We start from the raw sequence: 50,856 nt of genomic DNA on the forward strand, positions 1-50,856 counted from the left end.
TAGCGCAACTGGATAGAGTGTCTGACTACGAATCAGAAGGTTGTAGGTTCGACTCCTACTGGGTGCATATAACGGGAAATAGCTCAGCTTGGTAGAGCACCTGGTTTGGGACCAGGGGGTCGCAGGTTCGAATCCTGTTTTCCCGACTGGATACAAAAATGTTAATAAAAAATGCGGAAGTAGTTCAGTGGTAGAACATCACCTTGCCATGGTGGGGGTCGCGGGTTCGAATCCCGTCTTCCGCTTTTTTTGTACCCGTAATAAAATAGTTTCCGGGAAGTAGCTCAGCTTGGTAGAGCACTACGTTCGGGACGTAGGGGTCGCAAGTTCAAATCTTGTTTTCCCGACTATCAAAGACTTGTTGATGACAAGTCTTTTTTGTGCGTCCAATTGATTAGCTACTAAAAGTCAGTAAACTTTCATTTTGTACTGATAATCGTTATAATAATAGTCAACGTTAGTCAAAGTTAAACTTTTGACACTGAAAAACGCAGAAGACTAAATGAAGGGGCTGATATGTTTGCAAAGTCAGAACATCTCGGATATTATTGAAGCCTATCTAAAAAAGATACTGGCTGACAATGAACAAATCGAAATTAGACGCTCCGAAATTGCTAAGCTTTTTAATTGTGTGCCGTCCCAAATTAACTATGTGATTAACACGCGGTTCACTGAGCAGCGCGGTTATGTCGTGAATAGTAAACGTGGCGGCGGTGGTTATATTCGGATCGTCAAGGTTCAATTTCTCGATGATCGGGACTTTTTAGAAGCGTTAATTGAAAATGTTGATACGCAGATTTCCCAGGCGGACACCTTAGCCATTATCCAGAAACTATATGATGAACAAATTCTTTCGCAAAAGGAAGGCAATTTGATACTCGCGGCAACGAGTCCACAGACATTAACGGTTAATAATAAACAATTAGAAGAGCAGCTTCGAGCACAGATTCTAGTTGCAGTGTTAGAACGACTACGATATGAAATTAAGTAAAGAGTGGGGGATTATCCATGAATAATCTATTTACACCAAGTGCAAAAAACGTCTTAATGATGGCACAAGAACAAGCAAAGAAATTTAATCACCATGCACTAGGAACGGAACATCTCCTATTAGCAATCGTATTAGAAAATGAGGGAATTGCTGGGACTACCTTACGCGAATTAGGTGTCAATTCGACCGATGTCCTTGAAGAAATTGAACGCTTAACCGGATATGGCGATGCTGTAATCGCTTCTGGCATTGGCGGTTATTTACCATATTCGCCCAAAGCCAAACAAGTACTCGATATTGCTCGGGTTGAAGCGCAACAAGCTAATTCGGTTAAAATTGGCACAGCACACCTATTATTAGCACTTTTACGTGATGATGATATTATCGCTGCGCGGATCTTATTGAACTTAGGACTTAGTTTAGCTAAAACACGCCAACTACTACTTCAAAAGATGGGTGTGGATACGGCAACCGCTAAAAAACGGGCTAAAGCAGCTAAGAATAATGCCGATCAAGCTGGGACACCAACGTTGAACCAATTAGCGCGCGATTTAACACAACTTGCTCGTGACAATCAAATTGATCCGGTCGTGGGTCGTGATGAAGAAGTTCGGCGACTTGTGCAGATTTTAGCCCGGCGTTCGAAGAATAATCCCGTCTTAGTTGGTGAACCTGGTGTCGGTAAGACAGCGATTGCTGAAGGTTTTGCGCAACGCATCGTCAATGGTGATGTGCCAAGTGACATGCAGCAAAAGCGGCTCATGATGCTCGACATGGGGTCATTGGTTGCTGGGACAAAGTATCGTGGTGAATTCGAAGATCGTTTGAAGAAGATTATCGATGAAATCTATGCAGATGGGCAAGTGATTCTCTTTATTGATGAATTACACACCCTCATTGGTGCAGGTGGCGCTGAAGGGGCAATTGATGCTTCTAATATCTTGAAACCAGCATTAGCGCGTGGTGAATTACAATTAATTGGTGCGACGACTTTAGATGAATATCAAAAGTACATTGAAAAAGATGCAGCTTTAGAGCGGCGATTCGCGACCGTCACGGTCAATGAACCAACGCCAGAAGATGCGGAACAAATCTTAAAGGGATTACGTCCACGTTATGAAGCTCATCATGGGATTGCAATTTCAGATGAAGCTTTACATGAAGCGGTTGTCTTATCAAATCGCTACATCACGAACCGATTCTTACCGGATAAGGCAATCGATTTAATGGATGAAGCGACGGCTAAAGTGCGCTTGGATGCTGTTAACCAGAAGACACCGTCGGATAAATTAGAACAAAAACTACAAACTTTAAATGACGATAAAGAAGCCGCTGTTCGCGCGCAAGATTTTGAAAAAGCGGCGACGATTCATGAGCAAGAAGTAACCACTAAGGCCAAGATTGCCAAGTTACAAGCTGCCGAACAAGAAAACGGTGTTCGCAGTGACATTCAAGTGACTGCTGAAGACATCGCTCAAGTGGTTGCGCAATGGACCGGTGTGCCTGTTACTCAGTTGCAACGCAAAGAAAGCGAACGTCTCATGCAACTTGAAAAAGTCTTGCATAAACGGGTTGTTGGCCAAGAAGAAGCCATTTCTGCCGTTTCACGTGCAATTCGTCGTGCGCGCAGTGGTTTGAAAGATCCAAAACGACCAATTGGTTCATTTATGTTCTTAGGCCCAACCGGGGTTGGTAAGACAGAGTTAGCCAAAGCATTGGCGGAAGCCATGTTTGGTTCTGAAGACAACTTGATTCGGGTTGATATGTCTGAATATATGGAACGTTACAGCACGAGCCGTTTAGTTGGGGCGGCCCCTGGCTATGTCGGCTACGAAGAAGGCGGCCAATTAACAGAAAAGGTCCGCAATAAACCATATTCCGTCATTTTATTTGATGAAGTTGAAAAGGCCCACCCTGATATCTTCAATATCTTGTTGCAAGTCTTGGATGACGGCTATTTAACCGATTCAAAAGGACGTAAGGTTGATTTCCGTAATACAATTATGATTATGACATCGAACTTAGGTGCAACAGCCCTACGTGATGATAAATCCGTTGGGTTCGGGGTTAAGGATGTAACTGCTGATTATAAAGCAATGCAAGGGCGCATTATGGAAGAATTGAAAAAAGCTTTCCGTCCAGAATTCTTAAACCGAATTGACGAAACGGTTGTCTTCCATTCCTTAGCACAACCTGAATTACGCGAAATCGTGAAGATTATGGCGAAGAATGTCTTAGGCCGTTTAGCGGAACAGGGGATTCAAATCAAGATGACAGCTGCAGCGATGGATGTTGTTGCCAAAGCCGGGTTCGATCCTGAATATGGGGCACGACCAATTCGACGGGCACTACAAACCCAAGTAGAAGATCAGTTGAGTGAAGCGTTGCTCGCTGGTGAGATTACGATGGGTGTACCGGTGACAATTGGCGCAACTAAAGGTAAAATTACCATTACCAGTAAGACTGATAAAGTAACTGTTTAAACGTAAATAAGGTGTCAGACCAATTGGTCTGACACCTTATTTTTTTTGTCCTAAAAGGGTCGTGAGTTGTTCAATTTCAGTTTTAATCGCAGCGCCGATATTCGTCTGACTGACACGTTGACGTTGACTAACTTGATCAATCACTCGACGCGTGGAAATAATGTCTTGCATCTTGGCAATTGCATTGGCCCGTGTGGTGAACGGCTGATGGGTGACTAACTGCATTCCATACGAATTGTACAAGAGCGTAAAGCCACCAATGCCAGTTGTGTGGTGATAAGCTTTTGAAAAGCCGCCATCAATCACGATCATTTTGCGATTAGCCATGATTGGATTGTGGCCTTTTTTGACAGGTGTGTGACCATTGAGAATGTGCCCCGTTTCTGGCGTTAAGCCAAACTCCAACAAGAGTTTCTCAATGAAGTCTTCCTGATGGCGGAGTTGGTAATATGCGTTCTTCTTTTCTTCGTGTAAAACGGGGTCTGCGCTGAAGTAGCGTTCGAAGGTCGTCATCGCATTCTTGCCAAATAGTGGGGAGAGCGGTCCTGTCCACAGGTACCAGAGTAAATCGGTGGATAAATTATCTTGATTGAGCGGGTGGTCGAAGCTCGTTCGAATTTGGTGATCGAAGAAGTCGAGTAATGATTTACCAGCATATTGTCGGTTAGCGAGGGTTAGCGTGAGGAAGTTGCCGGCTTCATCAACTGGAATACAGCCGTGAAAAAGGAGGTTTTGGTTGTAGAGTTGGTACATGCTACCGTTGTCGATTAAAAAACGGAGATGCTTGCGTAGTTTTTGGCAGTGGGTAAACGCGTTTAGCAATGATGTAACAATGGCTGCTTCATCGGAAGTTAATATTTCGGGGTGTATGGGGTCGATTGTTTGAAAGCAGGTGTTATCAAGTGGGTAGTCATGACCATTTAGATGAATTGTCTGCTGTTCAAAGTCAACATGGCTGAGGGTTAAGCGGTGGTCCATTTTGAAATCAGGATTGCGTTTAATCACGGTTTGTTCCAACTTAAACTGCATGATGGCGATGGCTTGGTGCACTTGGTTGATGCTTTTCTTTTCAGCTGTTGAGATTGCGGGTTGATTGGCAGCAACCTTTGGTTCGAAGGCGAGATTGGGCTGATAAGTTCGTTGGGCAAATTGAACCAGTTCGCTAAGATCAATTCCGTAAGCTTTCTCGATGATGGCTAAATTATTGTAGCGTGCGCAAATGCGTAAAAGGTTGAGCATACATAGTTGAGAACCGCTAGCGGCGCCGAACCAGAGAATATCATGATTGCCCCACTGAATATCAACCGCGGGGAGCTTGGTGAGTTGTTCGACAATCAGATCGGGACGCGGCCCACGATCGTAAATGTCACCGATGATATGCCAATGATCAACCACTAGTCGTTGAATCGTATGACTGGTGGCGATAATTAAGGCATCGGCTTGGCCCATCGAAATGATGGACGTCGTGATTTCTTGGAAGTAGCGTTTCTTATCACTGTTAGCTACATCGCCGTACATTAATTCTTCGGTAATGTAGACGAAATCGGGCGCCATTGCTTTACGGACTTTTGAGCGTGTGTATTTTGTGGAGACAAATTTTAAGAGGTCGATTAACCGTTTAAAAGTGGTGAGGTACCACTGGTCGAGTTCACTAGCAGATAGTTGTGCGTGTTTGAGTGCAAGCCGCTCGGTTGGGTAGTAAACTAAAAAAGCGAACGCCTGCATTGTATCTTCAGTCATTTCACCGGAAAAGACCTCTGCAATTTTTTGCCGGAGATTCCCTGCGCCAGTGCGAATGAGATGCTGGAAGGCATCATATTCGCCATGTAAATCACTCATGAAGGCTTCAGTGGGTTTGGGAAGGTTCAAGATGGCCTTTAAGTTGATGATTTCGGAAGTAATTGCCATTTTAGTGGGGTATTTTTCGGATAACGTTTTCATTTTGTTGTTAATCATTCGCCGAGCTCCTTTGATAAACTAATAGTTCGATTATACCAATCGTAAATATAAATGCAAATTACTTTGTTTAAAAACCTTTTATTAGTATATACCAATTAAAAAAGTCGCGCAGTTTAGCGCGACTTCTGGAAACTATTGATCTTGGATGGTGCCATCAACGTGGCGTTCAACTTTCATTTGCGTCATTGGGATGTAGCCCAGTTTAGGGACGATTGTCTTTTGAACGTCTTTTGATTGGATGAAGTGGATGAAACGGGCTGTTTGATAGTTAGGTGCGCCCTTAGTATACATATGTTCGTAAGACCAGATTGGCCATGCATTGGTTGAAACGTTCTTTTCGGTAGGTTCAACGTCGTTTAACTTAACAGCTTGCAAGCTACCTTTGATGTATGGGAAGGCGAGGTAACTGATAGCGCCTGGCGTTTGTTCGACGATTTTTTGAACAGTCCCAGAGGAATCTTGTTCTTGGCTGGTAACAACTTTGTCGGTTTTAAGACCTAATTTTTCAAACGTTTGACGTGTCCCACTTCCTTGGGCCCGGTTGATAACGGTGATTTTTTCGTTAGGACCACCAACGGATTGCCAGTTTGTGATTTCGCCTTTAAAGATACCTAGCAATTGTGCACTGGTTAAATTTTTGATGCCTAACTTTTTATTAACAACGGGTGCGATTGCAACCACAGCAACTTTGTGATCAACCAGTTTCTTAGCATCGATACCATCTTTTTCTTCAGCGAAGATGTCCGAGTTACCGATTGTGACGTTGCCACCACTAATTTGGGTTAAACCAGTTCCTGAACCGCCACCTTGAACGGTGACGTTGACTTTAGGGTTATCCTTTTGATATTGATCGCCAGCTTGTTCAACAAGGGGTTGAAGGGCTGTCGAACCAACTGCAGTAATTTTAGCGCCTTGATCCTGGCTTTGACTTGCACTTTTTGATTGGCTTTGACAACCAGCTAATAAAAGAGCGGCCGCACCAACTGTGAGTAATGCCATACTAATGCGTTTCATAATGATTCCTCCTGAGGACTGATTTAAGGGTACAAGTTCAGTATAGAGACGTCGTGTAAAGATTGACCGCTAATTCGTGTAAAAAACGTAAATGATAAGTTGCGAGTTTGTAAATGATTCCGTGAGGGGCTTGAAGATTGTCATTAGAGACTTTTGTTAAAAGGGTGGGTAGGCGATACAGCCATAAAATGCTATGATTAAATGAGATAGTTAGAAATGGAGCAAATACATAATGTTATTTATTGCGATGATCTACTTGTTTGTCTGTTTACCTTTTTTATGTGCTATTGTCCAACGCAATGATCGCCAATTTATTCAATTAGTTGGTATGTTGATCAATTTGGTGCTTGTATTAGGATTAACGATTTTAGTGACTTTTGGGTTGACTGGTCATGTTATTCATTTTAGTGATGGTTTGTTCCAAAAGTTATTTTTACTCAAGTTTATTATGTTGATTACCATTATTCAAGGCGTCGTGTTGGTGACAAGAAGGTGGCGCCAAAAATGGTTAACATTTGAACTGGTACCAGTCACACGCACAAGACATTGGTTTAGCTGGTGGATTTTTAGTGGTGCCTTATTAATATCAGTTGGGTATTTCTTGTTGTCAGCTAGTTTTTGGACAAAGGCAAATTTTGGCTTGTTAACGCCCGAGCAGATAGTTTATAACTTACGCCAACCGATGACAGGTGTTGATGATGGTTTTATTAATTCATTTATCGGCGGTCCGGTGCTAGGTGCCATTACTTGTTTAATCAGCGTTTTTTTGTTCTGCAACTATATCAGACACTTGCAACTGTTGGTCACTCATAAAATAACACACCACTTAGAACTCAAGGCAAAACGATTTGTATTGGTCAGTGCGTTATTGTTTTGTGGTTTGACGATGGTTGCTGCGATTAAAATTGATGCTGTTGGTTTTTACGAATATCTAACGGCGAATTCACCATTTATTGAAGAAAATTATGTAGCACCGAATAAAACCAAATTAACGTTCCCAAAACAAAAACGAAATCTAATTTATATTTATGCTGAGTCACTCGAATCTACAGCAACATCAAGAGAAATGGGTGGGCAGATGAAAACCAATTTACTACCAGAATTGACGGCGTTAGCTGAGCAAGAGGGTGTTCACTTCTCAAATTCTAACCGATCATTTGGTGGTGCCCAACAATTACCAGGAACAGGCTGGACAGTTGCGGGAATGGTCGCCCAAACATCAGGATTACCGTTGAAAGTGCCGGTGGATGGGAATTCCTATGCGACAGATAAAAAGAATCATTTCCTACCAGGCGTCACGTCATTAAATAATATTTTGGACAAGCACGGCTATCAGCAAAAAATCTTGCTTGGATCGGATGCGACTTTTGGTGGTCGACGATCATATTTTACGCAGCACGGTAATGTTCAAATTGATGATTTGTTAACTGCGCGTAAAGATGGTCGGTTACCTGAAGACTATTATGTTTGGTGGGGCTATGAAGATTCAAAGTTATTCGAATACGCTAAGGAAAGTGCGTTGGAGCTTAGCAAATCAGATCAGCCATTTAACTTAACGATGCTAACGGAGAATACGCACCACATTGGTGGGTATCCAGAACCGAATATGCCAGAAAAGTATGGTGACCAGTATTCAAACGTTATCGCCTTTTCTGATCATCAAATTGTTGAATTTATTAAGTGGGCACAAACGCAGTCGTTTTATCAGAATACGACCATCATTGTCAACGGAGACCATTTAGGCATGGATGTGGAGTATTATAAGAAGATTCCGGCCAATAAACGGCATGCATTTAATTTGATTTTAAATGCACCAAAAGCAAGTCAGGTTCAAACCAAGAATCGCCAGTTTAGCACAATGGACATGTTCCCAACGACGCTCGCCGCAATGGGGGTTGATATTAAAGGAGAACGTTTAGGCTTAGGAACTAATCTATTTTCAACGAAAAAGACATTAATAGAAGAAAAGGGATTGAAAAAGGTTGATAAGGCCTTGAGCGCCAAATCTAAATTTTATAATAATCAATTTATCTATGATAAGTAGCACCGAGGCAGATTATTGACTTTTAGTAGTAAAAGAAGTATATTATACAGTAACTGCGAAAATCCGTAGAAAAATTTATTGTGCTGATCTATTGTCCAGCACGGTATTCATGAAAAACAAAAATAGTTAGTCTGATTTATTCAGCTTAAAATAACTGTTTTTGTTTTTTTTCTGCTCAAAATTACCTAAAAATGGCGATGTAATATTTTCTTAATATTTGTCATATTTTTGTAACAATGAGGCTGCGGAAAACTTATAGAGGGGTGAACAATTTGGCAGGACACTTAGTGAATTACGGTAAACATCGTACTCGTAGAAGCTACGCACGGATTAAAGAAGTGCTAGAACTACCAAACTTGATCGAGATCCAATCTAATTCCTATCAATGGTTTTTAGACGAAGGGCTTCGTGAAATGTTTGATGACATTATGCCAATTGACGATTTTGCTGGTAACTTATCATTAGAATTCGTTGATTACCAACTTCTTGAACCTAAATACACGGTTGAAGAAGCTAGACAACATGATGCCAACTACTCAGCACCATTACACGTTACTTTGAAATTAACAAACCATGAAACTGGTGAAATTAAATCTCAAGACGTTTTCTTTGGGGACTTCCCATTGATGACTGACCAAGGGACTTTCATCATCAACGGTGCTGAACGGGTAATTGTTTCTCAATTAGTTCGTTCACCAGGCGTTTATTTCAACAGCGCTGTTGATAAAAACAGCCGCACAACTTATGGTACAACTGTCATTCCTAACCGGGGTGCATGGTTAGAATTTGAAACAGATGCTAAGGATATTGCATATGTTCGGATCGATCGGACACGTAAGATTCCAATGTCTGTTTTAGTTCGTGCTTTAGGTTACGGTTCTGATCAAGAAATTATCGATATCTTAGGCGACAACGATTCATTAATGTTGACGTTAGAAAAAGATATCCATAAGAATACTGACGACTCAAGAACAGAAGAAGCTTTGAAGGATGTCTACGAAAGACTTCGCCCAGGCGAACCGAAGACAGCTGATAGCTCACGTTCATTACTTTATGCACGTTTCTTCGATGCTAAACGTTATGATTTAGCTGCTGTTGGTCGTTACAAGATCAACAAGAAATTAAGCTTAAAGACGCGTTTATTGGGTCAAACATTAGCTGAAACACTTGCTGATCCCGATACTGGTGAAGTGATTGCTGCTAAAGATACAGTTGTTGATCGTCAAGTGATGGATGCTTTGGCACCATACTTAGACAAAGAAGACTTCAAGACGGTTACTTACCAACCATCTGATGAAGGTGTCTTACCAGAACCAATGACACTCCAAGTGATCAAAGTGTACTCACAAAAAACACCTGATAAAGAAATTAACTTAATCGGTAACGGTCATATCGATGCCAAGATTAAGCATGTCATTCCTGCTGATATCATCGCTTCAATGAACTACTTCTTTAACTTACAAGAAGGTCTCGGTTCAACGGATGATATTGATCATTTAGGGAATCGTCGGATTCGTTCAGTTGGTGAATTGTTACAAAACCAATTCCGAATTGGTTTATCACGGATGGAACGTGTGGTTCGTGAACGGATGTCAATCCAAGACACAAGCACCGTGACACCTCAACAATTGATCAATATTCGCCCAGTTGTTGCCTCAATTAAGGAATTCTTCGGTTCATCACAATTGTCACAATTCATGGATCAAACCAATCCCCTTGGCGAATTGACGCATAAACGTCGTCTATCTGCCTTAGGACCTGGTGGTTTGACTCGTGACCGTGCCGGTTATGAAGTTCGAGATGTTCACTATACCCATTATGGTCGTATGTGCCCAATCGAAACCCCTGAAGGCCCTAATATCGGTTTGATTAACAGTTTGGCTAGTTATGCTGTTGTTAACCGTTACGGCTTCATCGAAACACCATATCGCCGTGTTAGTTGGGATACGCATGATGTTACTGATAAGATCGACTATTTAACAGCCGACGAAGAAGATAACTATGTCATTGCGCAAGCCAACTCACCATTAAACGATGATGGTTCATTCGTTGATGATACTGTTTTAGCACGTTACAAAGATGACAATATTGAAACTTCAATCGACAAGTTAGATTACATGGACGTTTCGCCTAAGCAAGTAGTTGCTGTCGCTACGGCCTGCATTCCTTTCTTGGAAAATGATGATTCAAACCGTGCCTTGATGGGTGCTAACATGCAACGTCAAGCTGTGCCATTGGTTGACCCACATGCACCACTTGTTGGGACAGGGATGGAATATAAAGCAGCCCACGATTCAGGGATTGCTTTATTAGCACAACATCCCGGAACTGTTGAATACGTTGATGCGAAAGTCATTCGCGTTCGTCGTGAAGACAGCTCATTAGATACGTACGAATTAATGAAATTCCGTCGTTCAAATGCTGGTAAGAACTACAACCAACGTCCAATCGTTGCAAAAGGCGATCACGTTGATGTTGATGAAATTATCGCTGATGGACCAGCTATGGAAAAAGGTGAATTAGCCTTAGGTCAAAACCCATTGATTGCTTTCATGACTTGGAATATGTATAACTACGAAGATGCGATCGTTCTTTCAGAACGTTTAGTGAAAGAAGATTTATATACTTCAATCCATATTGAAGAATACGAATCAGAAGCTCGTGATACAAAACTTGGACCTGAAGAAATCACACGCGAAATTCCTAACGTTGGTGAAGATTCATTGAAGGATCTTGACGAATTCGGGATTGTCCGTGTTGGTGCTGAAGTCAAAGATGGCGACATTTTAGTTGGTAAGGTAACGCCTAAGGGTGTGACAGAATTATCAGCCGAAGAACGCTTATTGCACGCTATTTTCGGTGAAAAGGCTCGCGAAGTTCGCGATACATCATTGAAAGTACCTCATGGTGGCGGCGGGATTATCCAGGACGTTAAGATCTTTACGCGTGAAGCTGGCGATGAATTGTCACCAGGTGTTAACATGATGGTTCGTGTTTACATTACACAAAAACGTAAGATCCAAGTCGGCGATAAGATGGCTGGTCGTCATGGTAACAAAGGGACTGTTTCAATCGTTGTTCCTGAAGAAGATATGCCATACATGCCAGATGGTACCCCAGTTGATATCTTATTGAGTCCCATGGGTGTGCCTTCTCGTATGAATATCGGACAAGTTCTTGAATTACATCTTGGGATGGCTGCTAGAAACTTAGGCATCCATGTTGCAACACCAGTCTTTGATGGTGCGCAAGATAAAGATTTATGGGACGCTGTTCGTGAAGCAAACATGCCTTCTGATGGTAAGAGCATTCTTTATGATGGTCGGACCGGTGAACCATTCGATACACGTGTGTCAGTTGGTGTCATGTACTACATGAAACTAGCCCACATGGTTGACGATAAACTCCATGCACGTTCAATCGGACCTTACTCACTTGTTACGCAACAACCATTGGGTGGTAAAGCTCAATTTGGTGGCCAACGTTTCGGTGAAATGGAAGTTTGGGCTCTTGAAGCTTACGGTGCCGCTTATACCTTACAAGAAATCTTAACTTACAAGTCTGATGACGTTGTTGGTCGTGTGAAGACATACGAAGCAATCGTTAAGGGTGAACCAATTCCAAAACCAGGTGTTCCGGAATCATTCCGAGTATTGGTTAAAGAATTACAATCACTTGGCTTGGATATGAAGGTCTTGGATATCGATAATCAAGAAATTGAATTACGCGATATGGACGACGATGATGATGATATCGAAAACATCGATGCATTATCTAAATACGCTAAAGAACAAGAAGCCAAAAAGGCACAAGAAGAAGCTAAAAAAGCACAAGCAGCAAATGCTGATGCAGTAGATCCATCTGCTGAATAAAGCGTGCTATAAATTATGAGGAGGTCGGCCCTTTGATAGATGTCAATAAGTTTGAAAGTATGCAAATTGGTTTAGCATCTTCAGATAAAATCCGTAGTTGGTCGTATGGTGAAGTTAAAAAGCCAGAAACAATCAACTACCGTACTTTAAAACCTGAACGTGATGGCCTTTTTGATGAACGAATCTTCGGACCTACGAAAGATTGGGAATGTGCTTGTGGTAAGTACAAACGAATTCGTTATAAAGGAATTGTCTGTGATCGTTGTGGCGTTGAAGTTACGCGTTCAAAAGTGCGTCGCGAACGCATGGGACATATCGAACTTGCAGCACCAGTAACACATATCTGGTACTTTAAAGGGATTCCTAGCCGGATGGGTCTTGTCTTAGACATGAGCCCTCGTGCATTGGAAGAAATTATTTACTTCGCATCATACGTTGTGATTGATCCAGGCGATACAGCCTTAGAAAAGAAACAACTGATGACCGAACGTGAATATCGTGAAAAATTAGATGAATACGGTAATCGTTTTAACGCTAAGATGGGTGCTGAAGCCATCAAAGAATTGTTACGTGACGTTGATCTTGAAGGCGAAGTGGCTGAATTAAAGGAAGACTTGAAGTCAGCACAAGGTCAAAAGAGAACGCGTGCTATCCGTCGTTTGGACATCTTAGATGCCTTCCGTAAATCAGGGAATAACCCTGAATGGATGGTTATGGATGCTATTCCAGTTATTCCACCAGATTTACGTCCGATGGTTCAATTGGAAGGTGGCCGTTTTGCCACATCTGATTTGAATGATTTGTACCGTCGTGTGATCAACCGTAACAACCGTTTGAAACGTTTGTTAGACTTGATGGCACCAAGCATCATCGTTCAAAACGAAAAACGGATGTTACAAGAAGCCGTTGATGCTTTGATTGATAATGGTCGTCGTGGCCGTCCAGTTACTGGACCTGGTAACCGTCCATTGAAGTCTCTTTCACACATGTTGAAAGGGAAACAAGGTCGTTTCCGTCAAAACTTACTTGGTAAACGTGTCGATTATTCTGGTCGTTCCGTTATCGATGTTGGTCCTACATTGAAGTTCTATCAATGTGGATTACCACGTGAAATGGCACTTGAATTGTTCAAACCATTCGTCATGCACGAATTAGTGAAACGCGATATGGCTTCAAACATTAAAAATGCAAAACGTAAAATTGATCGTCAAGATGACGATGTTTGGGATGTTTTAGAAGATGTCATCAAGGAACGCCCAGTTCTATTGAACCGAGCACCTACATTGCATAGACTTGGTATCCAAGCATTCGAACCAATCTTGGTTGATGGTAAGTCAATCCGTCTTCATCCATTAGCTTGTGAAGCTTACAATGCCGATTTCGATGGGGATCAAATGGCGATCCACGTACCTTTATCTGATGAAGCACAAGCAGAAGCAAGAATGTTAATGCTTGCCGCTCACCATATTTTGGCACCAAAAGATGGTAAACCAATCGTTACACCTTCTCAAGACGTTGTTTTAGGGAACTACTACTTAACGCTTGAACAAAAAGGTAGTCTCGGCGAAGGCATGATCTTCAAAGATACAAACGAAGTTTTAATGGCTTATCAAACAGGTCACGTTCATTTACACAGTCGGATTGGTTTGTCAGTTGTTGATATGGATAATCGTCCATTCCCTGACGAACAACGCCACAAGATTATGGTAACAAGTGTTGGTAAAGTGATGTTCAACGAAATCATGCCAACTGGCTTCCCATATTTGAACGAACCAACAACAGATAACTTGATGAATGGTGTGCCAGATAAATACTTCATCGATAACGGTGAAGATATTCATGACTACCTCTCAAGTGCCCCAGTGATTTTACCATTTAAGAAAGGCTTCTTAAGTGATATCATCGCGCAAGTCTTCAAGGTATATAAGGTTCAACGGACATCTGACTTATTGGATGATATGAAGACCTTAGGTTACGTTCAAGCGACCCATGCTGGTTTAACAGTTGGGGTTGCCGATGTTCCTCAATTACCTGAAAAACAAGAAATTGTTGATGAAGCCCATAAGAAAGTCACAACGGTTTCTAAACAATTCCGTCGTGGGTTGATTACAGATGAAGAACGCCATGCGCGCGTTATTGAAATCTGGAACGATGCTAAAGACGATATCCAACAACGACTCACAGATTCGTTTGATCCAACAAACCCAATCTCAATGATGTCTGATTCTGGTGCTCGTGGTAACATCTCTAACTTTACGCAACTTGCTGGTATGCGTGGATTGATGGCTGCTCCTAATGGTGGGATGATGGAAGTTCCTGTTACATCAAACTTCCGTGAAGGCCTCTCTGTCATGGAAATGTTTATGTCTACCCATGGTGCCCGTAAAGGGATGACTGATACGGCGCTTAAGACTGCCGATTCTGGTTACTTAACACGTCGTTTAGTTGATGTTGCTCAAGACGTTATCATTCGTGAAGAAGATTGTGGGACTGATCGCGGTCTTCTCATTCACTCAATTCGCGAAGGTAATGAATTAATCGAACCATTGTATGACCGTCTTGTTGGTCGTTGTGCAATGAAGACCATTGTTAATCCAACAACGGGTGAAGTGATGGTTCAACGTAACCAATTAATGGATGAACAACTTGCTCAAGCTGTTGTTGATGCCGGTGTTGAAGAAGTCACAATTCGTTCTGTCTTCACATGTAACACAAAACACGGTGTCTGCAAAAAATGTTACGGTCGTAACATGGCCAACGGCGAAGAAGTTGAAGTTGGTGAAGCAGTCGGAACAGTCGCAGCTCAATCAATCGGTGAACCTGGTACGCAATTAACCATGCGTAACTTCCATACCGGTGGGGTTGCCGGCGGTGAAGATATCACTCAAGGTTTGCCTCGTATCCAAGAAATTTTCGAAGCGCGTAATCCTAAGGGGCTTGCAACAATCACTGAAGTAACTGGTGAAGTTGTTGCGGTGGAAGAAAACCCTGCAGAACATACACGTGAAATCACTGTTCAAGGTGAAACAGATACACGTTCATATAGTGTGCCTTACACAGCCAACGTCATCGTTAACGAAGGCGACATGGTTCGTCGTGGTTCTAAGTTAACGGGTGGTTCTGTTGATCCTAAACAATTAATTAAAGTCCGTGACGTCTTATCAACTGAAAACTACCTCTTGCATGAAGTTCAAAAAGTTTACCGTATGCAAGGTGTTGAAATCGGCGATAAACACGTTGAAGTTATGGTCCGTCAAATGCTACGTAAAGTCCGTGTCATGGATCCGGGTGATACAGAAATCTTACCTGGTACATTAATGGATATTAGTGAATTTACAGACCGTAACCACGAAACCTTAATTAGCGGTGGCGTACCTGCTACTTGTCGTCCTGTCTTGCTTGGTATTACGAAAGCATCATTGGAAACAAATAGTTTCTTATCAGCCGCATCATTCCAAGAGACAACACGTGTCTTAACGGATGCTTCTATCCGCGGTAAGAGCGATCCATTACTTGGTTTGAAAGAAAATGTTATCATCGGTAAGATTGTCCCAGCTGGTACTGGTATGGCGAAGTATCGTCATATGGAACCTAAGACAGTCGGTGCTGTATCAGAAAATGTCTACTCAATCAGTGACATCGAAGCACAGATGAAAGAAGAAACAAAAGAATAACTGAGTGCCAATTTAGAACAGTTGCTCTAAATTGCACGTTAAAGGGCCTCACCGACATGGTGAGGCCCTTTTTTATGTGTTTACAATAAACAAAACGATTAAGACACCGTAGCTGATATATGGGACAAATGGAATTGGGCGGCGTCCGACTAAGGCGAGGACAACTGGATGGTGGAGACTATCAATGAGATATTTGATTAAACAGAGGAGACAGGCAATTAATAACATGGATAGGGTGACCTCCAATCCAAACCACAACCCAAGAATTGCCAATAATTCAATGTCACCAGTACCGATGCCATCTGAAAAGTAGTTGATGACAGATAAGGTGCTGCCAATCAATAGGGCACTGAGCCAATGGTTTGTCGGCCAGTAGTCAATAAACAAAGGCATAAAAGCCAGTACCATTGGAACTGGGTATAGAGCTGTATGGAAAATATCGACTAGGCTCAACAAATAAAGGATAAGCAATAAATAGCCAATCTGTGGTGTGAAATATTGACTGGCTAAACAACACGCTAACAAGCCGCCAATAACCTCACTAGTAAAAAAATGGTGCTGGATTCGAGTATCACAATAGCGGCAGTGCCCTCTGAGAATGAGGTAACTGATAATTGGACATAAGTCGTACCAAGCGAGGGCGTGATGGCAGAAGTCACACCGTGAACCAGGCCATGTGATGGATAAACCGAGTGGCCAACGCCAAGCACAAACAGTTAAAAAAGAGGCGCAACACGCGCCAATAACAAAGGTTAAAAAATATATTAACAAACGTGTCATCTCCTTTATGATAACTACAAAAAAAGGGCGCAACTTTTTCTGAAAAACTGGCTTATAGCACGTTGACTTTCGTAGTTGTGCATGCTATTCTTGTAGATGTGCTTTTTACGGAAGTTTTCTGATATTCAGACATGCTGACTGACGTCTAAAAATGCATTACAATCCACGCAATCTAGGTTGCCATTTTTTTATCGCAAAAAAAGAACCACCTGGATGTGTGGACTTAAAACTCAAAAATAACTTTCAGATCAAGGAAGGAGGAACCTTCAAATGCCAACAATTAACCAATTGGTACGTAAGGGTCGTAAATCAAGAACTTCAAAGTCTGATGCACCTGCATTAAACTTTGGCTACAACAGTATGAAGAAAAAAGCTACAGATAATCCAGCACCACAAAAACGTGGGGTTGCTACTCGTGTGGGTACTATGACACCTAAAAAGCCTAACTCTGCTTTACGTAAGTATGCGCGTGTGCGTTTATCTAACTTAATCGAAGTTACAGCTTATATTCCTGGTATTGGTCATAACCTACAAGAACATAGTGTTGTTCTTATCCGTGGGGGCCGTGTTAAGGATTTACCTGGGGTACGTTATCACGTTATCCGTGGTGCTTTAGATACTGCCGGTGTTGACGGTCGTATGCAAAGCCGTTCTAAGTATGGTACTAAGAGACCTAAAAAATAACACACAAAAAAATTTGAAAAAGTCGATTGAAGTTTAAATGACACTGTGTGTTACTTCAAGGACTTAAATATCTTGAGGAGGTTATCAGGATGCCAAGAAAAGGCTATGTTGCAAAACGTGACGTTTTACCTGATCCAATGTACAATTCTAAATTGGTTTCACGCTTAATCAACCGCTTAATGATTGATGGTAAACGTGGTACTGCGTCAACAATCTTATACGATGCATTTGATATTATTAAAGAAGAAACTGGTAATGAACCATTAGAAGTATTCGAAGAAGCTATGAACAACATCATGCCAGTACTTGAAGTTAAAGCTCGCCGTATCGGTGGTTCTAACTACCAAGTACCAATTGAAGTTCGTCCAGAACGTCGTACAACTTTAGGTTTACGCTGGTTAGTAAGCTATGCTCGCCTACGTGGGGAACATACCATGGATCAACGTCTTGCACGTGAAATCATGGATGCTGCCAATAACACTGGTGCTGCAGTTAAGAAACGTGAAGATACACACAAAATGGCTGATGCCAACCGCGCATTTGCACATTATCGCTGGTAAGATTAACAAGGTTGGCTGTTATATGTATTCAAATCATATAATGGCCTCTTGTTGTATATAGCTTAATATTCGAGAGGAGTAATATTCACTTATGGCAAACAAACGTGAATTTCCGTTAGACAAAACGCGCAATATCGGTATCATGGCTCATATTGATGCTGGTAAGACAACAACCACAGAACGTATCTTGTACTACACTGGTAAAATCCATAAGATCGGTGAAACCCACGAAGGGGCTTCACAAATGGACTGGATGGAACAAGAACAAGAACGTGGGATTACAATTACATCAGCTGCTACAACAGCTGAATGGAAAGGTAACCGAGTTAATATCATTGATACACCAGGACACGTTGATTTCACAATCGAAGTTGAACGTTCATTGCGTGTTTTAGATGGTGCAATCACTGTCTTAGATGCTCAATCAGGTGTTGAACCTCAAACTGAAAATGTTTGGCGTCAAGCAACTACTTATGGTGTTCCCCGGATTGTTTTCGTTAACAAGATGGACAAACTTGGTGCTAACTTCGATTACTCAATGACAACATTGGAAGATCGTTTACAAGCTAATGCACATGCTGTTCAAATGCCAATCGGCGCTGAAGATGAATTCCAAGGCGTTATTGATTTGATCGAAATGCAAGCTGACATCTATGATGAAGATGAATTAGGTGCTAAGTGGGATACAGTTGATGTACCTGCTGACTACCTTGAAGAAGCTACAAAACGTCGTGCCGAATTAGTTGAAGCTGTTGCTGATGTTAATGACGACATTATGGACAAGTATTTAGAAGGCGAAGAAATTTCTAAAGATGAATTGAAGGCTGCTATTCGTCAAGCAACTATCGATTTGAAATTCTTCCCAGTTTTCGCTGGTTCAGCTTTCAAAAATAAAGGTGTTCAAATGTTAATGGATGGTGTTGTAGATTACTTACCATCACCATTAGACGTACGTCCTTATAACGCTAAAAACCCAGAAGATGATTCAGAAGTTGAATTGATGGCTGGCGATGACAAACCATTTGCTGGTTTAGCATTTAAGATTGCTACTGACCCATTCGTTGGTCGTTTAACATTCTTCCGTGTTTATACTGGTACATTACAATCTGGTTCATACATTTTGAATGCAACTAAAGACAAACGTGAACGTGTTGGTCGTTTATTACAAATGCATTCAAATCACCGTAACGAAATTCCTGAAGTATTCTCTGGGGATATCGCTGCTGCAATCGGTTTGAAGAATACAACAACTGGTGATTCATTGACTGACGTTGATCATCCATTAATCTTGGAATCAATGGAATTCCCTGACCCAGTTATCCAAGTTTCTGTTGAACCTGAATCAAAAGAAGATCGTGATAAGTTAGATCTTGCTTTACAAAAACTTGCTGAAGAAGATCCTACATTCAAGGCTGAAACCAACAATGAAACAGGCGAAACGCTTATTTCTGGGATGGGTGAATTGCATTTGGATATCATGGTTGATCGTATGAGACGTGAATTTAAAGTGGTTGCCAAAATTGGTGAACCTCAAGTTGCTTACCGTGAAACATTCACAAAACAAGCATCTGCACAAGGTAAATTCGTTCGTCAATCCGGTGGTAAAGGTCAATATGGTGATGTTTGGGTTGAATTTACACCTAACGAAGAAGGTAAAGGCTTCGAATTCGAAGACGCTATCGTCGGTGGTGTGGTTCCTCGTGAATACATCCCATCAGTTGAACAAGGCTTGAAAGAATCAATGGCAAACGGTGTCTTAGCTGGTTACCCATTGATTGACGTTAAAGCTAAGTTATATGATGGTAGTTATCATGATGTCGATTCTAATGAATCAGCATTTAAGATTGCTGCATCAATGGCATTGAAGAACGCTGCTAAACAAGCTGGCGCTGAAATCCTTGAACCTATCATGAAGGTTGAAGTTATTGCTCCTGAAGAATATCTTGGCGATATCATGGGACAAGTAACTGCTCGTCGTGGTGCTGTTGAAGGGATGGAAGCACGTGGTAATGCCCAAATCGTTAATGCAATGGTACCATTGTCAGAAATGTTTGGTTATGCGACAACATTACGTTCAGCTACACAAGGTCGTGGGACATTTACAATGGTATTTGACCACTACTCAGCTGTTCCTAAGAGCATCCAAGAAGAAATCATCAAGAAGAACGGTGGCCAATAAGCCGCTAATCTTAAGTGATTGGTTTCGATTGGAAAAGGACTCGTCATTGCGACGAGTCCTTTTTTTGTGCGTAAAAATGCGATTTTACAGTTTCGTAAATGAAAGTTCATATTTAATTCATAACTGGTTGGTATTCTGTATACATCAGATGAATTCCTCCCAAGAAATAATCTGAAAAGGTAAAAATGCTTTTCAAGGTGGTTAGCTTTTGAGCATAACATAGCGAGGATAATGAGCAACGAAGGTGATCGTTGTCTTCGCGTAGTTAGGCGGAAAAAGTTACCTTGAAAAGCAAGATTAAATGAATTTTCATTAGACAATTCCTCCCTAAAGAATCCGTCTAAGTAAAGCACCGCCAATGAGTTATAGTTTAATGGTAAAACGAACCGGCCCATTTGAAATTCCTCCCAAGAACAGTGAATGGTTTTCTGGTGATTGATAGAGACTTGCTTTCGAAGGCGCAAGGATTTGTTGATCATTAAGACTGGTTCATGCGGGTTCAATCCTCGCTAACTCGATTTGCCACCGCCCTGGCAAAAAAACTCAAACTCTTTTTCATATAAACTTCTCCAAAAAAGGGAGTTACGACAAAAATCACTTTTGTCGTAACTCCCTTTTTGTGTTTCTAGGCACAGCTTACTGAGTTAGTTTTGTTTTGTAGGACGTGTTTTCAAACTGCCCATCAGACGTTTAACCTTTGCTTGTTCGATTTCGCGGGCGGATAGTTGACTATAGTCCGCTTCGATAGCCAGTTTATTGAAATCAGCTAGCCGTTCAGGCGTTAATGAACCTGCATCGATTGCGGCTTGTACGGCACAACTGGGTTCGCTTTGATGTTGGCAATCCTTGAATCGACAGTCCTGTGCGAGCGTCTCAATATCAGTAAAGACTGTCTTGAGTGCCTTAGACATGCTACTTGTCATGCCGAGTTCGCGCATGCCAGGAGTATCGACGATGAAGGCCCCGCTAGCAGTTTGACAGGCTTGTCGATTGGTGGTTGTGTGGCGCCCCTTATCATCGTCAGCGCGAATGCCGCTCGTTAAAACGGAAGGCTCTTTAATGAGCTGGTTGATCAGGGTTGATTTACCAACGCCGGATGAGCCGACAAATGTCACCCATTGTCCAGCTGTTAAATACGGTTTGAAAGTCGCTGCAACATTTGATGCCGTCTGGCCAGTTGTGATGACGGGAACGCTGTCGAATGTCACACTTGCGATGGCGTCAAGAAAGGTTGTTAGCTCAGAGTCGCTGACTAAATCGGGTTTACTCAAAACAATCACCGGTGTTGCGCCGCTATCCCAAGCCATCGTTAAATAGCGTTGTAAGCGCGCTTCGCTGAATTCTTGATTGGCGGATGTTACGATGAAAATCGTTGCAATATTGGCCGCTAAAGTTTGAATCCGTTGTTGCTTATTACTGTTGTGTCGTTGAATAAGCGTGTGCCGGGGGAGATGTCCTTGGATTTGGAAATAATCCGTATCATAGATCACGCCGGTTACTTGATCACCGACAACGGGCAGGTCGTTAGTGCTTTCTGCCAAGTGGCGATACCGACCGCTGATTGTTGCGGTTAATTCTTGATGATTGAGTAGGACTTTGTAATGGCCTTGGCTTTGAAAAATTAAAAAAGCTGTTTGTTGTGTTTGCATGATGATGCGCCTCCAGTGTGTTATTTCATGATAATCTAAATGAAATAATGGCGGCACTGGCTATCTAAGCAGCGAATACCGCCATTGATAGCACAATTGCTGTGTTTGTTTTTAACATAAAAAGAATCTCCTTTATATAGAATGGGTACATTGTCCCGTCATTTAAGATAACAGATGATCGTTAAAAGTCAAATTAGATAATTGTAGCTCCGAGGCTGTTTTTAAAATGCGCGAGTGCCCATTCTTGCCCGTTCGGTGTAAAAGTTGCGACAGCAGCGGCTGGAATTGTTAGTGGGTAATTTAAGTTGTATGCCGAGACTGCAGTGTGGAGCACGCAAATGTCGGTGCAAACACCAGTCAATGTTAACGCGTTAATCGCGCGCTCGCGTAAGAAATTATCCAGATTAGTGTTAGCAAATGCTGAATAGCGATTCTTTGCAAATGCATAGACGTGAGGATTGGTTTGGTGTTCGGTGTACCAGCTAGCTAGTGGTCCGTAAAACTCACGGCCCGAAGTATTAGCTAGATTATGTGGTGGGAATAGGGCGCTTTCTGGATGAAATGGATCATCTTTGACGTGTAAATCAGTCGGTAAGATGACGTAATCACCGGCTGCTAGAAACTGGTTAGCTAATTTGATAATTACAGGAGCAATTTGCTGAGCGGGTTTGCCGGCTGTCAGAGTACCGTTTGGGTCAACGAAGTCATTTGTATAGTCGATAATCAAAAGTGCGTTATGGGACATAATAAGGACCTCCTGGAGGGGATTTAAGTTGCTTTCAGTGTATCAAAAGATGGCTAGAAATCCACGAATGACGCTTGCTACAAGATTTATGAAAATGTTATGAAAAACTTTGATAAATCAGCAAAAAAGGGTTGCGTTATCGGGTTGTATCTTGTAAGATAGATAAAGTGCTATTTCCATAGCAGGAGTGCGCACTATGGTAGTCAAAAAGATTACCGAGTAGCTAAGATGTGAGAGGTTGCGACACACCCGGCCGCTTTGCCATGGGCGGGCGTGCCGGAAAAATTTTCACGGAGCTAGTCTACTTTTAAAATAGACGAAGGAGGGAAAAACATGGCAAAACAAAAGATTCGTATTCGTTTGAAAGCATTCGAACACCGTATTTTGGATCAATCAGCTGACAAGATTGTGGAAACAGCAAAGAGAACAGGTGCTACTATCTCTGGCCCAATCCCATTACCAACTGAAAGAACACTTTATACAGTGCTTCGTTCACCACATAAGCATAAAGATTCACGTGAACAATTCGAAATGCGTACACACAAACGTTTAATCGATATTGTTAACCCTACACCTAAGACAGTTGATTCATTGATGAAACTTGACTTACCAAGTGGTGTAGATATCGAAATCAAGCTTTAATTCGTACCAACCAATTAAAAATACTAGAAAAGAGGTGTTACCATGACCACAAAAGGAATCTTAGGTAGAAAAGTAGGTATGACACAAGTCTTTACTGAAAACGGCGAATTAATTCCCGTAACAGTTATCAAAGCAACTCCAAACGTTGTTTTACAAGTTAAAACAAACGAAACAGACGGCTATGAAGCCATCCAAGTTGGTTTTGAAGATAAACGTGAAGTCTTATCAAACAAACCTGCTAAAGGTCATGTAGCAAAAGCAAATACTACTCCTAAGCGCTTCATTAGAGAATTCAGAGATGTCGCATTAGGAGATTACGAAGTAGGAACAGAAATCAAAGTTGATACTTTCGCAGCCGGCGACGTCGTTGACGTTACTGGTGTAACGAAAGGTCATGGTTTCCAAGGTAACATTAAAAAAGACGGACAATCACGTGGGCCTATGGGTCACGGTTCTCGTTACCACCGTCGTCCTGGTTCAATGGGTGCTGTTATCAACCGTGTCTTCAAGGGTAAATTATTACCTGGACGCATGGGTAACAACCAACGTACTGTTCAAAACCTTGTGGTTGTAAGTACAGATGTTGAAAAGAACGTTATCCTTGTTAAAGGTAACGTGCCAGGTGCTAAAAACTCAATGATTACAATCAAAACAGCTGTTAAAGCTCGTAACAAATAATCTGAGAAGGGAGGATTTTACCAATGGCAAATGTAACATTATTTAAACAAGATGGTAGCCAAAATGGGAACGTTGAATTAAACGACTCAATCTGGGCTATCGAACCTAACGAAAACGTTGTGTTTGATGCAATCATCATGCAACGTGCTTCATTAAGACAAGGAACACACGCTGTTAAGAACAGATCAGCTGTTCGTGGTGGTGGTCGTAAACCTTGGCGTCAAAAAGGTACAGGTCGTGCTCGTCAAGGCTCAATCCGTTCACCTCAATGGCGTGGTGGTGGTACCGTATTTGGTCCTACACCTCGTTCATACAGCTACAAATTACCTCGTAAAGTACGTCGTCTTGCAATCAAGTCAGTACTTTCACAAAAGGTTATCGACAATGATTTAGTTGTTGTAGATGCATTCAACTTTGACGCACCTAAGACTAAAGAATTCGCTGAAGTACTTAACAAGTTAGACGTTAATACTAAAGCATTGGTAGTACTTGAAGACGGAAATGATTTTGCTGCATTATCAGCTCGCAACTTACCTAACGTAACTGTTGTAGCTGCTGATGGTATCAACGTATTAGACGTTGTTGGCAACCAAAAATTAATCCTTACTCAAGCTGCTCTTTCTAAAATTGAGGAGGTGCTTGCATAATGGAAGCACGCGATGTTATTTTACGCCCAGTAGTTACTGAAAATTCAATGGCTGCAATGGACGACAAGAAATACACATTTGATGTTGATGTTCGTGCCAACAAAACACAAGTGCGTTACGCAATCGAAGAAATCTTTGGTGTAAACGTTAAAAACGTAAACATCATGAACGTTCGTGGCAAGTTAAAACGTCAAGGTCGCTATGCTGGCTATACTAAAAAACGCCGTAAAGCAATCGTTACTTTAACTGCTGATTCAAAAGAAATCAAGATTTTCGAAGATTAAGCAACACTTAAATAGAATAATTATAGGAGGGTATACACGTGGGAATTATTAAGTACAAACCAACCACAAATGGTCGTCGTAATATGACCAGCTCAGATTTTGCTGAGATCACAAAGACAACCCCTGAAAAGACGTTGTTGGAATCCCAAAGCCATACTGCTGGTCGTAATGCACATGGTCATATCACTGTTCGTCATCGTGGCGGCGGTCATAAGCAAAAATACCGTGTCATCGACTTCAAACGTATCAAAGATGGTATCAAAGCGACTGTTAAGTCAATTGAATACGATCCAAACAGAACTTCAAATATTGCATTAATCCAATATCCAGATGGTATCAAAGCGTACATCATCGCCCCTAAAGGTCTTGAAGTAGGCATGGTTGTTGAATCTGGTGTGGATGCCGATATTAAAGTAGGTAACGCATTACCATTAGCTAATATTCCTGATGGTACACTTATCCACAATGTCGAATTAAAACCTGGTAAAGGCGGCCAATTGGTTCGTTCAGCTGGTACATCAGCTCAATTATTAGGTAAAGAAGGCAAATACGCTATCGTTCGTTTAACTTCTGGCGAAACACGTATGATCCTACTTACATGTCGTGCAACGATCGGTACTGTTGGTAACGGTCAACACGAATTAATCAAGATTGGTAAAGCTGGCCGTAAACGTTGGATGGGTATCCGTCCTACAGTTCGTGGGTCAGTAATGAACCCTAACGATCATCCTCATGGTGGTGGTGAAGGTAAAGCTCCAATCGGTCGTCCTTCTCCTATGTCTCCATGGGGTAAGAAGACGCTTGGTAAGAAGACTCGTAGTAGTAAGGCTCGTTCAGAGAAACTTATTATTCGTCATCGTAAATCAAGATAATCAATTCCAATTGAACATGTCTAAAGCCAATGCGGCTTAAACATAAGTCACATTGAACTTTTTATTCGAAGGAGGTTTCATAATGAGTCGTAGTTTGAAAAAAGGACCATTCGCAGACGCACACTTGCTCAACAAGATTGAAGCACAAGCCGATAGCGAAAAGAAACAAGTCATCAAGACTTGGTCCCGTCGCTCGACAATTTTCCCTAGCTTTATTGGCTACACAATCGCTGTTTATGACGGACGGAAACACGTTCCCGTTTTCATCTCAGACGATATGGTAGGCCATAAATTAGGTGAATTCGTACCAACAAGAACTTTCCATGGTCATGGAAATGACGATAAGAAAACAAAAGCACGCTAGAAAGGAGGATGAATCTCAATGGCAGATCAAATTACTAGTGCAACAGCTAGCGCTAAGACAGTTCGCATGGCAGCCCGTAAAGTACGGATGGTAGTCGACTTGATTAGAGGCAAGAGCGTTGCAGAAGCAATTGCAATCTTAGAATTTACACCAAGAGCTGCTTCACCAGTTGTAATCAAAGTTTTGAAATCAGCTATCGCTAATGCAGAACATAACTACGACTTAGATCCAGAAAACTTGGTCGTTACAGAAGCTTATGTTAACGAAGGACCAACATTGAAACGTTTTCGTCCTCGCGCTAAAGGCTCAGCATCACCAATCAACAAACGTACAAGTCACATCACTGTAGTTGTATCAGAAAAAGAAGCATAAGGAGGGATATCGCGTGGGTCAAAAGATTAATCCAACCGGTTTTCGTGTTGGCGTCATCCGTGATTGGGACGCTAAATGGTATGCAGAAAAAGATTTTGCAACATTCTTACACGAAGATCTTAAGATTCGTAAATATATCAACACAAAATTAGCTGACGCATCTGTCTCTACTATTGAAATCGAACGTGCTGCAAATCGCGTGAACGTTTCAATCCATACTGCTAAACCTGGTATGGTCATCGGTAAAGGCGGTTCTGAAGTAGAAAATCTACGTAAAGAATTAAACAACTTAACAGGTAAGAAAGTACACATCAACATTGTGGAAATCAAGAAACCTGATTTAGACGCTCACTTAGTAGGTGAAGGCATTGCTCGTCAATTGGAAGCACGTGTTGCTTTCCGTCGCGCTCAACGCCAAGCTATGCAACGTACAATGCGCGCTGGTGCTAAGGGTATTAAAACTCAAGTTGCCGGCCGTTTGAACGGTGCTGACATGTCTCGTGTCGAAACACATGCTCAAGGAACTGTTCCTTTGCATACGTTACGTGCAGACATCGATTATTCATGGGACGAAGCCATGACTACTTACGGTAAATTAGGAGTTAAGACTTGGATTTATCGGGGCGAAGTATTACCCGCTAAAGCCAACAACAATACGAAAGGAGGGAAATAAACATGTTAGTACCTAAACGTGTAAAACATCGTCGTGAATTCCGTGGGAAGATGCGCGGTGCTGCAAAAGGTGGCAAAGAAGTCACTTTTGGTGAATTCGGGCTACAAGCTTTAGAATCAAGTTGGATTACCAACCGTCAAATCGAAGCTGCTCGTGTTGCCATGACTCGTTACATGAAACGTGGTGGGAAAGTGTGGATTAAAATTTTCCCTCACAAATCATACACTGCAAAAGGTGTCGGCGTTCGAATGGGTTCAGGTAAGGGTGCTCCTGCTGGATGGGTTGCTGTAGTAAAACGTGAAAAAGTCATGTTTGAAATCGGCGGCGTTTCTGAAGAAGTTGCTCGTGAAGCATTACGCTTGGCATCACATAAATTGCCAGTTAAAACTAAGATCGTAAAACGCGAGGAAGTAGGTGGCGAGTCAAATGAAGGCTAAAGATATTATTGAATTAACCACTGCTGAAATGCTTGAAAAAGAACACCAATACAAAGAAGAATTATTCAATCTTCGTTTCCAACAAGCTACCGGTCAATTAGAAAATACCGCCCGCTTAAAGCAAGTTCGTCAGAACATTGCACGGATTAAAACTGTATTACGTCAACAAGAACTTAACAAATAATAAATGGAAAGGAGCTATTTACTTTGAGCGAAGAAAGTCGTAACCATCGTAAAGTGTACCAAGGCCGTGTTGTTTCAGACAAAATGGATAAAACAATTACTGTCGTGGTTGAAACTTATAAAACACATCCTGAATATGGTAAACGTGTTAGATATTCAAAGAAATATTATGCACAAGATGACAACAACGAAGCAAAAGTTGGCGACGTTGTGCGTGTTATGGAAACTCGTCCTTTGTCACGTACAAAACGGTTCCGTTTATTAGATGTCGTTGAAAAAGCAGTTATTATCTAAATCGTTACTCAATATATATATAAGTGACGGAAGGAGGACCTATAAGTGATTCAATCAGAAAGTCGTCTTAAGGTTGCTGATAACTCCGGTGCCCGCGAAATTTTAACTATTAAAGTTTTGGGTGGTTCAGGTCGCAAGACTGCTAACATCGGTGATGTTATCGTTGCAACAATTAAACAGGCAACACCAGGTGGCGTTGTCAAAAAAGGTGAAGTTGTCAAAGCTGTTATCGTTCGTACTAAGTCAGGTGCTCGTCGTGCAGACGGTTCTTACATCAAGTTCGACGAAAACGCTGCTGTTATCATCAATGATGACAAGACTCCAAAAGGAACACGTATCTTCGGGCCAGTTGCACGTGAATTGCGTGACAGTGATTTCATGAAGATCGTTTCCTTAGCGCCTGAAGTTCTATAATTACAGACAACCAAGGAGGTGCGTATATCAATGTTCGTTAAAACTGGTGATAAAGTTAAAGTAATCAGTGGTAAAGATAAAGGTAAAGAAGGTACAATCATCAAAGCTATGCCTAAAGAAGGCCGTGTTGTTGTTGAAGGTATCAATACCATTAAAAAGCATGTTAAGCCAAATGCTCAAAACCCTAATGGTGGGATTGTTGACACAGAGGCAAGTATCGATGCTTCAAACGTTATGCTAATTGATCCATCAAACAACGAAGCTACTCGTGTAGGTTTCAAAGTGATTGATGGTAAGAAAGTACGCGTTTCAAAGAAAACTGGAGAATCAATCGATAAATAATCTTTTGGGGAAAGGAGGCACTTTTTACATGACTAACCGTTTAAAAGAAAAATATGTTAAAGAAATGACACCAGCGTTGATCGAAAAGTTCAACTACACATCAAGTATGCAAGTACCTAAGATCGAAAAGATCGTACTTAACATGGGTGTTGGTGATGCTGTTTCAAACGCTAAGAATTTGGATAAAGCTGTTGAAGAATTAGGTTTGATTGCTGGTCAAAAACCATTAATCACAAAAGCTAAGAAATCAATCGCTGGTTTCCGTTTACGTGAAGGTATGCCAATCGGCGCTAAAGTAACTTTACGTGGCGAAAGAATGTACGATTTCTTAGATAAATTAGTTAACGTATCTTTACCTCGTGTTCGTGATTTTCACGGTGTTAGTGCAAAATCATTCGATGGTCGCGGTAATTATACATTAGGTGTACGCGAACAATTGATCTTCCCTGAAATCGATTATGATAAGGTAGATCGCGTTCGTGGTTTGGATGTTGTTATTGTAACAACTTCAAATACTGACGAAGAAGCACGCGAATTGTTAACACAATTTGGCATGCCATTTGCTAAATAAAAAGGGAGGTCAATTTCTTGGCTAAAAAATCTTTAGTTGTAAAGAATCATCGTCCAGCAAAATTTTCAACACAAGAATATTCACGTTGCGAACGTTGTGGACGTCCACATTCTGTATATCGTAAGTTTAAGCTTTGCCGGGTTTGCCTCCGTGAATTAGCTCATAAGGGCCAAATTCCAGGCATGAAAAAAGCAAGCTGGTAATTATAAAGAGTCAATAAGGAGGTTAATCCACATGGTCATGACAGATCCAATCGCAGACTATCTAACACGTATTCGTAATGCCAACATGGTACATCACGAATCATTAGAAGTCCCTGCTTCACGTATGAAAAAAGAAATTTCTGAAATTTTGAAACGCGAAGGCTTTATCCGCGATTACGAAGTGATTGAAGACGACAAACAAGGTATCATCCGGGTATTCTTGAAATATGGTAAGAATAACGAACGTGTTATCTCTGGTTTGAAACGGATTTCAAAACCTGGTTTACGTAATTACGTTAAAGCTAATGATGTTCCTAAGGTATTAAACGGCTTAGGCATCGCAATTATCTCAACAAGCAACGGTGTCGTAACTGACAAAGAAGCTCGTGAAAAGGCTGCCGGCGGCGAAGTTCTCGCATACGTTTGGTAATCTAAACTTAAAATAAGGAGGTGTCATAACGTGAGTCGTATCGGATTAAAAGTAATCGAAGTTCCTGCAGATGTTACCGTTACTAAAGACGGTGAAAACATCACAGTTAAGGGACCTAAAGGTGAACTAACACGTCATTTCAGTCCAGTGATTGAAATGCACGAAGAAGGTAACCTTATCAACCTTACACGTAATAGTGAAAGTGATCGTGCAATGCACGGTACTATGCGTGCTAACTTAAACAACATGATCTTGGGCGTAACGGAAGGTTTCAAGAAGACATTGGATCTTATCGGTGTTGGTTACCGTGCTCAATTGAAAGGCAAGACTTTAGTATTGAACGTTGGGTATTCACATCCAGTTGAAATGGAAGCCCCAGAAGGCGTTACAGTCGAAGTCCCATCAAACACAAACATCATCATCAGCGGTATTAGCAAACAACAAGTTGGCCAATTCGCAGCTGAAATCCGTGATGTTCGTCCTCCAGAACCTTACAAAGGTAAAGGTATTCGTTATACTGATGAATATGTTCGCCGTAAAGAAGGTAAAACTGGTAAATAAAGCAGCCTGAGCTGTTAAACGATATTAAGAGGTGAAAATTGTGATTACAAAACCAGACAAGAATAAGACACGTCAAAAACGCCATACACGCGTTCGTGGCAAGATCTCTGGTACTGCTGACTGCCCACGCTTGAACGTTTTCCGTTCTAACAAAAACATCTACGCTCAACTTATTGATGACGTAGCGGGTGTGACGCTAGCAAGTGCCTCAACATTAGATAAAGAAGTAAAAGCAGAAGGTACTAAAGTAGAACAAGCACAACAAGTTGGCGCATTAGTTGCACAACGCGCTGTTAAAGCCGGCCATAAAGTTGTTGTTTTTGATCGTGGCGGTTACTTATACCACGGTCGTATCGAAGCTTTAGCTACAGCTGCTCGTGAAAACGGACTAGAATTCTAATAAGGAGGAAAACCATTTATGACTTACATTGATCCAACTCATTTAGATTTAGAAGATCGCGTTGTTTCAATCAACCGTGTTACAAAAGTTGTTAAAGGTGGACGTCGTCTACGTTTCGCAGCAATCGTAATCGTTGGTGATAAAGACGGTCACGTAGGTTTCGGGACAGGTAAAGCACAAGAAGTTCCTGAAGCTATCCGTAAAGCCGTTGAAGACGCTAAAAAGAATCTTATCAATGTTCCTAAGGTCGGAACAACATTACCTCATGAAATTATTGGTCGCTTCGGCGCTGGTCGTGTTCTATTAAAACCAGCTGTTGAAGGTTCTGGTATTGCTGCCGGTGGTGCTGTTCGTGCCGTCATGGAATTAGCAGGAATCGATGATGTGACAAGTAAAACATTAGGTAGCAAAACTGCTATCAATGTTATCCGTGCCACAATTGACGGTTTAACTCGTATGAAGACTGCTGAAGAAATTGCAGAATTACGTAATGTATCTGTAGAAAGCTTACAAAACTAGGAGGATAACTGAACATGGCTAAATTAAAGATTACTTTAAGAAAAAGTGCTGCTCATCGTCTTCCAGAACAACGTAAAATGGTCAAAGAATTTGGCTTGAACCGAGTAAATAGTTCTGTAATCAAACCAGATGATGCTGCAACTCGCGGTGTGATTTTCAAACTCGCACATTTAGTAACAGTCGAAGAAATTAAAGACTAATTTCAACATATATTGCAAGGAGGTGCGCACAATAATGAAATTACATGAAATGAAACCTAACGAAGGTGCTCGTGACGTTCGTAAACGTGTCGGCCGTGGTACTTCTTCAGGTACTGGTAAAACTGCTGGTCGTGGTCAAAAAGGCCAAAAAGCTCGTAGTAAAGTACGTTTAGGATTTGAAGGTGGACAAATGCCTTTATTCCGTCGTATGCCAAAACGTGGATTCAAGAATATCAACCGTAAGGAATATGCTGTTGTCAACTTAAACGATTTAAATCGTTTTGAAGACGGTGCAGAAATTACTTCAACTGTTTTAATCGAAGCAGGCGTTGTTAAGAATGAATTATCAGGTGTTAAATTATTAGCGAATGGTGAATTAAACAAAAAATTGAACATTAAGGTAAGCAAGTATTCTGAAGCTGCAAAAGCTGCTGTAGAAGCTGCTGGCGGTTCAATTGAGGTGATTTAATTGCTAAAGACACTCAAAAACGCATTTAAAGTAAAGGAAATCCGTAGTAAGATTTTGTTTACTTTAGGCGTTTTGATCGTTTATCGTTTAGGTGCACAAATTACGGTACCAGGTGTGAATGCTGGTGCATTGACTAAGTTGGGTTCAACCGGTTTGATCCCATTGCTTGATACCGTAAGTGGTGGTGGCTTGGCGAACTATTCCATCTTCTCGATGGGGGTTTCACCATTCATCACTGCCCAAATTGTGGTTCAATTACTACAAATGGATATTGTGCCTAAGTTTGTTGAATGGAGCAAGCAAGGTGAAGTTGGGCGACGTAAGCTTAACCAAGTAACGCGTTACTTAACCATCATCTTAGCGTTTATCCAATCGATAGGGATTACCGCTGGCTTTAACTCACTCAGTCAAATGGGCTTGGTTAAAGATCCGGGGATTAAGACCTTCGTTAGCATCGGGATCATTTTAACGGGTGGTACGATGTTAATTACATGGTTGGGTGAACAGATAACGGATAAAGGCTTAGGGAATGGTGTGTCAATGATCATCTTTGCAGGGATCATTGCACGCCTTCCAAGCGGCCTTTACCAAATCTTCCGCGAACAAGTCTTGAACGCTTCAAAAGGCGATATGTGGAAAGGTGTCTTATTCATCATCGGTTTGATTATTGCAGTACTCGTGATTGTCACATTTGTGACATGGGTCCAACAAGCAAATCGAAAGATTCCGATTCAATATACGCGTCGTGAAGCTGGTGCAGGTGAAAATAGTTACCTACCCCTTAAAGTCAACGTCGCTGGTGTGATTCCGGTTATCTTCGCCAGTTCATTTATTATGACACCTCAAACAATCTTAATGGCCTTCCAATCAGGTCATGGTGCAGATACTTGGTTTAAAGTATTATCAGATATCTTCAGCATGCAGACTGTGACAGGTTCGATTGTTTATACGGTGCTCATTGTTCTCTTTACCTTCTTCTATGCTTTTGTTCAGGTTAACCCTGAAAAAGTTGCGGAGAACTTGACTAAGCAAGGGAGTTATATCCCAGGTGTTTGGCCAGGTAAAGGTACCGAGAAGTATCTTTCTAGCGTATTAATGCGTCTTTCAACTGTCGGTGCGTTGTTCCTTGGGGTAATTGCATTATTACCACAATTAGCAGCAAACCTCGGTGGCTTACCTCAATCAATTGGTTTGGGTGGGACGAGTTTACTAATCGTTGTTGGTGTTGCGCTTGAAAGCACACGTCAACTCGAAGGGTTACTTATGAAACGCAAGTATGTTGGATTCATTCGATAAGCAATTATCGTTTAAAAAGTATTGAATCCTGGTTTTAAATAGGAGGCAAAGGCATGAATCTCATGTTAATGGGACTTCCCGGCGCTGGTAAGGGAACGCAAGCTGAAAAGATTGTTGACGCTTATCATATTCCACACATTTCAACTGGTGACATGTTCAGAGCTGCTATGGCAGATCAAACAGAACTTGGGGTTAAAGCTAAGTCATTCATCGATAAAGGTGAATTGGTACCAGATGATGTGACCAACGGAATTGTTGAGGAACGTCTTGCACAAGCAGATACTAATGTAGGTTATCTCCTTGATGGTTTTCCTCGGACTCTTGATCAGGCGGATGCTTTAGCTGCCATTACTGATAAATTGAACAAACCTTTAGATGGTGTGATTAACATTGATGTTGATCCTGAAATCTTGGCTGATCGTTTATCTGGCCGCTTTATTTGTAAAAATTGTGGTGCAACGTACCACAAACTTTACCATCCAACTAAAGTGGAAGGTACATGTGATCGTTGCGGCGAACATGTTTTCTTCCAACGAGAAGACGACAAACCTGAAACGGTTAAGAATCGCTTAAAGGTCAATATCGAAATGAATACACCTTTACTTGATTATTATGAAAAACGTAACCTACTTTACACGGTGGATGGGAATCAAGAAATTGATGATGTGTTCTCTGCCGTTCAAAAAGTACTTGATACCATTAAAGACTAGTCATCAACTCAAGTGATCTCACGGTCATTGTTCACGTAAAAGCCTGACTAGTTGTTTAATGACAGAATTCTCAGTGCTTTTAAAAATTTAATACTTGTGATATAATATCTCGGTATGACCACTAGCGGTGAGTGCGGAGAGCTCTCACCATTTTTCTGTATGAATTTTCACAACCACAAGGGGGTACTTTTGCGTGGCAAAAGATGACGTCATTGAAATTGAAGGTAAAGTAACTGATACTTTACCAAATGCAATGTTTAAAGTAGAACTTGAAAATGGTGCAGTTATTCTGGCACACGTTTCTGGTAAAATCCGTAAGAACTACATCAAGATTTTACCTGGAGACCGTGTGACAGTTGAATTGTCACCCTATGATTTGACTAAGGGACGAATTACGTATCGCTTTAAATAGGCGTAAGGATCATATCAAGGAGGTCAGTCGATATGAAAGTAAGACCATCAGTAAAACCAATGTGCGAACATTGTAAAGTTATCAAACGAAAAGGCCGCGTTATGATTATCTGCGCAGCTAACCCAAAACATAAACAACGTCAAGGTTAATATTAATTAAGCAGGAGGTGCAAGAATGGCACGTATCGCAGGTGTGGATTTACCACGTGATAAACAAATTGTGATTGCTTTAACTTATATTTTCGGTATCGGAAATACAACTGCCGTTAAAGTCTTGGCTGATGCTGGCGTCGCAGAAGACGTCCGTACTCGTGATTTAACGCCGGATCAAGAAGACAAGATCCGTGCAGCAATCGACAAAGTTAAAGTTGAAGGCGATCTTCGTCGTGAAGTTAGCTTAAACATCAAACGTCTACAAGAAATCGGTTCTTATCGTGGCATGCGTCATCGTCGTGGATTACCAGTTCGTGGTCAAAACACGAAGAACAACGCACGTACTCGTAAAGGTAAGAAAGTTACGATTGCAGGCAAGAAGAAATAATCAGTAAAAGGAGGTTATAATTTATGGCAAATAAGAAAAATGCTCCACGTAAGCGTCGTGTGAAGAAAAATATCGAAGCCGGCGTTGCACATATTCACTCAACATTTAACAATACTCTTGTGATGATCACTGATCCTCATGGGAATGCTGTTGCATGGTCATCTGCTGGTTCATTAGGTTTCAAAGGTAGTCGTAAGTCAACACCTTTTGCTGCTCAAATGGCTGCAGAAGCTGCTGGTAAAGAAGCCATGGAACATGGTATGAAATCTGTTGAAGTTGCTGTTAAAGGACCAGGTTCTGGCCGTGAAGCTGCAATTCGCTCATTACAAGCAACTGGTTTAGAAGTTACTGCTATTCGTGACGTTACACCAGTTCCTCATAATGGATCTCGTCCTCCAAAACGCCGTCGTGTTTAGTCTGGGCTACGCTTCATTTTGAGACAAACTGAAACGTGTTCATGTATAAACACTTCTCGTTTTGAAAGGGGTAAAAGATAAGAATGATCGAATTTGAAAAACCAAACATTACAAAGGTTGATGAAAGTACTAACTACGGTAAGTTCGTTGTAGAACCACTTGAACGTGGCTATGGTACGACTTTAGGTAACTCTTTACGTCGTATTTTACTCGCTTCTTTACCAGGTACTGCTGTCACAGATATTCAAATTGATGGCGTTTTACATGAATTTTCAACAATTGATGGCGTCCTAGAAGACGTAACACAAATCATCTTGAATATTAAAAAATTAGCACTTAAATTGCATGTTGAAGAAGACAAGACAATTGAAATCGATGTTAAGGGTCCGGCAACAGTTACTGCTGCTGATATCATTTCTGATGATGACGTTGAAGTCTTAAATACTGATCAATATATTTGTACAGTAGCTGAAGGCGGCAATTTCCACGTGCGAATGACAGTTAAAAAAGGCCGTGGTTATGTTGCTGCTGATCAAAACAAGTCAGACGATATGCCAATTGGTGTTTTGCCAATCGACTCAATTTATACCCCAATCAGTCGTGTCAACTATCAAGTAGAAAGTACACGTGTTGGTCGTCGTAACGATTTCGACAAGTTAACACTTGATGTTTGGACAAACGGTTCCATCAGTCCTAGAGAAGCTATTAGCTTAGCTGCGAAGATTATGACAGAGCATTTGGCAATCTTTGTAGATCTTACTGATGAAGCGAAGAATGCTGAAATCATGGTCGAAAAAGAAGAGACACATAAAGAGAAAATGCTTGAAATGACAATTGAAGAGTTAGATTTATCAGTTCGTTCATACAACTGTTTGAAACGCGCTGGAATCAACACTGTTCAAGAGTTAACTGACAAATCAGAAGCAGATATGATGAAAGTTAGAAATCTTGGTCGCAAGTCGTTAGAAGAAGTTAAGAACAAGTTATTTGATCTTGGCTTAGGCTTACGCACAGAAGAATAAACTGATAAGAAGGAGGGACTCCATTCATGAGTTATCGTAAATTAGGTCGCACAAGCTCACAACGTAAGGCAATGTTACGTGATTTGACAACTGATTTAATCATCAATGAACGTATCATTACTACAGAAGCTCGTGCCAAAGAAATTCGTAAAACAACTGAAAAAATGATCACTTTAGGTAAACGCGGTGATTTACACGCTCGTCGTCAAGCTGCAGCATTCGTTCGTAACGAAGTAGCTGATATTCGCGAAGAAGACGATGCTGTAATCGTTCAATCTGCTTTACAAAAATTATTTAGTGACATTGCTCCACGTTATGCTGAAAGAAATGGTGGTTACACACGTATTCTTAAAACAGCCCCTCGTCGTGGTGACGGTGCATTAATGGTGATTATTGAACTTGTTTAATCACAAAATGATTTAGGTCATTTGATCGATGAGACAGGGCGTTATGATGATGGAAGTACTCCGAGTCTAGTCCTAAGGTCATACTAGCAACACAGTATGGCTTTCATCGATTGATGATTTACATAAAATAACGTCTAATTCCGAGTTAAATCGGAGTTAGACGTTTTTTGTGTTGGATATCCTTTGAATAAAGGGTGACTAACGAAAGCGCTATGGCCTTTTATATGATAAAATAGGAACAGGTTTTTGATTTGAAACGTGCATGGATAACATAACCAATGCACTTTAATTCCAAGGAAAATACGGGTTATTAATCATGAATGAGCAAAAAATAATTCAAGTTGAACATTTAAAATATGAATACCCACAATCTGAAGGACATTTAGCACTGAATGATCTTTCTGTCAGTATCAATCCCGGCGAATGGGTCGCCATTATCGGTCATAACGGTAGTGGTAAGAGTACCTTCGCGAAATCATTGAACGGTTTGTTAGATTTACAATCGGGATCAGTGACGATTGATGGGTTACCATTGTCGTTGGATAACGTGTGGACTATTCGCCAGAAAGTTGGTATGGTTTTTCAGAATCCGGATAATCAATTTGTCGGTGCAACGGTTGAAGACGATGTTGCTTTTGGTCTCGAAAATCAGGGGATTCCGCGAGCTGAAATGATTGAACGGGTTAAAGACGCGGTTGAACGTGTTGGTATGAGTGAATACTTGAAACGTGAACCAAGCCGTTTGTCGGGTGGTCAAAAACAACGAGTGGCCTTAGCAGGGATCATCGCACAACAACCTGAGATTCTGATTCTCGATGAGGCCACCAGTATGCTAGATCCAAAAGGGCGCGAAGAGGTTCTCGCAACCATTCATAAGTTAAAACAAGAAACAAACATGACCGTGCTATCAATTACCCACGATATTGACGAAGCCGCAAGTGCGGACCGGATCATTATCTTAGATAAGGGGCAAGTGCATGATCAGGGCACACCGGCCGATATTTTTGCATATGGGCAACGTTTGCTTGATTTAGGGCTAGATGTTCCATATCCAGAAAAACTTAAAGCAGCGCTAAATGAACGCGCTATCGAGATGCCTACAGATTATCTCACAACGGAAAGGATGGTTGAGTACTTATGGACATTACATTCAAAAATGTAAGCTACACTTATCAGCCAGGCACGCCTTTTCAAGGGATTGGGCTAGAAAATATCAATGTGACCATTCCAAGTGGCTCCTATACGGCTTTGATTGGTCATACAGGCAGTGGCAAGTCGACATTGCTCCAACACCTCAATGCACTCTTAAAACCAACGAGCGGCGTTGTTCAGATTGGTGAGCGGGAAATCACGCCTGAAACCAACAACAAAAACTTAAAGGCTGTCCGTCAAAAAGTTGGAATGGTTTTTCAATTTCCTGAAAGCCAATTATTTGAGTCGACGGTGCAAAAGGATATTGCTTTTGGTCCGCAGAACTTCGGTGTCCCTGAAGCTGAAGCACTTGAACGCGCTAAAGAGATGATTGAACTCGTCGGTTTACCCGCTAACGTGATTGACAAGTCACCTTTTGATTTATCTGGTGGGCAAATGCGCCGCGTTGCCATTGCTGGTGTGTTGGCAATGAAACCGGAAGTATTGGTCTTAGATGAACCAACCGCGGGGCTCGATCCAGTTGGCCGGCGTGAGATGATGGCGCTTTTTGAAAAGCTACACAGTGAGCAGGGGATGACGATTGTGATGGTCACCCATCAGATGGATGATGTGGCGAACTACGCCGATAACGTCATCGTTTTGGAACATGGCAAGCTAGCTAAGACCGGAGCACCGCGCGAAATCTTTGCGGATCCGGATTGGTTAACGGAAAAACAACTTGGCCTACCAACAACGACTCAGTTCGCGCAAGCTTTAATGCGACAAGGCTTTGTCTTTGATCAAGTACCACTAACTGAACATGAATTGGCAGCCTTATTAGCAGAACAACTACCGAAGAATGCGGGGATTGGACATGAATAAATTAATTCTGGGCCGATATATCCCCGGTGATTCTGTGTTACACCGGATGGATCCACGGGCGAAGTTATTAGCCAGTTTTTATTATATTGGGATCATCTTTTTAGCGCGTACATGGCAAGCCTACGCTTTATTACTGATCTTTACGGTAGCACTAATCGGGATTTCAAAAATTAAACTCGACTTCTTTATTAAAGGGGTTAAGCCGCTGTTATGGCTAATTCTATTTACAGTGCTCTTACAGATTTTCTTCACCCGTGGTGGTCATGTCTATTGGCAGTGGGGATTTCTGACGCTTACCCAGTACGGGCTGATTAATGGCGCCTATATCTTCATGCGCTTTGTATTGATTATTTTCATGTCGACTCTCCTGACATTGACGACGCCGCCATTGTCGTTAGCGGATGCGATTGAATCAATTCTCAAGCCGCTTAAAGTAGTCCATTTTCCAGTGTATGAAGTTGCATTGATGCTATCAATTGCATTGCGCTTTGTACCAACATTGATGGATGAAACCACTAAAATTATGGATGCGCAACGTGCGCGCGGGGTTGATTTTGGTGAAGGGAATTTATTCCAACAAATGAAAGCAATCGTGCCGATTTTAATTCCGTTATTTGTCAGCAGTTTTAACCGCGCGGACGATTTAGCAACGGCAATGGAAGCACGGGGGTACCAAGGTGGCGAAGGCCGCAGTAAGTACCGAATTTTGAAATGGCGGACAAGAGACACCGTGGCATTTATTACGATGGGCCTTTTAACCGTCGCACTTTTATTCTTAAGATAACGCAAAAAGGACTCAGTTAAACCAACGGAGGTTGATTTAATTGAGTCCTTTTTTTTTGCACTTTTTTGATTAGCTTGTTTTTTTGAACCGACGTTTCAACGTTGAAGCACTAATGCCAATTTGGTAACTAATTTGAGCGTACGTAAAGCCCTCTTCACGCATGTCTAGGGCTGCTTGTATGTCATCATCAGTATAGGTCGTTTTACAACCTTCAGTGTAACTAGGGTCGGTGACACGAGCATTATGTTTTCCTTCCTGGGTACGGGTGAGAATCATATCGCGCTCAAATTGCGTAAAAGCACTAAATAAGGTAAAAATGAGTCGTCCGAAAGGGGTGTCTTCAATGATGCCCATGTTCAAAATATGAATTTTAATGCGGGCTTTAAAAAGTTCTTGGATGATTTCAAGTGCTTCTTTGGTATTTCTTGCGAAGCGATCAAGTTGTGTAACAACGATGGTATCACCACTTGAAACCCGATCTAATAGTTCATTAAATTTGGGGCTATCAACGGTAGTTCCGGTAAACTTTTCGCTGTAGATAATGTCACAGCTTTCTTCCTTTAATTGACTAATCTGGGTTGCTAGACTTTGTCCGGCAGATGAAACGCGTGCGTATCCGAACTTCATTGCACAATTCTCCTTATTTCTACTTATAATAATAATTATACAGCATTTGAACTTGTTTTATATTAAAAATGCATTTTTAAATCAAATTTTTTACGAGCATTCATAAAAAGATTGCTACTTTTCAGAAAATTATTTAGAATAGAACTACTAACTTTTTAACACAAGAGGGATAAAATGACACAACGGTATCGCGTAACAATTGCCTATGATGGAACGGATTTTGCGGGTTTCCAAGTGCAACCGAACCAACGAACAGTACAGGGCACATTAGAAAAAGCACTGACAAAGATGAGTAAGGGCGCTTATATTCAAGTGTATGGTTCAGGGCGGACGGACGCAGGTGTCCATGCAACGGGGCAGGTGGTCCATTTCGACTATCCAGGTCAATTACCCGCTATTAGTATGTTACGGGCTTTAAACAGCCTCTTACCGCTTGATATGGAGGTTGTGGATAGTCAGTTAGCGGGCGATGACTTTCATGCACGATTTTCAACGGTCGGTAAACGGTATATGTATCGGGTCGATCTTGGGCATTATACGAATCCATTCAAGCGACGTTATACCGGTCATTATCCATATCCAATCGATGTGGAACGGATTCAAGCGGCGCTGCCAGATGTGATGGGCACGCATGATTATACGAGTTTTGCGGCTTCAGGTGGGGTCATTAAGGATAAGGTGCGGACGATTTATGATGCGACCGTTGTTTTCAGTGAATCCGAAAATGAACTCGTTTTTGAGTTTTATGGGAACGGCTTTTTGTATAACATGGTGCGGATCTTGGTTGGAACTTTATTAGAAATTGGTAACGGCCGGCGGGATGTCCACGATTTTTTACGGCTGTATGAAGTTAAGGACCGTCAACAAGCTCGCTCAACCGCGCCAGCAAGCGGTTTGTACCTTAAAAAAGTTTATTACGAAACTGATGAAAATAATTGAGATTCAATTGACTTAATCGTAAAATTACGATACTATAGTATCTGGTATTGTTTGCCCCACGATAGGCCCCGGAAACTTATTGAGTGTCAAACAAACACAGAATATTGGAGGAATAAATCGTGCGTACAACTTACATGGCTAAACCAGGCGAAGTAGAACGTAAATGGTATGTGATCGATGCAACTGATATTGCATTAGGTCGTCTATCAACTGTAGTCGCTTCTATCTTACGCGGTAAAAATAAACCAACATTTACACCTAACGTTGATACAGGTGATAACATCATCGTCATCAACGCTGAAAAAATTAAATTAACAGGTCGCAAAGCAACCGACAAGTTATATCATCACCATAGTAACCATCCTGGTGGTTTGAAAACTCGGACTGCTGGCGAAATTCGTGAAAACAACCCAGAACGTTTAATTGAAATGTCAGTTAAAGGGATGTTACCTAAGAACTCATTGGGTCACAACCAATTCTTGAAGTTACACGTTTACGCTGGTGGCGAACACAAACACCAAGCACAAAATCCAGAAGTCTTAGACATTACGGACATTATTTAAGGAGGAAACTATAGTGGCTCAAGTAACTTATAACGGTACAGGCCGTCGTAAAAACTCAGTAGCTCGTGTACGTTTAGTACCAGGTACTGGTAAAATCACTATCAACAACAAAGACGTTGTTGATTACATTCCATTTGCTAACTTGATTTTAGATATGAAACAACCTTTAACAATTACTGAAACAACAGATAGCTATGATATCTTGGTAAACGTTAATGGTGGTGGATTCTCAGGCCAAGCTGGTGCAATCCGTCACGGTATTTCACGTGCCCTATTGACAGTTGACCCTGACTTCCGTCCAGCTCTTAAGAGCGCTGGCATGTTAACACGTGACCCTCGTATGAAGGAACGTAAGAAACCAGGTCTTAAGAAAGCTCGTAAAGCTTCACAATTCAGTAAACGTTAATATCACTTTTATATCAATGTTTACAAGCACCTCGCAATTTTATATTGCGGGGTGTTTTTTTGTTTTTGACACCATCGGAATTTTTAAGTGTAAGCCTAATGCGCCATCCCAGCCTATTCCCAATATTTTTGCTATGCTTAGAGTAATTGAAGGAGGCTTTTTTATGTATCGTTATGCCGTTATTTATAATCCCCACTCTGGGCACAACAATGGTGAGTCGGTTGGTCAGAAAATTGAGCAGGCACTCATCAAGAATCAACACAAGGTCGAACTGATGCCGACGGAAGGGCCGAAAGATGCAACGCGGTTAGCTAAAAAAGCGGCGCGGGCAGGCTTTGATGTGGTGGTCGCTGTCGGCGGGGATGGGACCATTAATGAAGTCGTTAGTGGTCTTGCGACGTTAGATCAGCCGCCTTATTTAGGCATTGTACCTGCTGGGACCGTGAATAATTTGGCGCGGATGTTACAAATCCCGTTGGACATTGATCAAGCGATTGAAAATCTGCAGCAGGTTCATCTGCGCCCACTCGACGTCGGCCAAGTGAACGATGATTACTTGATTAGTACAATGACATTGGGCATTTTGGCGGACGCCGCGTTGAACGTGACTCAGAGTGAAAAACAAAAATGGGGGCCGCTAGCTTTTTTAAGCAAAGGCATCCATGCATTAGCGGAGCATCAGCATTATCCGCTAACGATTGAAACGCCTGATCGGCACTGGCAAAAAGACACGCAATTCTTGCTGGTGACCCTCACGAATTCCGTTGGTGGATTTACCAACTTCAATCCCGAAGCGCAACCCGATGATGGTTATTTCCATGTCTTCGTTGCGCCGAAAATGTCGCTAGCACGGTCAGTGATGTTTCTCCCTTATTTCTTAACGGGTAATTTTAAAAAGATTCCCGGGATGACTTACTTTAAAGCGAATGAAATCAGCATCACAGTCGACAATCAGCAAAGTGCACAAACCCGCATTGATGGTGATCCGAGTGCCAAGTCACCATTGAAGATGCGACTCTTAGAACACAAGTTGCAAGTGATTACGCCTAATCCGGATTTATAAGACTAGGGGTAGGTTAGAGTCATCGGTAAAACAAAAAAGAATTCAAAATTTTCTAACGAAAATTCTGAATTCTTTTTTTTAATTATTGCGTTAATTCAGCTTGTTTGGCCGCAACGCGTTCACTAATCTTCAAGAATGGCCAGTAGATTAGAACGCCGAGGATTAAAGTGAAGCCTTGAATCACAGGGGCGCGCCAATCGCCGCCGGTTGCTAAATATGAGTTGAGTAATGGTGGTGTGGTCCAAGGTACCATGACGACTACTCGATTCATCCAGCCAATTGCGGTGAAGAAGTAGGCAATACTGATACCAAGTCCTGGCATTAGGACAAATGGAATGATGAGCGCAAAGTTGAAGACAATTGGATAACCGAAAATAACAGGTTCGTTAATGTTAAATAAACTTGGGACGAATGATAACTTTGTAATATCACGACTAGCGCGTGATTTCGAGAAGAGCAAGGTCGCAATCAATAAACAAATAGTACTACCGGTACCACCAAGCATCCCAAATGTATCGCGGAATACGTTATTGATGATATGAGGAATGTGTTGACCAGCTGCGTAAGCTGCCATATTTTTGTTCATGTTGATCAGTAAGACTGGATCCAATAAAGTACCGTTAATGACAGCTTGATGGATCCCAAATGAGAAGAGGAGATTACCAGTCCCGTAAATCAGAAGGAGACCCGGTAAACTTGTATTAACGCGCCGAAGTGGTTCTTGAATCACATTTGTAATTAAAGTGATGAGATCAGTGTGGAAACCAGCCGTTAAAATCGCAGCAAGTGCCGCAAATAGACTCATTGTAATGAGGGCTGGAATCATTGTGTTGAAAGAACCAGCAACAGCTGATGGGACGGCATCACTCAAGTTAATTTGTAACTTTTTAAGTTTTGAGAGGGTCATAAAGAGTTCTGTTGCGGCTAAACCAATAATAATGCCGGCAAACATCCCGGTTGTTCCTACGTTTTGGAAAGTTAAGATGCCAGAAACTTCGACGGCTTTCTTGGCAGCTAGTGGTGTGACCGGAACAGTATTAGGCATCATGATGATTAAAGTCCCTAGTGCCATGACAGCCGCGGAAATTTTGTTGACGTAATTCTTATTACGCGCTAAAAAGTAGCCGATTGTGGGTGCGAGTAATAGCCCAGCAACGTTCAAAGTCCCATTGGTAATGTAAGTGCCGAAGTATTGAAAGTTGGTTAGCATTTGGCCGTGGAGGACCCAGGGGAATACAACGTTATTCACGAGCACCCCAATTCCGGCGAGGATGAATAGTGGCATAATAATCGCGAAGGCATCACGTAATGAACGCAAATGCACTTGATTCCCGATTTTAAAGGCGATATTTGTAAACTGATCAATAAATCTTTGTCGCCGACTTCCTTGTTTAAGCATAGAAAACACTCCTTTTAACGCACTTTTTTTAGTCTAATTGTTCACCGTTAGATTGAATGACCTTTTGCAGCCAATAAAAACTAGCCTTCGGAATTCTAGCAAGGTCTTTGAGGTCGTGATTGGTTCGATTGACATAAACGACGCCATAGCGTTTAGTCATATCACCTTTTGAACTTGGGATATCGATTAACCCCCAACCAAGATAGCCCATAACGTGAGCGCCGTCTTCATCAACTGCGTCTTTCAAAGCCTGGATATGGTCGCAGTGATAGGCAATCCGTTCGTCATCTTGGATCACTTCGTGATTCAGTGATTCTTCGCGAATGCCAATCCCGTTTTCGATTGGAAAAATGGGGAGGGCAGTTTCATTTGAAAGTTTTGTTAAGACATTTCTAAAACCGAGGGCGTCAATCTGCCAGCCCCATTCGCTACTTTCTAAATAAGGATTAGGGACACTCGCATCGCGCATGTAATAATTGGGTGGTGTGTTGGGGGTTAATTTTGTGTGATCGAGTGCGACAGTGTAGTAGTAACTGAACGCTAAGAAGTCATTATGGTGACTCGCGATTAACGCCAAATCGTTTGGCTGAATGCTACTCATTAAGTCATGATTTTGCATATATTGCAGTACTTCGGCTGAATAGTGACCTTTTGTAAAGGCGTCGACGAAATGTTGGTTGATAAATTCTGATGCTTTTCTAGCAGCAAAGACATCTTGGGGGTGACTGGTTGCAGGATAGAATTCTTGATAGGCTAACATCCCACCAATTTGGTCATTAGGGTAGTGGGCGTGTAAGTAATTGGCGATTTCAGCATGCGCGACCATTGTATTATTAGCAATCGTATAAAGGGTTAATAAGTCGCGTTCACCATTGATAAAGCCAGTATTATCAAAGCCAGGTTCAAAGAAAAAACCATTTTGTTCATTAAAGCTTAGCCAATATTTGACTTGTCCACCATAACGGTCAATGACAGCCTTAGCGAACTTAGTGAATGCTTGTGTGACATACCGACTTGAGAAACCATTATATTTTTCAGCTAATGAGTGAGGCTTTTTTTGTTGCATTGATTTGAAGTTGTGGCAAAAATTCACATCAATGGTTGAATGGTTTAAACTTATGAACCATTAAAACGAAAACGGAGATTAATGTATGGATGAAATGAAGGTTATTAAACAGAGCTTTGCTGAGCTGAGCCCGTTTTTGACGGCGCTCGGGGATGAGAAGCGGCAGAGTATTATTTTAGAATTGATGGCTGATAAAGCTTGTGCTGGCTTACAGGTCACGGATTTAATGGCGGCGGCGGACTTGTCGCACCCGGCAGTGTCGCATCATTTGAAAGTGTTAAAGGAAGCCAACTTGGTCGACTTTAGACGCGAAGGCACGAAGAACTATTATTACTTGCAACACGAACTGGGCGAAATCAATCAATTAAAAACACTGCTGGATCAGATTACGGCAGTCATCGAAAAACAACAGTAAAAGGAGTTTTTAAAATGCAAACCATCTTAGGTAGTAGCGGTCAGATTGGCCAAAAGTTAGCCAAGGCGCTCCACAAAGACTTCACAACGGACATTCGGTTGGTCAGTCGGAATCCAAAAAAAGTGAACGCGAACGATCAACTATTTCCAGCAAACTTGCTCGACGCCGCCCAAACTGATCGTGCGGTTGCAGGCAGTGAAATTGTTTATTTTACCGCTGGTTTACCGATGAATTCAGACATGTGGGAAGCGCAATTTCACATTATGATGACCAACGTGATTAACGCGTGCGTCGCGCACAAGGCCAAGCTCGTCTTTTTCGATAATACCTATATGTATGCAAAAAATAGTACGCTACAGACAGAAACAAGTCCTTTTGAACCCGTTGGCCGTAAAGCGGTTGTGCGGGTGGAGATGGCGCAGTTGTTGCTGGATAAGATGGCAACTGGCGCAATTGAAGCGGTCATTTGTCGTGCACCTGAATTTTACGGTCTAGGTAAGACGCAAAGTATTACCGAACACGATGGTCTTTAACAATATCAAGGCGGGTAAAAAGGTGCGCGTGCCATTGAATGATCAAGCGGTCCGGACATTAATTTGGACGCCAGATGCCAGCCGCGCGATGGCGTTGATCGGCAACACGCCGGATGCTTTTAGTCAAACGTGGCATCTGCCTTGTGATGAGGGCAAAACATACGCTGAAATCATCGCGCTAGCAAGCAAACTAACCCACCAGAAAATCGACTACACTGTTTTAAAAATGTGGCAGTTCAACCTCGGTAGCTGGTTCAGCAAACCGCTAAAGGAATTAAAAGAACTTCTACCTAGATATGAAGAAGATAATCTGTTCAGTTCAGATAAGTTTAAGAAACGGTTCCCGGAATTTAAGGTGACGTCGATTGAAGAAGGGATTCAGGAGATTCTTTAAAAAGTCAGCCTTTCGCTCGATAGACTAACTGTTGTTCAATATTATATAATCGCTTTAAAGTAGCGATGTTAGTCAATCAGATAAGGAGCGTGGCATGATGAAGAAACCTTTTAATAAGCAACAAGTGAATGGTGAACCAAATCCGGAATTTGATTCCTTCTTTGCGGAAGTCTTAAAGAAGTTGCCGCAACAATCGGCAGCTGTGATTGCGAAGTCTTTTAACCAGTCCAAAGCATTGGCGGAAAAGACGATGGCGAAGAGTCGGACACAGTTTGATGGGGTCTTTGAAGACTTCCTAGTCGGTGTGGATGATCAGATGCGTAAAAAGGCACACAATATCATTCACGCAGCATCACTAACAGCAGCGATTATTGGCTGTTCACCAATTCCATTTTCCGATGCGTTCTTGTTGGTGCCGGTTCAATTAACGATGATGGCGCGTTTGCATAAACTATTCGGTCAATCTTGGTCGGCTAGTTTGGGCAAGAGCCTGTCGAAAGAATTGGTACTCATTGGCCTAGGTCGGAGTGCAGTCGGTAACATTCTAAAACTGGTACCGGTCGTTGGAACGGTCACCGGATCCGCGGTCAATGCGACCGTTGCGATGTCGATTACCGAAGCGCTCGGCTGGTTAACGGTCAAGATGTTGAACGACGGCGAGGACATCTTCAATGATGTTGTTTCATTTAAAAATCAATTCAGAACGCTATTTGGATTGTTACGGCGTAAGTAGTTATTTTTCAATTGACAGAATAAGAACGAAATGATTTAATAAACCCACATCACTAATTTTTAGGAGGCTAACCAGATGCCCAAAGTACTAATTGTCCACACGAATGTTACGCGTTATCAAGGAACCACCGATCCAACCGGATTATGGCTGGGGGAATCCGCAGAGTTCGTTGATGAATTGCAAAAAGTGGGGATTGATTACGATTTTGTCAGCCCTAAAGGCGGCTTTGTCCCGCTTGATCCACGGGGGATGAAGTACACGAATGAATCAATTCTGACCATCTATGAACAACCGGATTACGTGCAACGGGGGTTAGTCGCAACGCTGAAGCCAAGCGATATCAATCCAGCTGACTACGTTGCGATTTACTATACGGGCGGCCATGGCGTGATGTGGGATTTTCCTGATAATCCAGAATTACAAACAATTGCCCGGGAAATTTATAATCACGGTGGCTATCTTGCGTCCGTTTGTCACGGGATCGCGGGTTTACTACGCATTAAATATGATGACGGTCAGTATCTGATTGCTGGTAAAAAAGTGACTGGGTTTACCACTGCAGAAGAAATTATTGCGGGCAAGAAAAAAGTGGTGCCATTTTTAAACCAAGAAGTGGCAACTCAAAACGGCGCGCAATTTGTGCAAAAACGGTTTTATAAACCATTTGCTGTCCAGGATGGTCAGTTGATTACGGGGCAAAACCCGTTTTCTGTACGAGAAGTGACGAAGCGCTTGATTCCGGCCCTACAAAAATAACGGTTAGGCATTCTTTGAATTCTATGCTAATCTTATAGAATGTAGAAAAGTTAGGAGTCAGAAGATGAGTGAAAAACAAACACCAAAATTAACGCAAAAAGAAAAAATGCAAGCACTAATTGATCAGAAAAAAGGTGGTGGCAGATCAAAACAGACCGACGTTGCTAAAAATGATCGGACAAAGATGCGTAAAGGGCCAAAGATTTTTAACGAAATCCACTGGTAAAGAGTGCGTTTGGTTGCGGTTAGCAACTGAGCATTAAGACAAAATCCGCAGTAATCCAGGTTTTAGGAGTACTGCGGATTTTAGCTTAAGCGGAAGTTGTTGCAACCAAAAAGCACGTTTTAGGGCTAGGGCAATTTTGCGCTAGCCCTTTTTGTGTTAACGCGCTATTGCTAGAAGCAACTTATTTTAAATCGAATGGAGTCTTTGTATGTCATCTTTAATCGAACAAATGAAACACCATGTTTCAGTTCGTGATTTCGAGCCAACACCCCTCAGCACGACAGTGAAACAACAACTCATTGGGGCAGCTCAAAGTGGGTCTTCTTCGAATTTCGTTCAGGCATTTTCAATCATTGAAGTGACCGATCCCGTAATTCGTGATGAAATCGCAACGATTTCTCAAAGTGCGGCGTATGTTAAACAGACGGGGACGTTCTATGTTTTTGTCGCGGACTTATACCGACAAGCCACACTCTTAGAAAAAGCGGGCCAGTCAGTAGCTGGCATTCAAAATATGGAAGCCTTATTAGTCGCAACGGTCGACACAGCCATTGCAGCAGAGGACATGGCAGTCGCTGCCGAATCGTTAGACTTAGGCATCTGTTATATCGGTGGGATTCGCAATGACATTGCGCGTGTCGCTGAACTACTCGAGTTGCCCGCCTATACCGTCCCACTATTTGGGTTAACGGTCGGGATTCCGAAGACTAAAAATCAGGTTAAACCACGATTGCCGCAAGTTAATCAAGTCGCTCAAAATCAATATGATGTGCATCAGGCAACCAACCTAGTGCAATACGATCAACAAATGCAAAATTATTATGCTAATCGTGGGACCAATCAGCAACAAACTGATTGGTCGACCAAGAATACGGCCTTCTTTAGTGAAGTGCGACGACCAGCAGTGGCGAGTTTTTTGAAAAAACAGGGTTTTACGTTGAATTAAGAAAAATGGTACTTATCTTAAAAGACAATCAGTTTTCTGATTGTCTTTTTTTGTGTCGTGCAAGCTCGGATATGCGATAATAAAACTAGTTAAATGTAACCGGTTAAATAGGTATAGGAGTGATCGTTATGAGTTTAATTGATGTACGACATGTAGCCAAGCGATATCAGATGGGCGAGACAACAATCGTGGCCAATCATGATATTAATTTTACAGTCAATGAAGGGGAGTTAGCGGTGATTCTCGGACCGAGTGGTGCGGGAAAATCGACGGTGCTGAACATCTTAGGCGGGATGGATACACCCGATGAAGGGCAAGTGTTGATTGATGGTGTCGATATTGCGCAGTTTAGTGCGCGCCAATTGACGGCGTTTCGCCGGACTGATGTCGGGTTTGTGTTCCAATTTTACAATTTAGTGCCGAATTTAACGACGCAAGAAAATGTGGCGCTGGCAACGGCTGTCTCGCCGAATGCTTTAGATGTTGCGCTTGTTTTGCAACAAGTTGGTCTACAGGATCGGCTTCAGAATTTTCCGGCCCAACTATCCGGTGGGGAGCAACAACGGGTGGCGATTGCGCGGGCGATTGCTAAGAATCCGAAGCTCCTCTTGTGTGATGAACCAACTGGCGCACTCGATTATGAAACGGGCAAGCAGATTCTTAAATTATTACAAGAAGTTAGTCGGCAGCAGCACCGGACCGTTGTTTTGATTACGCATAATGCCGCGATTGCCCAGATGGCTGATCGCGTGATTCACATTAACGATGCGCGCGTCCGCTCAATTGATGTGAATCCCAACCCACTTCCAGTTGAAAAGATTGAATGGTAGGTGGCTAATATGCAGACACGTTTATATTTGGCAAATTCTATAATTAATCCGAACAGAAATTAAAAAGCCCAAAGCAATCACTTACAATGGTAGTAACTAATTCCAACCAATATAGGGAGTGATTACTTTGGGTACATCTACTTTATCACGTTTTCAACGTGGCGCACTAGC

Annotated in this window: 58 protein-coding genes, 3 tRNA genes and 1 pseudogene; 54 read left to right on the plus strand and 8 right to left on the minus strand. The window is 41.9% G+C overall.

Annotation, left to right across the window (positions count from 1 at the left end):
- Window positions 1–72: 72 nt before the first annotated feature.
- The 5 genes from ACF1X7_RS06840 (at window position 73) to ACF1X7_RS06860 (ending at window position 3,474) form a co-directional block, all read left to right on the plus strand.
- Window positions 73–146 (plus strand) — tRNA-Pro (locus ACF1X7_RS06840).
- A 27-nt stretch (window positions 147–173) separates the two neighbouring features.
- A tRNA-Gly gene (locus ACF1X7_RS06845) sits at window positions 174–245 on the plus strand.
- A gap of 28 nt (window positions 246–273) precedes the next feature.
- A tRNA-Pro gene (locus tag ACF1X7_RS06850) sits at window positions 274–347 on the plus strand.
- Window positions 348–520: 173 nt separating this feature from the next.
- Window positions 521–991 (plus strand): CtsR family transcriptional regulator, encoded by a 471-nt coding sequence (locus ACF1X7_RS06855; RefSeq protein ID WP_411162595.1) that lies wholly within the window; start codon window positions 521–523, stop codon window positions 989–991.
- A 17-nt stretch (window positions 992–1,008) separates the two neighbouring features.
- A complete protein-coding gene (locus tag ACF1X7_RS06860) occupies window positions 1,009–3,474 on the plus strand; it encodes an ATP-dependent Clp protease ATP-binding subunit (RefSeq protein WP_221276301.1) in 2,466 nt (821 codons plus the stop codon).
- A gap of 36 nt (window positions 3,475–3,510) precedes the next feature.
- Here the strand turns inward: ACF1X7_RS06860 and ACF1X7_RS06865 are convergent, their stop codons facing one another.
- Both ACF1X7_RS06865 and ACF1X7_RS06870 read right to left on the minus strand, forming a co-directional pair.
- Window positions 3,511–5,430, minus strand: coding sequence for a fructose-bisphosphatase class III (locus tag ACF1X7_RS06865; protein ID WP_069467858.1), 1,920 nt, complete (start codon window positions 5,428–5,430; stop codon window positions 3,511–3,513).
- Window positions 5,431–5,565: 135 nt separating this feature from the next.
- Window positions 5,566–6,447: a phosphate ABC transporter substrate-binding protein PstS family protein gene (locus ACF1X7_RS06870; RefSeq protein WP_146955095.1), complete on the minus strand. Its 882-nt coding sequence runs from the start codon at window positions 6,445–6,447 to the stop codon at window positions 5,566–5,568.
- A gap of 232 nt (window positions 6,448–6,679) precedes the next feature.
- On the opposite strand from ACF1X7_RS06870, the gene ACF1X7_RS06875 reads away from it, so the two are divergent.
- The 3 genes from ACF1X7_RS06875 to rpoC all read left to right on the plus strand — a co-directional run bounded on the left by ACF1X7_RS06875 (window position 6,680) and on the right by rpoC (window position 16,037).
- Window positions 6,680–8,491, plus strand: a complete 1,812-nt coding sequence (locus ACF1X7_RS06875; RefSeq protein ID WP_146955094.1) for a sulfatase-like hydrolase/transferase — start codon at window positions 6,680–6,682, stop codon at window positions 8,489–8,491.
- A 272-nt stretch (window positions 8,492–8,763) separates the two neighbouring features.
- A complete protein-coding gene (locus tag ACF1X7_RS06880) occupies window positions 8,764–12,363 on the plus strand; it encodes a DNA-directed RNA polymerase subunit beta (RefSeq protein WP_064777522.1) in 3,600 nt (1,199 codons plus the stop codon).
- Window positions 12,364–12,395: 32 nt separating this feature from the next.
- The gene (gene rpoC / locus ACF1X7_RS06885) at window positions 12,396–16,037 is read left to right on the plus strand and encodes a DNA-directed RNA polymerase subunit beta' (RefSeq protein ID WP_004270200.1); all 3,642 of its coding nucleotides are present in this window, start codon (window positions 12,396–12,398) and stop codon (window positions 16,035–16,037) included.
- A gap of 72 nt (window positions 16,038–16,109) precedes the next feature.
- On the opposite strand, the gene ACF1X7_RS06890 is transcribed toward rpoC, so the two are convergent.
- Window positions 16,110–16,817, minus strand: coding sequence for a prepilin peptidase (locus ACF1X7_RS06890; RefSeq protein ID WP_080563403.1), 708 nt, complete (start codon window positions 16,815–16,817; stop codon window positions 16,110–16,112).
- A 270-nt stretch (window positions 16,818–17,087) separates the two neighbouring features.
- Here ACF1X7_RS06890 and rpsL point away from each other — a divergent pair, with 270 nt between their 5' ends.
- The 3 genes from rpsL to fusA all read left to right on the plus strand — a co-directional run bounded on the left by rpsL (window position 17,088) and on the right by fusA (window position 20,240).
- Window positions 17,088–17,501 carry a 30S ribosomal protein S12 gene (gene rpsL, locus ACF1X7_RS06895; RefSeq protein ID WP_004270179.1) on the plus strand — a complete coding sequence of 138 codons (414 nt, stop codon included), beginning with the start codon at window positions 17,088–17,090 and terminating at the stop codon, window positions 17,499–17,501.
- An 89-nt stretch (window positions 17,502–17,590) separates the two neighbouring features.
- The gene (gene rpsG / locus ACF1X7_RS06900; protein ID WP_004270185.1) at window positions 17,591–18,061 is read left to right on the plus strand and encodes a 30S ribosomal protein S7; all 471 of its coding nucleotides are present in this window, start codon (window positions 17,591–17,593) and stop codon (window positions 18,059–18,061) included.
- Between the two features lie 91 nt (window positions 18,062–18,152).
- Window positions 18,153–20,240 carry an elongation factor G gene (gene fusA / locus ACF1X7_RS06905; protein WP_004270213.1) on the plus strand — a complete coding sequence of 696 codons (2,088 nt, stop codon included), beginning with the start codon at window positions 18,153–18,155 and terminating at the stop codon, window positions 20,238–20,240.
- Between the two features lie 644 nt (window positions 20,241–20,884).
- Here the strand turns inward: fusA and rsgA are convergent.
- A complete protein-coding gene (rsgA, locus tag ACF1X7_RS06910; RefSeq protein ID WP_411162596.1) occupies window positions 20,885–21,889 on the minus strand; it encodes a ribosome small subunit-dependent GTPase A in 1,005 nt (334 codons plus the stop codon).
- A 193-nt stretch (window positions 21,890–22,082) separates the two neighbouring features.
- Entirely contained in the window at window positions 22,083–22,634 is a 552-nt protein-coding gene (locus ACF1X7_RS06915) for a cysteine hydrolase family protein (protein WP_004270206.1), read from the minus strand.
- A 333-nt stretch (window positions 22,635–22,967) separates the two neighbouring features.
- Between ACF1X7_RS06915 and rpsJ the strand changes: the two genes are divergently transcribed.
- The 32 genes from rpsJ (at window position 22,968) to ACF1X7_RS07075 (ending at window position 39,789) form a co-directional block, all read left to right on the plus strand.
- Window positions 22,968–23,276, plus strand: coding sequence for a 30S ribosomal protein S10 (rpsJ, locus tag ACF1X7_RS06920; protein WP_004270220.1), 309 nt, complete (start codon window positions 22,968–22,970; stop codon window positions 23,274–23,276).
- Between the two features lie 42 nt (window positions 23,277–23,318).
- Window positions 23,319–23,954, plus strand: a complete 636-nt coding sequence (gene rplC / locus ACF1X7_RS06925; protein ID WP_039098368.1) for a 50S ribosomal protein L3 — start codon at window positions 23,319–23,321, stop codon at window positions 23,952–23,954.
- A 23-nt stretch (window positions 23,955–23,977) separates the two neighbouring features.
- Window positions 23,978–24,601, plus strand: coding sequence for a 50S ribosomal protein L4 (rplD, locus tag ACF1X7_RS06930; protein ID WP_004270194.1), 624 nt, complete (start codon window positions 23,978–23,980; stop codon window positions 24,599–24,601).
- Window positions 24,601–24,885 (plus strand): 50S ribosomal protein L23, encoded by a 285-nt coding sequence (gene rplW / locus ACF1X7_RS06935; protein ID WP_004270217.1) that lies wholly within the window; start codon window positions 24,601–24,603, stop codon window positions 24,883–24,885. Before rplD ends, rplW begins: the two co-directional genes overlap by 1 nt.
- A gap of 38 nt (window positions 24,886–24,923) precedes the next feature.
- A complete protein-coding gene (gene rplB, locus ACF1X7_RS06940; protein WP_064777519.1) occupies window positions 24,924–25,757 on the plus strand; it encodes a 50S ribosomal protein L2 in 834 nt (277 codons plus the stop codon).
- An 82-nt stretch (window positions 25,758–25,839) separates the two neighbouring features.
- Window positions 25,840–26,121, plus strand: a complete 282-nt coding sequence (gene rpsS / locus ACF1X7_RS06945; RefSeq protein ID WP_004270198.1) for a 30S ribosomal protein S19 — start codon at window positions 25,840–25,842, stop codon at window positions 26,119–26,121.
- An 18-nt stretch (window positions 26,122–26,139) separates the two neighbouring features.
- Window positions 26,140–26,493, plus strand: coding sequence for a 50S ribosomal protein L22 (gene rplV / locus ACF1X7_RS06950; RefSeq protein WP_039098371.1), 354 nt, complete (start codon window positions 26,140–26,142; stop codon window positions 26,491–26,493).
- 13 nt (window positions 26,494–26,506) lie between these two features.
- Window positions 26,507–27,166 carry a 30S ribosomal protein S3 gene (gene rpsC, locus ACF1X7_RS06955; RefSeq protein WP_004270189.1) on the plus strand — a complete coding sequence of 220 codons (660 nt, stop codon included), beginning with the start codon at window positions 26,507–26,509 and terminating at the stop codon, window positions 27,164–27,166.
- A 2-nt stretch (window positions 27,167–27,168) separates the two neighbouring features.
- Window positions 27,169–27,603: a 50S ribosomal protein L16 gene (gene rplP, locus ACF1X7_RS06960; protein ID WP_004270207.1), complete on the plus strand. Its 435-nt coding sequence runs from the start codon at window positions 27,169–27,171 to the stop codon at window positions 27,601–27,603.
- Window positions 27,593–27,787: a 50S ribosomal protein L29 gene (rpmC, locus tag ACF1X7_RS06965; protein WP_004270191.1), complete on the plus strand. Its 195-nt coding sequence runs from the start codon at window positions 27,593–27,595 to the stop codon at window positions 27,785–27,787. The genes rplP and rpmC overlap by 11 nt, the downstream gene beginning before the upstream one ends.
- A 23-nt stretch (window positions 27,788–27,810) precedes the next feature.
- On the plus strand, window positions 27,811–28,080 hold the full coding sequence (gene rpsQ, locus ACF1X7_RS06970) for a 30S ribosomal protein S17 (RefSeq protein WP_004270192.1): 270 nt from the start codon (window positions 27,811–27,813) through the stop codon (window positions 28,078–28,080).
- 45 nt (window positions 28,081–28,125) lie between these two features.
- Entirely contained in the window at window positions 28,126–28,494 is a 369-nt protein-coding gene (gene rplN, locus ACF1X7_RS06975; RefSeq protein ID WP_039098372.1) for a 50S ribosomal protein L14, read from the plus strand.
- A 30-nt stretch (window positions 28,495–28,524) separates the two neighbouring features.
- Entirely contained in the window at window positions 28,525–28,836 is a 312-nt protein-coding gene (gene rplX, locus ACF1X7_RS06980) for a 50S ribosomal protein L24 (RefSeq protein WP_039098373.1), read from the plus strand.
- A 28-nt stretch (window positions 28,837–28,864) separates the two neighbouring features.
- Window positions 28,865–29,407: a 50S ribosomal protein L5 gene (gene rplE, locus ACF1X7_RS06985; protein ID WP_004270214.1), complete on the plus strand. Its 543-nt coding sequence runs from the start codon at window positions 28,865–28,867 to the stop codon at window positions 29,405–29,407.
- A 17-nt stretch (window positions 29,408–29,424) separates the two neighbouring features.
- Window positions 29,425–29,610 (plus strand): type Z 30S ribosomal protein S14, encoded by a 186-nt coding sequence (locus ACF1X7_RS06990; RefSeq protein WP_076786297.1) that lies wholly within the window; start codon window positions 29,425–29,427, stop codon window positions 29,608–29,610.
- A gap of 31 nt (window positions 29,611–29,641) precedes the next feature.
- Window positions 29,642–30,040: a 30S ribosomal protein S8 gene (rpsH, locus tag ACF1X7_RS06995; protein ID WP_004270181.1), complete on the plus strand. Its 399-nt coding sequence runs from the start codon at window positions 29,642–29,644 to the stop codon at window positions 30,038–30,040.
- Between the two features lie 30 nt (window positions 30,041–30,070).
- Entirely contained in the window at window positions 30,071–30,601 is a 531-nt protein-coding gene (rplF, locus tag ACF1X7_RS07000) for a 50S ribosomal protein L6 (RefSeq protein WP_064777518.1), read from the plus strand.
- A gap of 40 nt (window positions 30,602–30,641) precedes the next feature.
- Entirely contained in the window at window positions 30,642–31,001 is a 360-nt protein-coding gene (rplR, locus tag ACF1X7_RS07005) for a 50S ribosomal protein L18 (RefSeq protein WP_004270211.1), read from the plus strand.
- Between the two features lie 18 nt (window positions 31,002–31,019).
- A complete protein-coding gene (gene rpsE, locus ACF1X7_RS07010) occupies window positions 31,020–31,520 on the plus strand; it encodes a 30S ribosomal protein S5 (protein WP_004270199.1) in 501 nt (166 codons plus the stop codon).
- Between the two features lie 14 nt (window positions 31,521–31,534).
- The gene (gene rpmD / locus ACF1X7_RS07015) at window positions 31,535–31,720 is read left to right on the plus strand and encodes a 50S ribosomal protein L30 (RefSeq protein WP_004270183.1); all 186 of its coding nucleotides are present in this window, start codon (window positions 31,535–31,537) and stop codon (window positions 31,718–31,720) included.
- A 34-nt stretch (window positions 31,721–31,754) separates the two neighbouring features.
- Complete coding sequence (rplO, locus tag ACF1X7_RS07020; protein ID WP_004270222.1) at window positions 31,755–32,189, plus strand: 50S ribosomal protein L15; 435 nt, start codon at window positions 31,755–31,757, stop codon at window positions 32,187–32,189.
- A complete protein-coding gene (gene secY, locus ACF1X7_RS07025; RefSeq protein ID WP_039098375.1) occupies window positions 32,190–33,485 on the plus strand; it encodes a preprotein translocase subunit SecY in 1,296 nt (431 codons plus the stop codon).
- Between the two features lie 53 nt (window positions 33,486–33,538).
- Window positions 33,539–34,195 carry an adenylate kinase gene (locus ACF1X7_RS07030; protein ID WP_004270218.1) on the plus strand — a complete coding sequence of 219 codons (657 nt, stop codon included), beginning with the start codon at window positions 33,539–33,541 and terminating at the stop codon, window positions 34,193–34,195.
- 193 nt (window positions 34,196–34,388) lie between these two features.
- The gene (infA, locus tag ACF1X7_RS07035) at window positions 34,389–34,607 is read left to right on the plus strand and encodes a translation initiation factor IF-1 (protein ID WP_004270190.1); all 219 of its coding nucleotides are present in this window, start codon (window positions 34,389–34,391) and stop codon (window positions 34,605–34,607) included.
- 32 nt (window positions 34,608–34,639) lie between these two features.
- Window positions 34,640–34,756, plus strand: coding sequence for a 50S ribosomal protein L36 (gene rpmJ, locus ACF1X7_RS07040; RefSeq protein ID WP_011375433.1), 117 nt, complete (start codon window positions 34,640–34,642; stop codon window positions 34,754–34,756).
- Window positions 34,757–34,781: 25 nt separating this feature from the next.
- The gene (gene rpsM / locus ACF1X7_RS07045; RefSeq protein WP_054644273.1) at window positions 34,782–35,147 is read left to right on the plus strand and encodes a 30S ribosomal protein S13; all 366 of its coding nucleotides are present in this window, start codon (window positions 34,782–34,784) and stop codon (window positions 35,145–35,147) included.
- 23 nt (window positions 35,148–35,170) lie between these two features.
- Window positions 35,171–35,563 (plus strand): 30S ribosomal protein S11, encoded by a 393-nt coding sequence (gene rpsK / locus ACF1X7_RS07050; RefSeq protein WP_004270203.1) that lies wholly within the window; start codon window positions 35,171–35,173, stop codon window positions 35,561–35,563.
- Between the two features lie 83 nt (window positions 35,564–35,646).
- Window positions 35,647–36,585 carry a DNA-directed RNA polymerase subunit alpha gene (locus tag ACF1X7_RS07055; RefSeq protein ID WP_004270221.1) on the plus strand — a complete coding sequence of 313 codons (939 nt, stop codon included), beginning with the start codon at window positions 35,647–35,649 and terminating at the stop codon, window positions 36,583–36,585.
- A 26-nt stretch (window positions 36,586–36,611) separates the two neighbouring features.
- Window positions 36,612–36,992, plus strand: coding sequence for a 50S ribosomal protein L17 (gene rplQ / locus ACF1X7_RS07060; RefSeq protein WP_004270204.1), 381 nt, complete (start codon window positions 36,612–36,614; stop codon window positions 36,990–36,992).
- 316 nt (window positions 36,993–37,308) lie between these two features.
- Entirely contained in the window at window positions 37,309–38,154 is an 846-nt protein-coding gene (locus ACF1X7_RS07065; protein ID WP_039098376.1) for an energy-coupling factor ABC transporter ATP-binding protein, read from the plus strand.
- On the plus strand, window positions 38,130–39,005 hold the full coding sequence (locus ACF1X7_RS07070) for an energy-coupling factor ABC transporter ATP-binding protein (protein ID WP_411162597.1): 876 nt from the start codon (window positions 38,130–38,132) through the stop codon (window positions 39,003–39,005). Before ACF1X7_RS07065 ends, ACF1X7_RS07070 begins: the two co-directional genes overlap by 25 nt.
- Entirely contained in the window at window positions 38,998–39,789 is a 792-nt protein-coding gene (locus tag ACF1X7_RS07075) for an energy-coupling factor transporter transmembrane component T family protein (RefSeq protein WP_039098378.1), read from the plus strand. Before ACF1X7_RS07070 ends, ACF1X7_RS07075 begins: the two co-directional genes overlap by 8 nt.
- A 69-nt stretch (window positions 39,790–39,858) precedes the next feature.
- Here the strand turns inward: ACF1X7_RS07075 and ACF1X7_RS07080 are convergent, their stop codons facing one another.
- Window positions 39,859–40,416, minus strand: a complete 558-nt coding sequence (locus tag ACF1X7_RS07080; protein WP_069467866.1) for a recombinase family protein — start codon at window positions 40,414–40,416, stop codon at window positions 39,859–39,861.
- A 174-nt stretch (window positions 40,417–40,590) separates the two neighbouring features.
- Between ACF1X7_RS07080 and truA the strand changes: the two genes are divergently transcribed.
- From truA to ACF1X7_RS07100, 4 genes are all read left to right on the plus strand, one after another.
- On the plus strand, window positions 40,591–41,355 hold the full coding sequence (gene truA, locus ACF1X7_RS07085; protein WP_039098381.1) for a tRNA pseudouridine(38-40) synthase TruA: 765 nt from the start codon (window positions 40,591–40,593) through the stop codon (window positions 41,353–41,355).
- A 119-nt stretch (window positions 41,356–41,474) separates the two neighbouring features.
- Window positions 41,475–41,918 carry a 50S ribosomal protein L13 gene (rplM, locus tag ACF1X7_RS07090; RefSeq protein ID WP_011375413.1) on the plus strand — a complete coding sequence of 148 codons (444 nt, stop codon included), beginning with the start codon at window positions 41,475–41,477 and terminating at the stop codon, window positions 41,916–41,918.
- Between the two features lie 13 nt (window positions 41,919–41,931).
- On the plus strand, window positions 41,932–42,324 hold the full coding sequence (gene rpsI / locus ACF1X7_RS07095; RefSeq protein ID WP_004270614.1) for a 30S ribosomal protein S9: 393 nt from the start codon (window positions 41,932–41,934) through the stop codon (window positions 42,322–42,324).
- 163 nt (window positions 42,325–42,487) lie between these two features.
- Entirely contained in the window at window positions 42,488–43,387 is a 900-nt protein-coding gene (locus tag ACF1X7_RS07100) for a diacylglycerol/lipid kinase family protein (protein WP_064777513.1), read from the plus strand.
- A gap of 82 nt (window positions 43,388–43,469) precedes the next feature.
- On the opposite strand, the gene ACF1X7_RS07105 is transcribed toward ACF1X7_RS07100, so the two are convergent.
- Window positions 43,470–44,786: a PTS sugar transporter subunit IIC gene (locus tag ACF1X7_RS07105; RefSeq protein ID WP_064777512.1), complete on the minus strand. Its 1,317-nt coding sequence runs from the start codon at window positions 44,784–44,786 to the stop codon at window positions 43,470–43,472.
- A 28-nt stretch (window positions 44,787–44,814) separates the two neighbouring features.
- Window positions 44,815–45,852 carry a glycoside hydrolase family 1 protein gene (locus tag ACF1X7_RS07110; protein WP_411162598.1) on the minus strand — a complete coding sequence of 346 codons (1,038 nt, stop codon included), beginning with the start codon at window positions 45,850–45,852 and terminating at the stop codon, window positions 44,815–44,817.
- Window positions 45,853–45,937: 85 nt separating this feature from the next.
- Here ACF1X7_RS07110 and ACF1X7_RS07115 point away from each other — a divergent pair, with 85 nt between their 5' ends.
- The 7 genes and pseudogenes from ACF1X7_RS07115 to ACF1X7_RS07145 all read left to right on the plus strand — a co-directional run bounded on the left by ACF1X7_RS07115 (window position 45,938) and on the right by ACF1X7_RS07145 (window position 50,685).
- A complete protein-coding gene (locus tag ACF1X7_RS07115) occupies window positions 45,938–46,267 on the plus strand; it encodes an ArsR/SmtB family transcription factor (RefSeq protein ID WP_411162599.1) in 330 nt (109 codons plus the stop codon).
- A gap of 14 nt (window positions 46,268–46,281) precedes the next feature.
- A pseudogene (locus ACF1X7_RS07120) lies at window positions 46,282–47,194 on the plus strand (NAD-dependent epimerase/dehydratase family protein).
- A 97-nt stretch (window positions 47,195–47,291) separates the two neighbouring features.
- Window positions 47,292–47,927 (plus strand): YcjF family protein, encoded by a 636-nt coding sequence (locus ACF1X7_RS07125; protein ID WP_146955089.1) that lies wholly within the window; start codon window positions 47,292–47,294, stop codon window positions 47,925–47,927.
- A 75-nt stretch (window positions 47,928–48,002) separates the two neighbouring features.
- Window positions 48,003–48,683 (plus strand): type 1 glutamine amidotransferase domain-containing protein, encoded by a 681-nt coding sequence (locus tag ACF1X7_RS07130; protein WP_039098387.1) that lies wholly within the window; start codon window positions 48,003–48,005, stop codon window positions 48,681–48,683.
- A 64-nt stretch (window positions 48,684–48,747) separates the two neighbouring features.
- Window positions 48,748–48,909: a hypothetical protein gene (locus ACF1X7_RS07135; protein WP_004270617.1), complete on the plus strand. Its 162-nt coding sequence runs from the start codon at window positions 48,748–48,750 to the stop codon at window positions 48,907–48,909.
- 208 nt (window positions 48,910–49,117) lie between these two features.
- The gene (gene nfsA, locus ACF1X7_RS07140; protein ID WP_064777509.1) at window positions 49,118–49,855 is read left to right on the plus strand and encodes an oxygen-insensitive NADPH nitroreductase; all 738 of its coding nucleotides are present in this window, start codon (window positions 49,118–49,120) and stop codon (window positions 49,853–49,855) included.
- 128 nt (window positions 49,856–49,983) lie between these two features.
- A complete protein-coding gene (locus tag ACF1X7_RS07145; protein WP_039098388.1) occupies window positions 49,984–50,685 on the plus strand; it encodes an ABC transporter ATP-binding protein in 702 nt (233 codons plus the stop codon).
- The last annotated feature ends 171 nt before the right edge of the window (window positions 50,686–50,856 follow it).

This window comes from Latilactobacillus sp. VITA-14, from assembly GCF_046580785.1.
Classification (GTDB): domain Bacteria; phylum Bacillota; class Bacilli; order Lactobacillales; family Lactobacillaceae; genus Latilactobacillus; species Latilactobacillus curvatus.

Coding starts and splice junctions, on each gene's coding strand:
- rpsK (WP_004270203.1), top strand. CDS start 35,171: ATGGCAAATAAGAAAAATGCTCCACGTAAGCGTCGTGTGAAGAAAAAT.
- rpsL (WP_004270179.1), top strand. CDS start 17,088: ATGCCAACAATTAACCAATTGGTACGTAAGGGTCGTAAATCAAGAACT.
- nfsA (WP_064777509.1), top strand. CDS start 49,118: ATGTCATCTTTAATCGAACAAATGAAACACCATGTTTCAGTTCGTGAT.
- ACF1X7_RS06890 (WP_080563403.1), bottom strand. CDS start 16,817: ATGACACGTTTGTTAATATATTTTTTAACCTTTGTTATTGGCGCGTGT.
- ACF1X7_RS06865 (WP_069467858.1), bottom strand. CDS start 5,430: ATGATTAACAACAAAATGAAAACGTTATCCGAAAAATACCCCACTAAA.
- ACF1X7_RS07055 (WP_004270221.1), top strand. CDS start 35,647: ATGATCGAATTTGAAAAACCAAACATTACAAAGGTTGATGAAAGTACT.
- rsgA (WP_411162596.1), bottom strand. CDS start 21,889: ATGCAAACACAACAAACAGCTTTTTTAATTTTTCAAAGCCAAGGCCAT.
- fusA (WP_004270213.1), top strand. CDS start 18,153: ATGGCAAACAAACGTGAATTTCCGTTAGACAAAACGCGCAATATCGGT.
- rpsG (WP_004270185.1), top strand. CDS start 17,591: ATGCCAAGAAAAGGCTATGTTGCAAAACGTGACGTTTTACCTGATCCA.
- rplW (WP_004270217.1), top strand. CDS start 24,601: ATGGAAGCACGCGATGTTATTTTACGCCCAGTAGTTACTGAAAATTCA.
- ACF1X7_RS07115 (WP_411162599.1), top strand. CDS start 45,938: ATGGATGAAATGAAGGTTATTAAACAGAGCTTTGCTGAGCTGAGCCCG.
- ACF1X7_RS07065 (WP_039098376.1), top strand. CDS start 37,309: ATGAATGAGCAAAAAATAATTCAAGTTGAACATTTAAAATATGAATAC.
- ACF1X7_RS07030 (WP_004270218.1), top strand. CDS start 33,539: ATGAATCTCATGTTAATGGGACTTCCCGGCGCTGGTAAGGGAACGCAA.
- rplO (WP_004270222.1), top strand. CDS start 31,755: ATGAAATTACATGAAATGAAACCTAACGAAGGTGCTCGTGACGTTCGT.
- ACF1X7_RS06860 (WP_221276301.1), top strand. CDS start 1,009: ATGAATAATCTATTTACACCAAGTGCAAAAAACGTCTTAATGATGGCA.
- ACF1X7_RS07135 (WP_004270617.1), top strand. CDS start 48,748: ATGAGTGAAAAACAAACACCAAAATTAACGCAAAAAGAAAAAATGCAA.
- rplQ (WP_004270204.1), top strand. CDS start 36,612: ATGAGTTATCGTAAATTAGGTCGCACAAGCTCACAACGTAAGGCAATG.
- rpsH (WP_004270181.1), top strand. CDS start 29,642: ATGGTCATGACAGATCCAATCGCAGACTATCTAACACGTATTCGTAAT.
- rplD (WP_004270194.1), top strand. CDS start 23,978: ATGGCAAATGTAACATTATTTAAACAAGATGGTAGCCAAAATGGGAAC.
- ACF1X7_RS07125 (WP_146955089.1), top strand. CDS start 47,292: ATGAAGAAACCTTTTAATAAGCAACAAGTGAATGGTGAACCAAATCCG.
- rplX (WP_039098373.1), top strand. CDS start 28,525: ATGTTCGTTAAAACTGGTGATAAAGTTAAAGTAATCAGTGGTAAAGAT.
- ACF1X7_RS07110 (WP_411162598.1), bottom strand. CDS start 45,852: ATGCAACAAAAAAAGCCTCACTCATTAGCTGAAAAATATAATGGTTTC.
- ACF1X7_RS07145 (WP_039098388.1), top strand. CDS start 49,984: ATGAGTTTAATTGATGTACGACATGTAGCCAAGCGATATCAGATGGGC.
- ACF1X7_RS07080 (WP_069467866.1), bottom strand. CDS start 40,416: ATGAAGTTCGGATACGCACGCGTTTCATCTGCCGGACAAAGTCTAGCA.
- ACF1X7_RS06875 (WP_146955094.1), top strand. CDS start 6,680: ATGTTATTTATTGCGATGATCTACTTGTTTGTCTGTTTACCTTTTTTA.
- rplC (WP_039098368.1), top strand. CDS start 23,319: ATGACCACAAAAGGAATCTTAGGTAGAAAAGTAGGTATGACACAAGTC.
- ACF1X7_RS07070 (WP_411162597.1), top strand. CDS start 38,130: ATGGACATTACATTCAAAAATGTAAGCTACACTTATCAGCCAGGCACG.
- ACF1X7_RS07130 (WP_039098387.1), top strand. CDS start 48,003: ATGCCCAAAGTACTAATTGTCCACACGAATGTTACGCGTTATCAAGGA.
- rpsJ (WP_004270220.1), top strand. CDS start 22,968: ATGGCAAAACAAAAGATTCGTATTCGTTTGAAAGCATTCGAACACCGT.
- ACF1X7_RS07105 (WP_064777512.1), bottom strand. CDS start 44,786: ATGCTTAAACAAGGAAGTCGGCGACAAAGATTTATTGATCAGTTTACA.
- rpmD (WP_004270183.1), top strand. CDS start 31,535: ATGGCTAAATTAAAGATTACTTTAAGAAAAAGTGCTGCTCATCGTCTT.
- ACF1X7_RS06915 (WP_004270206.1), bottom strand. CDS start 22,634: ATGTCCCATAACGCACTTTTGATTATCGACTATACAAATGACTTCGTT.
- rpsM (WP_054644273.1), top strand. CDS start 34,782: ATGGCACGTATCGCAGGTGTGGATTTACCACGTGATAAACAAATTGTG.
- rpsS (WP_004270198.1), top strand. CDS start 25,840: ATGAGTCGTAGTTTGAAAAAAGGACCATTCGCAGACGCACACTTGCTC.
- ACF1X7_RS07075 (WP_039098378.1), top strand. CDS start 38,998: ATGAATAAATTAATTCTGGGCCGATATATCCCCGGTGATTCTGTGTTA.
- rpsE (WP_004270199.1), top strand. CDS start 31,020: ATGACTTACATTGATCCAACTCATTTAGATTTAGAAGATCGCGTTGTT.
- truA (WP_039098381.1), top strand. CDS start 40,591: ATGACACAACGGTATCGCGTAACAATTGCCTATGATGGAACGGATTTT.
- rpmC (WP_004270191.1), top strand. CDS start 27,593: ATGAAGGCTAAAGATATTATTGAATTAACCACTGCTGAAATGCTTGAA.
- rplV (WP_039098371.1), top strand. CDS start 26,140: ATGGCAGATCAAATTACTAGTGCAACAGCTAGCGCTAAGACAGTTCGC.
- rplE (WP_004270214.1), top strand. CDS start 28,865: ATGACTAACCGTTTAAAAGAAAAATATGTTAAAGAAATGACACCAGCG.
- ACF1X7_RS07100 (WP_064777513.1), top strand. CDS start 42,488: ATGTATCGTTATGCCGTTATTTATAATCCCCACTCTGGGCACAACAAT.
- ACF1X7_RS06870 (WP_146955095.1), bottom strand. CDS start 6,447: ATGAAACGCATTAGTATGGCATTACTCACAGTTGGTGCGGCCGCTCTT.
- rpmJ (WP_011375433.1), top strand. CDS start 34,640: ATGAAAGTAAGACCATCAGTAAAACCAATGTGCGAACATTGTAAAGTT.
- rplP (WP_004270207.1), top strand. CDS start 27,169: ATGTTAGTACCTAAACGTGTAAAACATCGTCGTGAATTCCGTGGGAAG.